General features: G+C 43.0%; 51 protein-coding genes and 1 pseudogene (1 of these 52 running past the window's edge). 36 read left to right on the top strand and 16 right to left on the bottom strand.

Going from position 1 to position 57,671, the window contains the following annotated elements; genetic code table 11:
- A protein-coding gene (locus DK188_RS15685; protein WP_111671785.1) for a SusC/RagA family TonB-linked outer membrane protein crosses the window boundary here: on the bottom strand, window positions 1-3,257 show its 5' portion. It extends 25 nt beyond the left edge of the window; only the first 3,257 of its 3,282 coding nucleotides appear in the window; it begins with the start codon at window positions 3,255-3,257; its stop codon lies beyond the left edge, outside the window.
- A gap of 471 nt (window positions 3,258-3,728) precedes the next feature.
- A complete protein-coding gene (locus DK188_RS15680; protein ID WP_111671784.1) occupies window positions 3,729-5,435 on the bottom strand; it encodes a TPR end-of-group domain-containing protein in 1,707 nt (568 codons plus the stop codon).
- 139 nt (window positions 5,436-5,574) lie between these two features.
- On the opposite strand from DK188_RS15680, the gene DK188_RS15675 reads away from it, so the two are divergent.
- On the top strand, window positions 5,575-5,793 hold the full coding sequence (locus tag DK188_RS15675) for a PspC family transcriptional regulator (protein ID WP_111671783.1): 219 nt from the start codon (window positions 5,575-5,577) through the stop codon (window positions 5,791-5,793).
- Here the strand turns inward: DK188_RS15675 and DK188_RS15670 are convergent.
- Both DK188_RS15670 and DK188_RS15665 read right to left on the bottom strand, forming a co-directional pair.
- Window positions 5,790-6,791: a glycosyltransferase family 2 protein gene (locus tag DK188_RS15670; RefSeq protein WP_111671782.1), complete on the bottom strand. Its 1,002-nt coding sequence runs from the start codon at window positions 6,789-6,791 to the stop codon at window positions 5,790-5,792. The genes DK188_RS15675 and DK188_RS15670 overlap by 4 nt on opposite strands.
- Complete coding sequence (locus DK188_RS15665; RefSeq protein WP_111671781.1) at window positions 6,788-7,123, bottom strand: YbaB/EbfC family nucleoid-associated protein; 336 nt, start codon at window positions 7,121-7,123, stop codon at window positions 6,788-6,790. The genes DK188_RS15670 and DK188_RS15665 overlap by 4 nt, the downstream gene beginning before the upstream one ends.
- A gap of 161 nt (window positions 7,124-7,284) precedes the next feature.
- Here DK188_RS15665 and DK188_RS15660 point away from each other — a divergent pair, with 161 nt between their 5' ends.
- Entirely contained in the window at window positions 7,285-7,566 is a 282-nt protein-coding gene (locus tag DK188_RS15660; RefSeq protein WP_111671780.1) for a hypothetical protein, read from the top strand.
- Here the strand turns inward: DK188_RS15660 and hisS are convergent.
- Together hisS and DK188_RS15650 are read right to left on the bottom strand one after the other, a co-directional pair.
- Window positions 7,563-8,924 (bottom strand): histidine--tRNA ligase, encoded by a 1,362-nt coding sequence (hisS, locus tag DK188_RS15655; RefSeq protein WP_111671779.1) that lies wholly within the window; start codon window positions 8,922-8,924, stop codon window positions 7,563-7,565. The two genes, DK188_RS15660 and hisS, sit on opposite strands and share 4 nt — an antisense overlap.
- 392 nt (window positions 8,925-9,316) lie before the next feature.
- On the bottom strand, window positions 9,317-9,583 hold the full coding sequence (locus tag DK188_RS15650) for a hypothetical protein (protein WP_111671778.1): 267 nt from the start codon (window positions 9,581-9,583) through the stop codon (window positions 9,317-9,319).
- A 236-nt stretch (window positions 9,584-9,819) separates the two neighbouring features.
- Here DK188_RS15650 and DK188_RS15645 point away from each other — a divergent pair, with 236 nt between their 5' ends.
- From DK188_RS15645 to DK188_RS15625, 5 genes are all read left to right on the top strand, one after another.
- The gene (locus tag DK188_RS15645) at window positions 9,820-11,226 is read left to right on the top strand and encodes an ATP-binding protein (RefSeq protein ID WP_111671777.1); all 1,407 of its coding nucleotides are present in this window, start codon (window positions 9,820-9,822) and stop codon (window positions 11,224-11,226) included.
- Entirely contained in the window at window positions 11,226-12,884 is a 1,659-nt protein-coding gene (locus DK188_RS15640; protein ID WP_111671776.1) for an FAD-dependent oxidoreductase, read from the top strand. The genes DK188_RS15645 and DK188_RS15640 overlap by 1 nt, the downstream gene beginning before the upstream one ends.
- Before the next feature lie 136 nt (window positions 12,885-13,020).
- Entirely contained in the window at window positions 13,021-13,467 is a 447-nt protein-coding gene (locus tag DK188_RS15635) for a MarR family winged helix-turn-helix transcriptional regulator (protein ID WP_111671775.1), read from the top strand.
- A gap of 69 nt (window positions 13,468-13,536) precedes the next feature.
- Window positions 13,537-14,553 (top strand): NAD(P)/FAD-dependent oxidoreductase, encoded by a 1,017-nt coding sequence (locus DK188_RS15630; RefSeq protein WP_111671774.1) that lies wholly within the window; start codon window positions 13,537-13,539, stop codon window positions 14,551-14,553.
- 22 nt (window positions 14,554-14,575) lie between these two features.
- A complete protein-coding gene (locus DK188_RS15625) occupies window positions 14,576-14,899 on the top strand; it encodes a 2Fe-2S iron-sulfur cluster-binding protein (RefSeq protein ID WP_111671773.1) in 324 nt (107 codons plus the stop codon).
- A gap of 61 nt (window positions 14,900-14,960) precedes the next feature.
- Here DK188_RS15625 and DK188_RS15620 read toward each other — a convergent pair whose 3' ends face one another.
- Window positions 14,961-15,533: a hypothetical protein gene (locus DK188_RS15620; RefSeq protein WP_111671772.1), complete on the bottom strand. Its 573-nt coding sequence runs from the start codon at window positions 15,531-15,533 to the stop codon at window positions 14,961-14,963.
- Window positions 15,534-15,770: 237 nt separating this feature from the next.
- Here DK188_RS15620 and DK188_RS15615 point away from each other — a divergent pair, with 237 nt between their 5' ends.
- The 10 genes from DK188_RS15615 to DK188_RS15570 all read left to right on the top strand — a co-directional run bounded on the left by DK188_RS15615 (window position 15,771) and on the right by DK188_RS15570 (window position 25,713).
- On the top strand, window positions 15,771-16,214 hold the full coding sequence (locus tag DK188_RS15615) for a YybH family protein (protein ID WP_111671771.1): 444 nt from the start codon (window positions 15,771-15,773) through the stop codon (window positions 16,212-16,214).
- An 11-nt stretch (window positions 16,215-16,225) separates the two neighbouring features.
- On the top strand, window positions 16,226-17,917 hold the full coding sequence (locus tag DK188_RS15610; protein WP_111671770.1) for an amidohydrolase: 1,692 nt from the start codon (window positions 16,226-16,228) through the stop codon (window positions 17,915-17,917).
- Between the two features lie 44 nt (window positions 17,918-17,961).
- Entirely contained in the window at window positions 17,962-18,339 is a 378-nt protein-coding gene (locus DK188_RS15605) for a hypothetical protein (protein WP_111671769.1), read from the top strand.
- Between the two features lie 283 nt (window positions 18,340-18,622).
- On the top strand, window positions 18,623-19,327 hold the full coding sequence (locus tag DK188_RS15600) for an NUDIX hydrolase (RefSeq protein WP_111671768.1): 705 nt from the start codon (window positions 18,623-18,625) through the stop codon (window positions 19,325-19,327).
- A gap of 3 nt (window positions 19,328-19,330) precedes the next feature.
- Window positions 19,331-20,872, top strand: a complete 1,542-nt coding sequence (locus DK188_RS15595) for a carboxylesterase/lipase family protein (RefSeq protein ID WP_111671767.1) — start codon at window positions 19,331-19,333, stop codon at window positions 20,870-20,872.
- A gap of 3 nt (window positions 20,873-20,875) precedes the next feature.
- A complete protein-coding gene (locus tag DK188_RS15590) occupies window positions 20,876-22,162 on the top strand; it encodes a CitMHS family transporter (protein ID WP_111671766.1) in 1,287 nt (428 codons plus the stop codon).
- A gap of 98 nt (window positions 22,163-22,260) precedes the next feature.
- Window positions 22,261-23,583 carry an acyclic terpene utilization AtuA family protein gene (locus DK188_RS15585; protein ID WP_111671916.1) on the top strand — a complete coding sequence of 441 codons (1,323 nt, stop codon included), beginning with the start codon at window positions 22,261-22,263 and terminating at the stop codon, window positions 23,581-23,583.
- On the top strand, window positions 23,580-23,885 hold the full coding sequence (locus DK188_RS15580; RefSeq protein ID WP_111671765.1) for an AtuA-related protein: 306 nt from the start codon (window positions 23,580-23,582) through the stop codon (window positions 23,883-23,885). Before DK188_RS15585 ends, DK188_RS15580 begins: the two co-directional genes overlap by 4 nt.
- A 77-nt stretch (window positions 23,886-23,962) precedes the next feature.
- Window positions 23,963-24,880 (top strand): Gfo/Idh/MocA family protein, encoded by a 918-nt coding sequence (locus DK188_RS15575; protein ID WP_111671764.1) that lies wholly within the window; start codon window positions 23,963-23,965, stop codon window positions 24,878-24,880.
- Complete coding sequence (locus DK188_RS15570) at window positions 24,877-25,713, top strand: glycosyltransferase family 2 protein (RefSeq protein WP_111671763.1); 837 nt, start codon at window positions 24,877-24,879, stop codon at window positions 25,711-25,713. Before DK188_RS15575 ends, DK188_RS15570 begins: the two co-directional genes overlap by 4 nt.
- Here the strand turns inward: DK188_RS15570 and DK188_RS15565 are convergent.
- Complete coding sequence (locus DK188_RS15565; protein WP_111671762.1) at window positions 25,688-26,254, bottom strand: dTDP-4-dehydrorhamnose 3,5-epimerase family protein; 567 nt, start codon at window positions 26,252-26,254, stop codon at window positions 25,688-25,690. The two genes, DK188_RS15570 and DK188_RS15565, sit on opposite strands and share 26 nt — an antisense overlap.
- A gap of 1 nt (window position 26,255) precedes the next feature.
- On the bottom strand, window positions 26,256-26,873 hold the full coding sequence (locus tag DK188_RS21510) for an HTTM domain-containing protein (protein ID WP_157963254.1): 618 nt from the start codon (window positions 26,871-26,873) through the stop codon (window positions 26,256-26,258).
- A gap of 113 nt (window positions 26,874-26,986) precedes the next feature.
- On the opposite strand from DK188_RS21510, the gene DK188_RS21505 reads away from it, so the two are divergent.
- On the top strand, window positions 26,987-27,211 hold the full coding sequence (locus DK188_RS21505; RefSeq protein ID WP_157963253.1) for a hypothetical protein: 225 nt from the start codon (window positions 26,987-26,989) through the stop codon (window positions 27,209-27,211).
- A 12-nt stretch (window positions 27,212-27,223) separates the two neighbouring features.
- Here the strand turns inward: DK188_RS21505 and DK188_RS15555 are convergent, their stop codons facing one another.
- Window positions 27,224-27,562 carry a hypothetical protein gene (locus DK188_RS15555; protein WP_111671760.1) on the bottom strand — a complete coding sequence of 113 codons (339 nt, stop codon included), beginning with the start codon at window positions 27,560-27,562 and terminating at the stop codon, window positions 27,224-27,226.
- A gap of 107 nt (window positions 27,563-27,669) precedes the next feature.
- Here DK188_RS15555 and DK188_RS15550 point away from each other — a divergent pair, with 107 nt between their 5' ends.
- Window positions 27,670-28,125, top strand: a complete 456-nt coding sequence (locus tag DK188_RS15550; RefSeq protein WP_157963252.1) for a hypothetical protein — start codon at window positions 27,670-27,672, stop codon at window positions 28,123-28,125.
- Between the two features lie 9 nt (window positions 28,126-28,134).
- Here the strand turns inward: DK188_RS15550 and scpA are convergent, their stop codons facing one another.
- Window positions 28,135-30,255, bottom strand: a complete 2,121-nt coding sequence (scpA, locus tag DK188_RS15545; RefSeq protein ID WP_111671758.1) for a methylmalonyl-CoA mutase — start codon at window positions 30,253-30,255, stop codon at window positions 28,135-28,137.
- Window positions 30,252-31,646: a methylmalonyl-CoA mutase family protein gene (locus DK188_RS15540; protein WP_111671757.1), complete on the bottom strand. Its 1,395-nt coding sequence runs from the start codon at window positions 31,644-31,646 to the stop codon at window positions 30,252-30,254. The genes scpA and DK188_RS15540 overlap by 4 nt, the downstream gene beginning before the upstream one ends.
- Before the next feature lie 366 nt (window positions 31,647-32,012).
- On the opposite strand from DK188_RS15540, the gene dnaA reads away from it, so the two are divergent.
- Complete coding sequence (dnaA, locus tag DK188_RS15535) at window positions 32,013-33,428, top strand: chromosomal replication initiator protein DnaA (RefSeq protein ID WP_111671756.1); 1,416 nt, start codon at window positions 32,013-32,015, stop codon at window positions 33,426-33,428.
- A 47-nt stretch (window positions 33,429-33,475) separates the two neighbouring features.
- On the opposite strand, the gene DK188_RS15530 is transcribed toward dnaA, so the two are convergent.
- Window positions 33,476-34,015, bottom strand: coding sequence for a hypothetical protein (locus DK188_RS15530; RefSeq protein WP_198673029.1), 540 nt, complete (start codon window positions 34,013-34,015; stop codon window positions 33,476-33,478).
- A 142-nt stretch (window positions 34,016-34,157) separates the two neighbouring features.
- Between DK188_RS15530 and DK188_RS15525 the strand changes: the two genes are divergently transcribed.
- The 13 genes and pseudogenes from DK188_RS15525 (at window position 34,158) to DK188_RS15465 (ending at window position 52,387) form a co-directional block, all read left to right on the top strand.
- On the top strand, window positions 34,158-34,754 hold the full coding sequence (locus DK188_RS15525) for a hypothetical protein (RefSeq protein WP_111671754.1): 597 nt from the start codon (window positions 34,158-34,160) through the stop codon (window positions 34,752-34,754).
- Between the two features lie 29 nt (window positions 34,755-34,783).
- Window positions 34,784-35,215, top strand: a complete 432-nt coding sequence (locus DK188_RS15520) for a VOC family protein (RefSeq protein ID WP_111671753.1) — start codon at window positions 34,784-34,786, stop codon at window positions 35,213-35,215.
- A 242-nt stretch (window positions 35,216-35,457) separates the two neighbouring features.
- Entirely contained in the window at window positions 35,458-36,015 is a 558-nt protein-coding gene (purN, locus tag DK188_RS15515; RefSeq protein ID WP_111671915.1) for a phosphoribosylglycinamide formyltransferase, read from the top strand.
- A gap of 328 nt (window positions 36,016-36,343) precedes the next feature.
- Window positions 36,344-37,162 (top strand): hypothetical protein, encoded by an 819-nt coding sequence (locus DK188_RS15510; protein ID WP_111671752.1) that lies wholly within the window; start codon window positions 36,344-36,346, stop codon window positions 37,160-37,162.
- A gap of 592 nt (window positions 37,163-37,754) precedes the next feature.
- A pseudogene (aqpZ, locus tag DK188_RS15505) lies at window positions 37,755-38,417 on the top strand (aquaporin Z); the annotation flags it as partial.
- Window positions 38,418-39,042: 625 nt separating this feature from the next.
- Window positions 39,043-40,869, top strand: a complete 1,827-nt coding sequence (locus tag DK188_RS15500; RefSeq protein WP_111671750.1) for a serine hydrolase — start codon at window positions 39,043-39,045, stop codon at window positions 40,867-40,869.
- 315 nt (window positions 40,870-41,184) lie between these two features.
- Window positions 41,185-42,711 (top strand): bifunctional phosphoribosylaminoimidazolecarboxamide formyltransferase/IMP cyclohydrolase, encoded by a 1,527-nt coding sequence (gene purH, locus DK188_RS15495; RefSeq protein ID WP_111671749.1) that lies wholly within the window; start codon window positions 41,185-41,187, stop codon window positions 42,709-42,711.
- Between the two features lie 277 nt (window positions 42,712-42,988).
- The gene (gene cysS, locus DK188_RS15490) at window positions 42,989-44,482 is read left to right on the top strand and encodes a cysteine--tRNA ligase (protein ID WP_111671748.1); all 1,494 of its coding nucleotides are present in this window, start codon (window positions 42,989-42,991) and stop codon (window positions 44,480-44,482) included.
- Entirely contained in the window at window positions 44,472-45,452 is a 981-nt protein-coding gene (locus tag DK188_RS15485) for a M28 family peptidase (protein ID WP_111671747.1), read from the top strand. The genes cysS and DK188_RS15485 overlap by 11 nt, the downstream gene beginning before the upstream one ends.
- A 165-nt stretch (window positions 45,453-45,617) precedes the next feature.
- Window positions 45,618-46,649: a LacI family DNA-binding transcriptional regulator gene (locus tag DK188_RS15480; RefSeq protein WP_111671746.1), complete on the top strand. Its 1,032-nt coding sequence runs from the start codon at window positions 45,618-45,620 to the stop codon at window positions 46,647-46,649.
- A gap of 102 nt (window positions 46,650-46,751) precedes the next feature.
- On the top strand, window positions 46,752-47,897 hold the full coding sequence (galK, locus tag DK188_RS15475; protein WP_111671745.1) for a galactokinase: 1,146 nt from the start codon (window positions 46,752-46,754) through the stop codon (window positions 47,895-47,897).
- A gap of 116 nt (window positions 47,898-48,013) precedes the next feature.
- Entirely contained in the window at window positions 48,014-51,457 is a 3,444-nt protein-coding gene (locus tag DK188_RS15470) for a ThuA domain-containing protein (RefSeq protein ID WP_111671744.1), read from the top strand.
- 294 nt (window positions 51,458-51,751) lie between these two features.
- Complete coding sequence (locus DK188_RS15465; RefSeq protein WP_111671743.1) at window positions 51,752-52,387, top strand: MOSC domain-containing protein; 636 nt, start codon at window positions 51,752-51,754, stop codon at window positions 52,385-52,387.
- A gap of 144 nt (window positions 52,388-52,531) precedes the next feature.
- Here DK188_RS15465 and DK188_RS15460 read toward each other — a convergent pair whose 3' ends face one another.
- Complete coding sequence (locus DK188_RS15460; RefSeq protein ID WP_111671742.1) at window positions 52,532-53,284, bottom strand: NIPSNAP family protein; 753 nt, start codon at window positions 53,282-53,284, stop codon at window positions 52,532-52,534.
- A 43-nt stretch (window positions 53,285-53,327) separates the two neighbouring features.
- Complete coding sequence (locus DK188_RS15455) at window positions 53,328-53,690, bottom strand: transmembrane 220 family protein (RefSeq protein WP_111671741.1); 363 nt, start codon at window positions 53,688-53,690, stop codon at window positions 53,328-53,330.
- A 137-nt stretch (window positions 53,691-53,827) separates the two neighbouring features.
- Here DK188_RS15455 and DK188_RS15450 point away from each other — a divergent pair, with 137 nt between their 5' ends.
- On the top strand, window positions 53,828-54,391 hold the full coding sequence (locus DK188_RS15450) for a GNAT family N-acetyltransferase (protein WP_111671914.1): 564 nt from the start codon (window positions 53,828-53,830) through the stop codon (window positions 54,389-54,391).
- A 119-nt stretch (window positions 54,392-54,510) separates the two neighbouring features.
- Here DK188_RS15450 and DK188_RS15445 read toward each other — a convergent pair whose 3' ends face one another.
- Window positions 54,511-55,950, bottom strand: a complete 1,440-nt coding sequence (locus DK188_RS15445) for an arylsulfatase (protein ID WP_111671740.1) — start codon at window positions 55,948-55,950, stop codon at window positions 54,511-54,513.
- A 336-nt stretch (window positions 55,951-56,286) separates the two neighbouring features.
- Between DK188_RS15445 and DK188_RS15440 the strand changes: the two genes are divergently transcribed.
- Both DK188_RS15440 and DK188_RS15435 read left to right on the top strand, forming a co-directional pair.
- Window positions 56,287-56,637 (top strand): hypothetical protein, encoded by a 351-nt coding sequence (locus DK188_RS15440; protein WP_111671739.1) that lies wholly within the window; start codon window positions 56,287-56,289, stop codon window positions 56,635-56,637.
- Window positions 56,624-57,671, top strand: a 1,048-nt coding sequence (locus tag DK188_RS15435; protein WP_198673028.1) for a M12 family metallo-peptidase, incomplete at its 3' end; no start/stop codon positions are given. The genes DK188_RS15440 and DK188_RS15435, both read left to right, overlap by 14 nt.

Below are 57,671 nucleotides of genomic sequence, written 5' to 3'. Positions count from 1 at the left end.
GTCCATCCCTGAGTAACAGGGTAGTTACCTACGTCAATACCGAAAGTCAAATCGGCATCACCACCTACCGCAGGGTCCAAACCTTCATAACCAGTGATAGTAAACAAGTTATTTACTGAAGCAAATACTCTTGCTCTCTCCATCTTCAATTTGGTAAGTAGGCTAGCAGGTGCAGAATACCCCAAAGTCAAGTTCTGAAGTCTTAAATAAGAACCATTTTCAACATAGAAGGAATTGGCTACGTCAGAAGTAGAGAAATTTGCTGTTCTTTCCACTACAGGAATTGTAGCATTCAGATTTTCTGGAGTCCAAGCATTTTTCAAACGCTCAGAAATAGCAGCGCCTTCGAAAGTTTGGAAGAAGTCAGTAAACCATTTGGACTGATTGAAGATCTCGTTTCCGATTGAAGTGTAGAAATAGGCAGAAAGATCAAATCCTTTGTAACCTAAAGTGAAGTTCATACCACCTGTAAAGTCAGGCACTGGGCTTCCCATGAATACTCGGTCATCAGGAGTGATCGTACCATCGCCATTCACATCTTCAAACTTGAAACGACCTGGAGCTTTACCATCCTGAGCAGCGTGAGAATTTACATCCTCCTGATCTCTGAATAGACCCAGAACATTATATCCAAAGAAAGAGGACAATGGCTGGCCAACAGCATTTCGGATAGGCTGAATACCTCTGAATGAAGGGTTAACTGTTGTGATAAAATCTAGACCATCAGAAAGAGATACAATTTCGTTCTTCAAGGTTGAACCTGTCAGAGTCAATTCGTAAGTCAAATCTCCAGTCAAATTACCTCTTGTGCTAACCAAAAGGTCAAGACCTCTGTTCAGCATCTGACCCACGTTAACTGCAGGAGCAGCAGCGTTTGAACCAGCAGTCAAAGGAATTGGAACTGTGAACAACAAGTCTTTGGTGTCTTTTTTCCACCAATCAAAGATTATGTCCAATCGGCCATTGAAGAAAGTACCGTCAAAACCAATGTTTTGAGTAACAGCAGTTTCCCACTGAGCATTAGGGTTACCAATTCTAGATCTTCTAAATCCAATCTGCGCACCAGAGTTTGATCCAGTGATGTCATAAGAAGATGCTCCAATATTTCCTGCGAAAAGTGAATATTGGTTATTTGGATCTACGTTATTAGAGTTACCCATTTGTCCCCAACCACCACGGATTTTCAAGTCATCAATCCAAGTAGCTCCCTGAAGGAATGACTCGGAGGAAATTCTCCATGCTGCAGAGAATGCAGGGAACACACCATATCTAGCATTTTCTCCAAATCTTGAAGAACCGTCACGTCTTACTACAGCACTAACGATGTACTTATCGTTGTAGGTATATCTCAATTGACCGAAGTAAGAGTTGAAGTTTACCCCTTTGAACTGATCAGAGTTCACTTGTCTTGTTCCTACAGGCAAATTGGAGATGGTGATGAAATCAGGATCTTGGGAGAAAGGATTTTGACCTACAGCACTGATATTTCTACCTGCGCCAGAGTTCAATGCTTCCTGACCTACCAATACATTGAAATCATGCTTATCAATTGTCTTTTTGTAAGAAACAGTGTTGGTGAAAGTCCAGCCGAAAGAAAATCCTGAACCTTCTCCATAGCCAAAGGCTGAGTTATTTTCAGAGTTTTCATACTGTAATCTCGTGTAATCATAGAAGTAGTAGTTGTTATACTGACCACCAATCGAAGTTCTGAATGTCAAGTCGTCGATAATGTCCCACTCGGCATATACGTTACCAAATGCATTTGCATTAAAGTTTCTGTTATTTAGCTGACCTTCTCTGTTTGCTACTGGGTTTCTTGGGTTGTTGAAACCTCTTGAAGCGGTTCCTGCATAGCCACCAAACTCGTCATAAACAGGGATGATGGATGGCATACGGAATGCCTGAAGGATATCGTTTTCATCATCAGAAACTCCACGTCCTCCCGTTCCACCTTGTTGACCTAGTACCTGACGATACGTTCCTTGGAAGTTTTGACCAATTCTAATTCGCTTCGTTACATCAAATTCAGAATTAGTTCTAAGAGAATATCTTTTGAAAGTGTTTCCAATCATGATACCATCTTGCTCCTGAAGACCCAAGCCAACATAAAATCTGCTGGTTTCAGAACCACCATTAAATCCCAACGAGTGTCTGTGAAGGGGAGCAGGTGCAGTAAGCGCTGCATACCAGTCAGTACCTTCACCGGTCATTGCTCGAGTAAGTTGTCTAACAGTTCCTTTTGTAGGATCAATATTGTACCATTCTCTTTGTTGCTCAATTTGAGCAGCAGAAAGCGGTCCAGCTTGACCAGATGAAACACCAAAAGCACCTGAGACAGGATCTCTGGTGATCAAACTCAAATAATATGGCATAACAGGAGAAGAACCTGTTCCAAATTGTGGATGTCCATAATTTGGTGCGACACCGTTAATTCTGGCAGTATTTGTTTCAGCTAACCAAGTATAGGTAGCATAATCCTGTGGATTCATCATATCCAAACCTTCGCCTGGATTCGTGATTCCATACATACCGTTGTAATCCACTCTGAGCTTTTTGTTTCTAGCTCCACGCTTAGTGGTATAAACGATTACACCGTTTGCAGCACGAGCACCATAAATAGAGGCAGCTGCTGCATCCTTCAATACGGTAGTTGACTCAATGTCATCAGGATTCAAGAAGTCTGTAGAACCTGTAGGCAATCCATCAACGATGTATAGAGGCTCGTTACCACCGAAGGCACCGAAACCACGAACACGGATGATAGAAGAGGTACCTGGCTGACCGTTTGTAATTACAGTCACACCTGATACACGTCCCTGAAGCGTTTGCTCCACGTTACCTGTAGGGATTACTGTTAAATCTCTTGGATCAACGGTTGCGATCGCCCCGGTAGTTTCTCTTCTTGAATCGATAGAGTAACCGGTTACGACTAATTCAGTAAGTGTTCTTTCATCCGGCGCCATATTTACGTCGATGACACTTCTGGAACCAACTACCTGCTCAATAGCAGAATAGCCGATAAATGAAAATACCAGGGTTGCCTGGTCATTAGGGACACTGAGGGAATATTTTCCGTCAATATCAGTAGCTGTACCGGTAGTAGTACCTTTCACAAGGATGGAAACCCCTGGAAGACCTACACCAAACTCATCGAGTACCGTACCCGTCACAGTCTTCTGCGCAAAGGCAGCACTGGAGGATAGGACTAAGAGCGTAAGGCACACACTTAGAAATTTGTACACATTTTTCATAAACATAGATAGATTGGGTAACAAGATTAATCTCAAAAACTTGTTTGTTAATAGATTATGCAATCGTTTGCGATTATTCTTAAAACAGCAATTTTAAAAACACCTGACGTTCAGGAGTTCATCGCGATTTACCTTGGTCGAAAGACCTGCTTAATAAAAACCAGTAGGTTTGAGTGCATCTGTAGATGCTGATTGAGAGAGGGCGTAATTCTAAGTAAAATAGATCATAGGCTTGAATTTTGGGTTTTATTGTTAATTCTTAACCCTCAATGTTAAATAATCTAAAACAAATTTCAAACCTCCATGTCCAAATTAAAATTCGATTTTTTTCAGATTCTTATAAATACTTCGCCTCTAGAAAGTATAAAACCTAATAAAACCTTTATTAAAATATGAATTCTCGAAACAAAAAGTTGTTTTCTTGAAAAAATCACAAAAAATGACCCAGTTTGTAATTTTTTAAGTTCTATCAAAAATTCAGTTTGAAGACAACTCCGTAAAAAATTCTTTGCTTTCGCGAAGTTCTTCAAATAGCGGATCTCGGAATGCTTTGTCTGCCAATTGCCTATTTGCAGCAATTGCTTTCTTTAAATGAATAATGGCAACCTCTTTTTGTCCGCTAGCTGCAGCGATCATTGCTAGACCGTAAAAACCATATCCAAACTCTCTCCCTTGCTCTACTGATTCCTCAAACGCCATCGTTGCATTTGAATAGTCCTGAATCATGTAATAGGCCAGTCCTTTGTTAAAATAATCCTTGGGATTGGAGAATTTGTAATCAAAGCGTAGTGTAGCCAATTTATAATCACCCCGTAAAATATCCAAGGCTCCTTTTAAGGCCTCATTGGTTTGAATGAAGTCGGAATTTTGAGTCATCCCCGAAGCCTCGGACAACTTCACATAGGCATCCCAATAGTTTTCTTGAAATACGAGAATTTGACCTTGATTGTGAATCGTATAGGGATTGGGATCAATTCGATACGCCTGGGTCAAAAGTCTCATCGCCTCTTCCCAAAGGATTTCTTGGGATTGGGGATCCAGTGTGCGCTGGGCTTGCCTCATTCTGACCACTGCCATATTATTATAAGGCAAAGCTGATCGGTAAAATTCTGTCATCTTGGAATAGATCACAGCCTTTTCTTCCAAGCTTGGGCTTGCTTCCGCAGCCAAAGCCCATTCTTCAAAAGACAAGGAGTTTGTCCCATCCGATTTGGACAAGGCTTCTTTAAGCTTGATGGATTGCTGCATATCCAGTCCTGATCTTGGTTTAGCAGCAATTTCAATTTTGGCAACCCTAAGTTTGGGAAATAAGTCCTGAGATACCTGGGAGAATCCAGGGACCTTTCGAAGACGCTCGCTCTGTTCCATATAGGCTTCTTGATTCATCAAAATCGCATAGAGTTCATCTTTACGATTGGTAGAAATCCCATTATAGTCCCTAAGCAGTAGTCTGAGATCAAACCAATCCTTCCAGCGGGAATCCACCTTTATTTGGGACTCTTTTAGGGAATTGAGGCGGACTCCTAATGCCTTTTTTGCTGCCTCGGCCCGGTTCATACCCAAGACACTGTTTTTCCCTTCTCCGCTTTCGGGTGATTGTATTCCCGTGATTTTTATTTCAAGAATATCTGGATTGGCTTCTATAAAAGCATCAATTTCGGACAAGGTTCTTGAATTTGATGCATTGGATTTATAGTTGCCCGAACCCAAATCGAATTGCAGAGCAAAGTCCTTCACACGGACAATATCTCGGTCAATATTCTGTGAAGTAATAAAAAGACCAACTGGATAAATTGGCTCATCTGCGTACACGGAGCCTAGTTTGACCATCAACTGTGGGGCGACAACACCTTTTGACAGAATCTTGGTCTCCTTTCCAGATTGACTGTCTTTTTTTCCTTGTTGAAAAACAAGCTCCAGGCTCGCACTACTCATCCATGGAGCAAACTTTAGCGAAAATTCCTTTTCATAGCTGTAGTTTGCCACATTTTTCTCCAGTTCTAAAATTCCCAAATCAAGCACAGTATCAGCCCCTCTAAATGAAAGTCTGACTTGGGGGTTTTTGGGAGAAAGAATTGATTCTATTGGAATGGTCCCCTTAACGGTAAACTGAATCGAATCCCTATCCAGTACAAGTTTTTGTGGGATTAGCGCAGCATCTTTTAAAAACTTGTTTTCAGGCATTATTATTGACCCAGAAAATACTGAGTTCGAAAGCAATAGAAAAAGAAGACACTGGATTTTAAACATTTGTGCTTTATTGAGCTTAATAGAAATTAATGTCAAATTATCTTATTTTTGGCATACTAAACCACCACAAACTATGGAAAAACTGAAATTATTCTTTGAGGAGCGAGCCTTTGGGGTTTGTTCTCGGCTTGGAGAAAAACTACATTTCCCCATTGACAGTATTCGGCTTTTCTTTATTTATTCATCATTTGTGACCATGGGATCCCCCATCATCCTCTACGTAAGCATGGCTATGATGATGAAAATCCGGAAGTATTTTCGCAAAATGAATAACCCGGTATTGTTTGACTAAAGCTGGCTGAAAACTCGTTTCCTTAGTACTAGGTAATTCCAAAAAACAAGACGCGCAGGACCTGAATTGGCAATTTCCAGTTCAGGTTTTTTATTGGGTATTTCCATCAAATTCCTTCCCTGCCAAAAGTCCCGGTACCCTTTAACTACTGCGAAAGCAAATTCTTTTTGGCCCTTTAGCAAATATCCCATAGCAGCTGTCCACTCAATCACTGCCTTTAAAATTAGAATACCCAAAAACCGGAGCCCATTTACATTTTTAAAGATCATGCTGAGGCTGTTTCGGATATTGAGGTAAAGTTTCCGAGGGCTGGAACGATCCAGCGTAGCTCCACCTTGATGAAAAACGCTAACTGAACCCAAATACCCGATCTTGCGACCGGTTCTCCTCAGTCGCCAACAGAGATCAATTTCTTCCATGTGGGCAAAAAAATGAGCATCAAATCCGTTTTGCTCAAAAAAATCACTTGCTCTGATTACAAAACAGGCACCTGAGGCCCAATCAACCTGAATAGCATCATCGTATTGGCCATGATCTTTTTCCAGGGTATTCCAGATTCTTCCCCGACAATAAGGATACGCCAAATCGTCTAAAAAACCTCCGCCTGCTCCGGCATAATCAAATACTTTTGGATCCTGCCAAGACAGAATCTTGGGCTGAAGGGCAGCATAATCCGGATGCTTATCCAACCAGTTTACCAGGTCAACATCCCAGTGAGGAGTAACCTCCACATCAGAATTGAGCAAGATTAGGTACTCATATTTTCCTCTCAGCTCCTCCAATCCCCAATTGTATCCACCGGCATACCCAAAGTTTGATTTAAGCTGAATCAGGGGGATCTGTGGGAACCCTTTCTCTAAAAAATCAACAGAATCATCCGTACTCGCATTGTCAATAATCCAACAGTCGTACTTACTGTGAGCCATCACAGAAGGCAAGAAAGTAGGCAAAACCTGACTTCCATTGTAATTCAGAATGACAATAGCAGCCCGGCTCATCCAAACATACTACCCAGATCCATTCCTGGAATATTGGGAATCATTCCCTCCGTTGCTGATTTCATTTCTGCCTTGATTTTCACATCGATAGCGTCCATGGCTTTGTTGGTAGCTGCTACGATCAAATCGCTGAGCATTTCCTTGTCGTTGGCATTGACCAGTGACTCATCCATTTCGATTTTCATGACTTTGCGGTCACCGTTGACCAAGACCTTCACTAGGCCTGCACCTGATTCACCCTCCGCCGACAGGTGAACCAATCTTGCCTGTGCTTCTTTAATCTTTGCTTGGGCTTCTTTGACTTTGCCCATCATTCCCATTATATCAAACATTGCTTTCGTGTTTATTGTCGCTATTTTTTATCAAACTTTTCTACTACTTCTAATTATCTTTTTTGCTAAATTATAAGCTAGCATTTTGAAAATCATATAAATAACTCATGTAACATTTTTTTGGCTCAGAAAGTAAAAAGAATTAACCAAACCTAAGCCGAATGAAAACCATTCTTACTATTGACAAAGAAAATATCTTCAGCCTGAGCTTCTCCAAATCCGACGTTATTCTCAATCCTGAGGACCAAAAAAAACGAATGGCAGACCTCTACAGATCACAGACTCTCGGCAACTTGCTTCAAACCAAGGTCAAACTCACTTTTGAAGCTGCTGACCTTAACACCTATCAGGTCGAAACCACCGTTTGGGCTGTGGGAGACACTTTCATCTCCTTGAAAGGTGGGATTTATCTACCAATCTCCGCAATACTTCGGGTAGATTAAGCCAAGTGTTGAATCGCCTGTTCCATTGTAAATTTGGTCTGTTCGCCAGTAGTCATGTTTTTGATCGAGACTTGTCCTGAATTGATTTCATCCTCGCCGCAGACAGCTACAAACGGAATTCCTTTTTTATTGGCAAAGTCAAACTGTTTTTGAATTTTGACTTGGTTTGGGAAGATTTCAGTTTTGATTCCCACTTTGCGAAATTGATGAAGCAGTCCAAGTGCATACTGAAATCCCTGCTGATCAAAATAAGTTAAAAGCAATCGTGTACTTGTATGACTTTCCGCTGGAAATAAATTCAACTCATCCATCACATCATACAGGCGATCTACTCCAAAAGAAAAGCCAACACCCGAAACACCCGGAAGTCCAAAAACCCCGGTGAGATTATCGTATCGACCGCCTCCACTCACAGAACCAATAGAAACATGGTTAACTTTCACCTCGAAAATCGCACCGGTATAGTAGGACAATCCTCTGGCCAGCATGATGTCAAAGTCAATATAAGTGAGATCTTCTCCCATTTGGGAAAGGATGGCGAAAGTCTCCTCCAATTCTTCCACACCTTTTAATCCTGTCTCGGAGCTACTAAGAAAACCCTTCAAAAATTGAATCTTTCCAGCAAGATCACTTTCCAGAGTTACTAATGGAGTCAGTTTTTCCAAAGATTCCGAACCAAATCCTCGCTGTGTCAATTCTTCTTTGACTTTTTCCCAACCGATTTTATCCAACTTATCGATCGCTACGCAAAGCGGGCCTTCTTTACCAGCCTCCCCTATCGCTTCCGATATTCCGGTAAGGATTTTACGGTTGTTGATTTTGATGCTATAATCTGTCAATCCCAACTTCTCAAAAACCCGACGAATCATCAGGACGATCTCTGCTTCGCAAACCAAACTATCTGTCCCGACCACATCGGCATCACATTGGTAAAATTCACGATAGCGCCCCTTTTGTGGTCTATCGGCCCGCCATACCGGCTGGATTTGGAATCGCTTAAAAGGGAACGTCAAGTCATTGCGATTCATGACCACATAGCGAGCAAAAGGAACCGTCAGGTCGTAGCGAAGGCCTTTTTCAGACAATTTGGTCAAAACAGCACCAGATGGTTTTTGTAGATCATCGGCAGAAACATCCTTAAGAAACTCCCCGCTATTCAAGATCTTGAACAACAGCTGATCTCCTTCATCGCCATACTTCCCAGTGAGAGTACTGAGATTTTCCATGGCGGGAGTCTCGATCTGCTGGTAGCCAAAAAGCTGAAAAGTGTCCTTGATTGTGTCCAGAATGAATGTCCTTCGGGCCATCTGCAAGGGTCCAAAATCTCGGGTGCCTTTTGGCAAACTCGGCTTCTGCATGGGTGATTTTTGGTAATTGGAGCTCAAATTTATTTAAAAATCACCAAAAGCCTGCCTTATTTCCGGTAATACTCAGGAATAAAATGGGAAGATTTGTAGGCTGTAATAAATTGTTTCCTTACTTTTGCACCTCATTTCGAACTCAAAAATCTAAACATATAAGGCCATGGCTGTAACAACACTAAAAAGAAAACTGAAAAGAAAAAGACAAGGTCAGACCGCTCGCGTAATCAAAATCAAGCAGTTGTGCGCTAAGCCTGTGATCAAAAATGTAGATGTAGAGGCGCTAAAGGCTTCTTTCTCTAAATAATCACTACTCTTTCTGAAAAAATCAAGGCGACTTCTAGTCGCCTTTTTTTATTATCCATCGGCTGTAAAAAGCAAAATGCCTATTATTTAATCCGCTCTTTTTGGAGTCGGTCAAACTCCTCAAGTAAGGCAATGAGCTTGATCCGCACATTTTTATCCGAAATATCCAAACCCATCGCTGAGAACTGGGTCGTGATAAATTTCAAAACATTATAGGGAATCACTTGGACTTTGTTGAATGCAGCTTCCTCCGGTGTGAGGATATTGTTGTACATGTCCATGAGTACATAGCCACGGTCAGATGTTCGCAAGACTTCAAGCGCCTTGTCGATGACAGAATTCCATTTCATTTGTGTTAAGTATTTGGGGTGGGTTAAGCATTAGGAATTAATCCTGTCCAAAAGTACAGAAATGAAGCCAATCACCTAGAGATCAATCTTAAAACATGAATTTAATCCGCTTCTTTCAGTACGTGTGATGGGATTAACGAATACAATCTTTATTTTGGATAAATTTTTATCCAGCTCCGAGTTAAGGAAAAGTAGATAATCAACTGTTTGTAGACTTTTAATTTAAATCAGAAAAAATGGGAATCTCAGCAAGCGCAGCATTTCAGGCTTTAAGAAGCATTCCGGAGTTTTCAAACGTGCCAGATTCTCAGTTGAAATGGCTTTTTGAAAATTCAGAAATTAAATCACTCAACCCTGGAGAATTTTTATTTGAGCCAGATCAGCCGATCGAGTGGATATATATTTTCCTGGAAGGGACACTGGACCTGTATTATTTTCAAGGGGGAAATAAACGCTCTTTTGCTCAATACCAAATGGGTGGAATTTTAGGCTATCTGCCCTACTCCAGAGCTCAAAAATCCATCGGATACGGAGAAGTCACCAGCCCTGCCGAAATCTTAAGCTACCCAAAGTCAAAAATCCAAGAGCTGATCCTCCACAATCCTCAACTGACCGAGGAACTGGTTCACTTCATGGTCTCGAGAGTTCGAAATTTTACCTCCCAAAATTTGCAAAATGAAAAGATGCTGGCACTTGGCAAGCTCTCGGCAGGATTGACACATGAGTTGAATAACCCCATCGCCTCTATCAACCGGGACAATGCAGAACTGCATCGCCTGTTTCAATCGGAGATAATGCAACAGCTTTCCCTGATTACCTCAGGTCTGGATGAGAGGGAAAAGGAAAAACTCATCGAATCCATTGAAAAGTGGAAAATTTCGCAACGATCACCCGATATGAAACCATTAGAAATCCGCAAGCTCGAAAACGATTGGCTGGACCGTCTGGAAGAATGGGGCGTACAGGAGGCCGACGAAGCTTCAGAGGTTTTTTGCGACTTTGGGATCAACCCAGACGAAATCCAGGAATGGGTATCGAAAATCAATCCCGAATTGGTACCAGTTTGGCTGAGCTGGATCCAGTTTTTGCTGCAGAGCCAAGCCCTAATCAACAATATCCAAACTGCTACGGAGCGAATCGGCAAGCTAATCGGAGCAGTCAAATCCTATACACACATGGATCGTGCACCGGAAAAAGGCGAGGTGGATTTGGTCAAAGGAATTGCAGATACCTTGGCCATTTTGGCGCATAAAATCAAAGATTCCAGAGTCAAGGTTATATTCAACCGACCCGAATCCGAAATCCTTGTCTGCGGATATACCGGCGAGCTCAATCAAATCTGGACCAATCTCATTGACAATGCTATAGACGCTATGGAATCCACAGCTGAGCCGACCTTGGAAGTCCGGTTGATTCCTGGAAAAACAACAGTCTGTATAGAGTTTCACGATAATGGCACCGGAATTCCGGATGAAATCCAATCCAAGATTTTCGATCCCTTTTTTACCACAAAAAGCATTGGAAAAGGAACAGGAATGGGTCTGGATCTTGTTAACCAAATTGTGCTCAAACACAGTGGATCGATACGGGTAGAATCCAAACCCGGACACACACTTTTCAAAGTAGAACTACCCAAAGATTGATGCAAAAGCCTGTAATACTAGTTGTAGACGATGACCCTCAAGTCCTTCGCTCGATAAGTCGCGATCTGAAATCCCGCTACAGAAAAGACTACGAACTCCTCAGCACTTCATCAGCCAAAGAAGCGCTGGAACTGCTCACTGAACTGAAAAATCAAGGAACTGACCTTGCGCTGATCGTTTCTGACCAACGGATGCCGGAGATGGAAGGTGTTAACTTTTTGGAAAAGGCAAAGCCCTATTTCCCAAAATCAAAAAAAGTACTGCTCACAGCCTATTCAGATACAGACGCAGCGATCAAAGCCATCAATAATATCCGATTAGACTTCTATTTGAATAAACCTTGGGATCCGCCTGAGGAAAAGCTATTTCCTGTTTTGGACGAACTTTTGGACGACTGGCAATTTGACTTTCGTCCCGAATTCAAAGGAATAAAGGTGGTTGGCTTTCAGTTTTCACCGGTTTCTCATGCGATCAAGGATTTCCTATCGGGCCACTTGATCCCATTTCAATGGATCGATTATCCCAATCATACAGAAAGTCAGCTACTACTAGAGGCCAATGAATTGAAGCAAGAAGACCTGCCGGTTGTCTTTTTTCCTGATGGCAAAATCATCCAAAAGCCGAGTTTAAGCCAACTCGCAGAATCAATTGGTCTCCAACAGGCAGTTCGGGAAGAAACGTACGATGTGGTCATTGTCGGGGCTGGTCCAGCGGGACTTGCAGCGGCAGTCTATGGCGGCTCAGAAGGATTGAAGACTTTGCTGATCGAGCGAAAAGCACCCGGAGGGCAAGCAGGTACAAGTTCTAGAATTGAAAATTACCTTGGTTTTCCTACTGGACTCAGTGGCGCGGAATTGACCCGAAGGGCCTTAGCTCAGGCCAAGCGATTTGGAACGGAGTTTATTTCTCCAGGAGAGGTTACTGGCATCGAGCAGCAAGGATCCTATAAAATCATCCATCTGGCAGATGGTCAAAAAATCCCTACCAAAGCAGTAGTGCTCACAGCTGGAGTCGACTACAGAAAGCTGGATCAACCGGGCCTATCCAATCTCAACGGCGCTGGGGTGTATTATGGCGCTGCAAATACCGAAGCAGCAGCATGCAAGGAAAAGGATGTATTTATTGTCGGCGGAGGCAATTCTGCAGGTCAAGCAGCCATGTACTTATCCCAGTTTGCAAAGTCGGTGACTATCCTCATCCGGAAAGACTCCCTACATTCTACTATGTCCTCTTATTTGATCGAGCAGATTTCACTTACACCCAGTATTCGGGTTTCCGGTGAATCAGAGATCGTCAGAGCCTATGGAGAGTCCCAATTAGAAGAATTGGACATCCAGAATCTCAAGACTGGTGAGACTACGAGGGTTCATGCCGATGCCCTCTATATTTTTATCGGTGCTAAACCGATGACCGAGTGGCTGGATGAAGGCATTGTATTGGACGAAAAGGGATTTATCGTCACAGGAAGAAACCTTCTGGGACTCTCGGGATTCAAGAAAACATGGAAAAAAGAGCGTGAGCCTTTGCTTTTGGAAACCTCCATAGCTGGAATATTTGCAGCGGGCGATGTGCGTTCAGGCGCTATGAATCGGGTAGCCTCAGCTGTAGGCGAGGGCGCGATGGCGATTAGTTTTGTCCATAAATATTTGGCAGAGTAATTCCGATCTGTTCAAATCAGGCCTCGGAAGGTCATACAAACCAACTTAAATAAATTTTTCTACAAACCCTATAATTTTTGTAGGGTGTATAATCCAAATAAATATTATTTATATATTTGTCACACTAACTATTGGTATGACACAAGAACTGTTTGCAAGGTATTCCTTTCTGCTCGATCGCACGGCTCGAAAGGTGAAACAGTACGCTCAACATCAATTTAAGGCTGGTGAGTTTGACGTCACGGTAGACCAGTGGTTGGTTTTGAAAAACCTTTCGGAGAACGAACTGTTAAGCCAAACGGAATTAGCCAATCTCGTTTTCAAGGATCATCCTACCCTCACGCGTATCATTGATTTGCTTTGCAAAAAGGGCTACGTCGAGCGGGTTCCTCATCCTCAGGACAGAAGAAGTTTTCAGCTCCATTTGACTGATTCAGGTTTGGAAAAAGTCAGTGAGCTCAAACCGAAAATTTTAGAAATCCGGGAGAAGGCCTGGGAAAATCTGACTCCAAAAGATTTTGAGGAATTCAAGCGGATTCTGGATACGATCTATCAGAATCTTGGAGGACCTAGTGAAGAATAAAAGTATTTAGCATACTAATTATATTTGTACGAACATTTTGCAATTTACATGGGTTAAAACCCAAAAGCCATGAACACAAACACCATCAATACTGACCTTTGCATCATTGGAGCGGGCCCTGTTGGGCTGTTTGCTGTATTTGAAGCAGGATTGCTTAAGATGCGTTGCCACCTAATTGATGCCCTGCCACAGGTGGGAGGTCAGCTTTCGGAGATTTACCCACAAAAGCCGATCTATGATATTCCAGGATATCCGGAAGTGAAAGCTCAGGAATTGGTGGATAATCTGATGGAGCAGGCCAAGCCTTTCCAACCGACCTTCACCCTTGGCGAACGAGTGGATCATCTGGACAAGCAGGAAGATGGTAGTTTCATAATCACGACCAGTGACAAGACCCGTGTGCATGCGCAAGTTGTAATCATTGCAGGAGGATTGGGTTGCTTTGAACCACGCAAGCCCGTCTTGACCAACTTGGAGAAGTTTGAAGGCAAAGGAATCAGCTACATGGTGAAAAATCCGGAAACCTTTCGGGACAAAAATGTAGTCATCGCTGGTGGTGGAGATTCCGCGCTTGACTGGACTATTTTCTTGGCGAAAGTTGCCAAACGGGTCACGCTTGTACATCGTAACGAGACGTTCCGTGGCGCACCGGATTCTGCTGCCAAAGTTTTTGACCTGGCGAACCGCGGGAAAATCGATTTGATCCTATCCGCTAACCTGAAAGAGGTCACTGGAGAAGAAAAACTGGAAAAAGTCATCCTAGAAGATAAATCAAAGCAAGACTTGACGCTAGATGCAGATTACTTGATTCCGCTCTTTGGCCTAAGTCCAAAACTGGGACCGATCGCAGACTGGGGACTCAGCATTGATAAAAACGCCATTGAAGTAGACACTCGGGATTATTCTACCGGAGTAGAGCGAATCTACGCGATTGGCGACATCAACACTTATCCTGGTAAGCTGAAGTTGATTCTTTGCGGATTCCATGAGGCCGCGATCATGATGCACTCGGCATTCAAGTACGTGTATCCTGACCAAAAACTCAGCTTCAAATACACCACTGTCAACGGCGTAAACGCATTCTAATTTAACCTACCTCAACCCAGCCATGATCAAATTCACCGTAGAAGACCACGATGGCAATCGCCAAGAAATCGAAGCACCAGCCGATATGGGCTTTAGCCTGATGGAAATCCTCAAGGCATCAGAATATCCTGTTTTGGCGACTTGCGGGGGAATGGCCCTTTGCGCGACCTGCCATGTGGAAGTATTAGAAGGAAAAGATGGTCTGGGTGAAGCTACGGACATCGAGCTCGATCAGCTGGAAAACCTGCCGGAATACTATCCTACTTCTCGTCTTGCTTGCCAGATCCGGATTGGAGATATTTTGGAAGGTGCCGTGGTGAAGCTGAGAGGGGAAGATGTAGTTTGATTTGAGATTATTAATTTGAGATTTGAAATTAGAACCACTCGGAATCGGGTGGTTTTTTTGTTTATATTGGAAAAGGATTAAATGGACCCTCATAGCTAAATATGTATGTCACTTCAGTTTCAACATATTCTTCTAAAAAAAAATCATACAACTGCTGATAAGTATCCATCCGAATAGTTTTTTCGTCTGGAAAATACGTTAAACTCCTGATCTCAAATTGGAAATCAATTTGCTTCGGATTAGTTGACCAAACTCCCACATCCCCAAAAAACTTTAATTCCAGCTCACCATTTTCTTTGAGTTCAACAATCCTCCGTGTGATTCCGCATCCTCTAATGATTTCCACCTCATTTGTACTTTTATCTCTAAGTTCCGAAAATGTAAATGTGTCAAAATCCATGACAGGAGTTTGCTTATTCATACGCCATGCAATCGAAAATCCGCTTGGACCGCACAGTGGAAAATTGGCATCGTGCTCAATGGTCTGCTCACCTGAATTTGTGAAATCAACAGGAATAGCTGTAGAAATGGACTCTACTAAATAGATACCATATTGACTATCCGGCTTTTCCTCTTCCTGACACCCAATCAGAGCAAATAAAACAAGAACCAAAGGAAGCTCAATTTTTTTCATAGATAAATTTAAAATTTAATCTTACTTATTTCCTATTTCTGAGACTAAAACTTACCACTTCATTAGATCTTGATTTGATTTTTAATTGTCATAAGGAATACTTTTGATAATCATCCCAATGCCGGAAAAGCATTTCAAATAGACACTTCATCTTTTTAAAAATTAAATCTTCTAACTTGTTAACGAGCAGTTTTACTTTTTATATCTAATTTGACTGTGCTTTATCCTTCTAAGTACATGAAATATTTAATCTGGATTTTCCTTTTTATTCCAACTCTAGCTTTCTCCCAAATCCATCCCGGAGAAAAAGAAGACGCATTGAAAATCCATAAATTGATAGAGGACTATTCCCTCGCCAGAGAAACTCGGGACACGGCACTCCTTCGAAATATCCTCACTGAGGATGTAGATCAATTGGTCTCCTCCGGTGAATGGCGTAACGGCATCCAAGCAGCCATCGACGGAATGCTCAGAAGCTCTACTACCAATCCAGGCTCACGCAAACTTCACGTAGAAAAAATCAAATTCCTCTCCGATGAAATCGCCCTTGTCGATTGCCGCTACATCATTACTTCCTCTACAGGTGAGGATCGGAATCTCTGGAGTAGCTTCACGGTCATATTCCACAGAAAAAGCTGGAAGATCTCAGCCATTCGTAACATGAGCCCAAGCAGGAATTAGTAATCAAATTCATGAAAAAGCTAACCTTTTCCCTATTGATTTGCAGTCTTTGGATGAGTTGCAGCAGTCCGATAGACTCCCCAACACTGATCCTTGCCAACGGAAAAATATGGACTGGAGAAGGCCCGGAGACTTTTGTGGAGGCTGTGGCTATCACAGGAAATAAAATAACCAAAATAGGTGATTCAGAGTCCCTTTTGGAATTAGCAAGTTCGGGGACAGAAGTCATTGATCTACAGGGAAAGTTGGTCACCGCCGGATTCAACGACGCCCATATCCACTTTTTGAGTGGATCGATGGGCCTGACTCAGGTGGATTTATTGGCTACCAAGTCGCTGGATGAGGTACTTTCCATCACTTCTGATTTTATTCAAAATAACCCCACTAAAGACTGGATCACCGGTCGGGGCTGGCAGTACACCTATTTCGAATCCGGACTACCTGACCATCAAACCATGAAGGCGCTTGATGTTGATAGGCCCATTTTCCTCAAAGCCTATGACGGTCACAGCGCCTACGCTAATCCAAAAGCACTGGAACTGGCCGGAATTACTTCCTCCACAGTTTTTGAGGGATTTGGTGAAGTGGTCAAAGATGCCCAGGGAAATCCAACAGGAGCGCTCAAAGAAGATGCGATGAGTCTTGTTGGGCATTTAGTGCCCGAGCCGAGCTACGAGGACAAGATAAATGCACTCAAAAAAGGCATGGAACTCGCCGCTTCACTTGGAATCACCAGCATGCAAAACGCCAGTGGAAGCGAAGAAGAACTGAGACTTTATTTGGACTTGCTGCAAAAAAAAGAGTTGACCATACGCTATGCTGCGGCATTTTCTGTAGGAGAAGGATCTTCCGATGCTGCACTCGATCGGTTCAATGTCCTGAAAGACAGCATTGGCACAGAAAACCCTTGGATCCGAGCCGATGCCATCAAATTCATGATCGATGGGGTCATTGAGTCACATACTGCTGCCATGCTGGAGCACTATGCAGACCTACTCCCGGACGATGAATTGGCGCTTGGGATGCTGAATATATCCGAAGAAAAATACAAATCCTTGGTATCAACGCTTGATGCTGCTGGCTTCAGACTTTACACCCATGCAATCGGCGACAGGGGCGTTAGAGAGGTGTTTTTGGCCTATGAAAAAGCAAGTGCTGAAAACCCACAGCGGGAAAGAAGGCACCGAATCGAGCACATCGAAACGATTGCGCCTGAGGATATTTACCGATTCGCCAAATCTGGGATTCTAGCCAGTATGGAACCCATCCACGCAGATCCTGCCACAGTAGGAGTCTGGTCCAAAGCCATCGGTGAAGAACGGCTTCCTTGGTCCTTTGCTTGGAATTCTATTTTGAAAAGTGGCGCCCAATTGGTTTTCAGCTCAGATTGGCCGGCCTGCATTAGCCTGGATCCTATCCGGGGGATTCACGTCGCAGTGAATCGGCGGGATCCATCGGGTTTTCCTGAAGGAGGTTGGATTCCTACGGAAAAAATCAGCATTTACGAAGCGATGAAAGCCTACACTTCCATGGGAGCCTATTCCACTTTTGAAGAAAAAAAGAAGGGCTTAATCAAAGAAGGCCATCTGGCGGATCTGATCGTTTTTTCGAAAGATCTATTCACCTGTAATCCTATGGAAATCCATGAAACGAAAATTGAGTTGACCATCGTGGATGGCAAGAAAATTTTTGTAAAAAAGTAGCATTTCCAATTCAAAATGCGTGATAGAGACAAATTCATTTCGCTATGAAAAACTTGATTTGGATACCTTTAATTTTCCTTCTGGCGAGCTTTAGCTGCGAAGATTCTCAGGATTTTTTGGTGGTTGATTCTGAAAAGTTAGAAGAACTGGAAATCCAGATTCTCACGCTTTCTGAATCTATTGCTTGTACCAATTCGGCAAAGTGGAGATTCACCGCCATGGGAAGTAAGGCCTGCGGAGGCCCTACCAAATACATCGCCTATCACCAAAGCGTCGAACAGGATTTTCTTGAACTGGTGGAAGAATATACTTCCCTACAAGTTCAATACAACCGAGCTCATCAAGTAGTCTCTGACTGCATGCTAGCTGTACCACCTCGGACCGTCACCTGTGAAGGAAACAAACCTGTTTTGGTATATTGAAAAACAAAGAAGGTCGGAAAATCCGACCTTCAAGGTTAACAGAATCTGTGTTAAGCTTTAATCTGTTAAAGGCAATCATTCCTAAGAATGGTTCAATTTTTTTAACTGGAATGCATAGGGCAAAATCATTTTTCAAAAAGTCAAAATCCCCAATCCTATCTATAAAAAAAATTAAAACTTGGACTTCAAAGACCATTCCTGATCTATTGTTCCACTGAGAGACAATATTAATTGGTTCTCCAAAAATTTCCTAGTTAATTGGGATTCAATTTGTGTCTCTACCATGACTTTCTTATCAACTTTGGATTACCTTCCGCACATTGCATTTGATTCGGTTGTATTTGGATTTTCCAAAGGAAAATTGAAGATCCTACTTATGGAATACCACGCCACGGGTTGGTTTGCGCTTCCTGGAGGATTTGTCAAGCGGAATGAGACCTTGGAAGAAGCAGTAAAAAAAGGGCTTTTTGAGCGGACTGGATTGCATGATGTTTACTTGGATCAGTTCCACACTTTTGGTTCATTAGAGCGATTCAAACCTGAAGTGATGAAGCGGATTTTCGAAGCGAGCAATCACCCCATTGATTCGGATCATTGGCTGCTGGATCGCTTCCTGTCTATCGGTTATTATGCGCTGATCGATCATGAAAAAGTAACCCTACAGCCCGATGCGATATCAGATTCGATCGCATGGTACGATATCGACCAGCTTCCTTCACTCATTTTGGACCATGATAAGATCGTCCAAAAAGCCCTCCAAACGCTGCGGGAAAACCTCGATAGAAAACTTATTGGTGGCAATCTACTTCCGGATCGCTTTACCATGAACGAACTTCAGGCTGTCTATGAGGCGATTTTGGGAGAAAAGCTTCGACGAACGAGCTTTCAGCGGAAAATGCTGAGTATGGACATTCTCGAGCGCCATGAGAAACTTTTCACAGGTAAAAGCCACAAAGCGCCCTATCTCTACAGCTTCAAAACCCAATAAGCCATGAAAACCAAGCTGATCGTCTTTCTGCTGTCATTAACAACACTTTTCTCTTCCTGCGAAAAAAAAGAAGCTCCCTCCATCATTTCCATTGATTCGGTGGCTGTGGAAGGGGGCTTGATTTCAGGCAAAACTGATTCAAGTGGTCAGGTAAAGATTTTCAAAGGTGTGCCCTTTGCGGCAGCTCCGGTAGGCGACCTTCGCTGGAAAGCCCCTCAGCCCATTCAACCTTGGGAAGGGATCAAATCATGCACAGAAAACCCAGCTGCTCCTATGCAAAACCCTCCAGTTCCGTTTTTTGCTTGGTCCGCTGAGTTTTTGATTCCAAAAGACCCCATTTCTGAGGATTGTCTTTTCCTCAACATATGGACTGCTGCGGAAAGCTCTGATGAAAGACGACCGGTAATGGTTTGGATTTATGGAGGAGGCTTCAACTCAGGGGGCAATACGGTGCCGCTTTATGACGGAGAAGAGCTGGCAAAAAAAGGAATAGTCGTCGTCAATCTCAATTACCGAGTAGGGATTTTAGGTTTTTTAGCCCATCCCGAGCTCAGTGCGGAGAGTCCCGATCAGACCTCAGGTAACTACGGAATACTGGATCAAATCGCAGCCCTGGAGTGGGTAAAAAAGAATATCACCGCTTTTGGTGGAGATCCTGATAACGTCACGATCGCCGGACAATCTGCTGGAGCCTTTAGCGTCAACGCTCTGGTCGTCTCTCCAAAGGCAAAAGGACTTTTTCATAAGGCTATTGCCCAAAGCGGGGGGATGTTCAACCGAGGCACAGGTTTAGTCTCAGGCCTTCAAGGTGCTGAGGAGCGCGGCAAAGAACTCACCGATACGCTCGAAATAACTTTGGCTGACCTTCGTAAAATCCCGGCAGACAGCCTCCTGAAAATCCGTGGGAGATTTGGCCCTGTGGTGGATGGCAAGGTTCTCCCGGGGGTCAGACAAGCATTCGAGGAAAACAAATACTCAGACGTGCCGCTGCTTACAGGTTGGAATGCAGATGACCGGGTTTCGGGGAATCAAGCCACTTCACCAGACGAATTCATTGCCAACGCCAAAAAACAGTATGGAGGACGCGCCGGGGAATATTTGCAACTCTTCCCGGCAGGGAATGATGCCGAACTGCAGGAGACCTTAAACACGATTGGGGTTTTGGGATTTGGATTCCAAAACTACACATGGGCGAGAATGCAGACCGAAAAGGGTCAAAAAGACGCCTATCTCTATTATTTCACACGAGTCCCTCCCGGAGAACCCAATTATGGAGCATTTCACTCGTCTGAGTTCAGCTATTCATTTCACACGCTGAAAAACTGGAATAGACCCTTTGAGCAGGTCGATTTTGACTTGGAAAAAATCATGTCAGACTATTGGGTCAATTTTGTGAAAACAGGAAATCCTAATGGTGAAGGACTACCAGAATGGCCTGTTTTTGACCCTTCAAATCCCTTAGTCATAGAGCTTGGCGCAGAAGTCAAAACCAGAGCGATGCCTTATTGGGAGCAAATGAAATTTATGGAAAGCTTAACCAACTAAGTGATGCTGGCGCTATTGGGTCTTTTGACCATTCTATTGCTTTTATTTTTGGTAATTACAAAAAGAACCTCTCCAGTCATCGCCCTCATTCTGGTTCCCGTTTTAACTGGCATTGTGGCCGGACAACTCGCTGGGCTACCCGGAATGATCGCAGACGGGATTCAGTCCATTGCTCCTACTGGGGTAATGTTCGTTTTCGCTATCCTATTTTTCGGGATTCTGCTCGATGCTGGGACATTTCAACCAATCATTGGCAAACTTCTGAATATTGCCGGAAACGATCCGATAAAAATCGCACTGGCAACAGCTATCCTGAGCATGCTTGTTCATCTTGACGGTTCGGGTGCCGTGACTTTTCTGGTGGTGATTCCTGCGTTGGTTCCGATCTATGACCAAATGGGCATGAAGCGGATTACTCTCGCCTGTATCGTAGCATTGGCGGCAGGCACGATGAATATTCTGCCTTGGGGAGGGCCAACTATCCGTGCCGCCACAGCATTAAATGTATCGGTCACGGAACTCTTCAACCCAATTTTAATCCCATTCCTTTTTGGTTTGCTTACAGTCATGGTGATTGCATATTTCCTGGGGAAAAGTGAGAAAAGCCGAATTGGAGAAATCCAGCCATCACCTGATTTTCAAGAGAACAATTCGGTCAATGAACTGCACAGACCAAAGCTGTTTTGGGTCAACATATTCCTGATCATCGCTGCTGTGACTGTTCTTATTCTTGGATGGGCGCCTCCGTTTGTGATTTTTATGATTGCATTTGCCATCGCACTATTGATCAACTATCCTTCTCTGGCGGATCAAAAGACACGGATAGATGCACATGCGAAGGAAGCGATCTTGATGGCAAGTATCCTTTTTGCCGCAGGCTGCTTTACCGGGATACTCAAAGGCACCGGAATGATGGACGCAATGGCGGAAAGTGTGCAAAGCCATTTACCTGATCAGCTTGGCACCCAACTCCCGCTATTGACTGGCTTGATCGCCATGCCAGCCAGTATGCTCTTTGATCCGGACTCGTTCTATTTTGGTATTTTGCCCTTGCTTGCTTCCACGGCAGAGCATTTTCAAGTCAGTGCATTAGAGGTCGGACAGGCTGCCATCATGGGACAGATGACGACTGGTTTCCCAGTGAGTCCATTGACAGGATCGACTTTCCTTTTGATTGGTCTTGCAGGAGTAGACCTGGGAGATCACCAAAAAAAGACCATCCCGCTTGCCTTTTTGGTGACTTTGGTGATTTTGACAGTTTCAATTTTGATGGGCATCATTTCAGTTTAAAAAAGATGAAATGCCCAAGATCCCGTTTGTACGGGATCACACAGGAGGATGATTATTCGGGGCATTCCATGTGGCCAAAAAAATTAAATTATAAACACATGAAAGAAAAACTTAGAATAGGCTGTGGTGCTGGATTTTCTGGAGACAGATTGGAACCAGCATTAATTCTGGCTGAAAAAGGACATCTGGACTATCTCGTGTTGGAATGCCTAGCAGAGCGAACTATTGCTTTGGCACAAAAGCGCAAAATTCAAGATCCAAATGCCGGTTACGATGAATTTCTGGAGCGAAGAGTATCAGGGCTGCTTCCGCTTTTACTGAAAAATCAGACTCGACTGATCACCAATATGGGTGCTGCAAATCCGTTGGCCGGAGGAAAAAAAATCCTGGAAATCGCAAAAAGACTGGGACTGAAAGTGAAAGTAGCCGTCGTTTTAGGAGATGATGTTTTTGACAAAATTACCGAAGAGGAACTGTCCTTTGAAGGCCATAAGCCACTCCGGAGCTATGGAAAACTTGTCTCTGCCAATGCCTATATGGGAGTAGATGCTTTGCTGCCAGCTCTAGCCACAGATGCTCAGATCATTCTGACCGGAAGAGTGGCGGATCCCTCACTTTTTTTGGCCCCCATGATCCATGAATTTAATTGGGATATCCATGATTTTGATTTGATGGGAAAAGGTACAGTCATCGGGCATCTGATGGAGTGTGCAGGACAAATCACCGGAGGCTATTTTGCAGATCCAGTGAACAAGCCAATACCTGATTTGGATCGTTTGGGACATCCGTATGTGGACGTTTACCGAGATGGAACAGGACTAATTTCAAAAGTAGAAGAAACCGGTGGTGCCATAACAGTACAAACCGCAAAGGAACAACTCCTTTACGAGGTGATCGAACCGGGAACTTACTATACACCGGATGTGATTGCGGATTTCACCTCGGTGAAGCTAAGCCAACAGGGCCAAAATCAGATTGAAGTCTCTGGCGGCACAGGCAATTCCCGGCCCGATTCACTTAAAGTAAGTGTGGGCTATGAGGCAGGTTGGATTGGAGAAGGAGAGATTTCTTATGCTGGAGGTAATGCACTCGATCGGGCAAAACTAGCAGGCGAAATCATCGAAAAACGAATTGGAAATCGGTTCAATGAATTCCGAATCGACTATATCGGCTTGAGTTCTTTACATGGTGAAACTCTTTCTTTGGGATCATCCCCTTATGAAATCCGGCTTCGGGTCACTGGAAAAACTCCAGACAAGGCACTCGCTCAACTAGTCGGTGAAGAAGTAGAAGCACTTTATACCAATGGCCCAGCAGGTGGTGGAGGAGCGAGAAAACTCGTCAAAGAAGTAATTGGGGTCATTTCTATCTTAATGGACAGAGCTTTGATTAATCCAAGCTTTCAACTTCTTGAATCATGAGACGAAAACTCGCAACTATCGCTCACAGCCGGGCAGGTGACAAAGGCAACATCCTAATACTTTCTTTGATCCCGTTTGAGGAGAAAGATTTTGACCTTCTGGTCAGTGCCGTCACTGCTGAAAAGGTCAAAAATCACCTGAAAGACCAAGTCAAGGGTGAGGTGATTCGTTATGTATTGCCTGAATTGAAGGCGATGCAATTTACCTGCTTTGAGGCGTTGGGAACAGGAGTGACTACATCACTAGCCTTGGATTCCCATGGAAAAAGCATGAGTTATGCACTTTTGGAAATGGAGATCTGAAAAGAAATATCATACAATCGGGCATATTCCCAATCGTTTTTTTTTTATTCGTAACAGTACACTTTTAATCGAATTCGATGATAAAAACCACCATTGGACTTGTAGGCTGTGGCATTTGGGGCCAAAAAATCCTTCGGGATTTGATTAATATCGGAGCAGAGGTTTGGGCAATAGATCCAGACTTAGCAAAACTTCAAAAAGCCAAAGAAATGGGAGCTTTAGAAGTTTTTCATGAAATCCCCTTTCAAAATGAACCCGAGGGATGGGTCATTTCTACACCTGCTATCACACACTTTGAAGTATTAAAGTCTCTCTTCAAAACCCAAAAACCAATTTTTGTTGAGAAGCCTTTGACTTGCGACTACGAAGAAGCAAGACAGCTCGCGGCACTTCAGACCGCTCCGACATTTGTCATGCACAACTGGCGCTATCATGCAGGAATTCAGATGCTTTCAGAGATAGCAAAAAGTAGCGAATTGGGTGAATTGGTCTTCTATAAATCAAATCGCTGCAATTGGACGAGTCCTCGATCCGATGTGGATTCGGTTTGGACGCTAATTCCTCACGACATTACAATTGCCTATAGTGTATTGGGCTATTTTCCCGAACCAAAAGCAGCAGTAGTGGAAGAATATGATGGAATTCAGCGAGGAATGACTGCTTTTCTGGGAAAAAATCCAACCTGCGTTCTTGAAGTATCTAATCGGTATGGTGACAAACGCCGCGAAGTCAGGCTTCATTTTACCAAAGGTGTAGCTGTACTCAAAAATGAAGTCGTGGACTACATCGAAATCTATCATGGAGATGACCGCAGCAAACCGGATGAAATGAAACTTGAACTTCGGAAATTCGAGCCTGTACCTCCTCTGCGCAGAGAATTAGAGATTTTCCATGAATTCCTGCGTGGCGGTCCGGAACCAAAAACAAGGCTTGAGGAAGGAGTACGAGTCATAGAGATCATCGATCAATTGAAAAAACTAGCCGCACAGCCATGAGCTCACCGAAATTCACCATCCTTCTTCCAACCTCAATCGATCGAGGCTTACTTCTTCCCTATTCCATTGGGAGCGTTCTGAAGCAGTCCATTCAGGATTTTGAAATCCTAATTGTCGGAGATGGAGTCAATGATTTTACCCGAAGTGTGATTCAAGATCTTCAATCAAAGGATTCACGAATACAGTTTTTTGATTTCCCAAAGCATCCGAGGAGAGGGGAAGAAAACCGGCATCAAGTCCTTCAGCAAGCCAAAGGCAAGTATGTGGCCTACATCACAGACCGCGATTATTGGTTGCCTCATCACTTGGAGACACTGGAACTTTACCTCCAGACCTATGATTTTGCATCTACGCTGAACTATGACGTGAAGGATGATTACATGATTTTTGGGCGAAAAAATCTCGATGCTTGGGATGCGCCATCTTGGCTGTTTTCCTGTGAAGGACATACGCTGGAAATCTATCGAAAATTACCATATGGATGGCGAACCACACCCAAAGACCGATATACGGATCGATACATGTGGGAGCAATTTTTAACTTTCCCGGAATGCAAAGCGTACTGTGGTTTGGAACCTACGGTGCTTTGGTTTAAGCGGGGTGATCATCCAGGTCTTTCCTCTGCTGAGCGAAAAGAGCTTCTCGATAAGTGGATAAATATAATGGAAGACAAAGCACTTTTTCAATTGAAAAAAGACAATGCCCTCCATGAAATGATGTCAGGGTTTAACTTCTTAAACCGGAATCACACTATGCTAATTAAGGGTCGAACTCCTAAAAACGCATTGAAAATAGCTTTTTCAAGGCTTAAAAATCTCCTATCGCCTCGATGAATGACGGCAAATCAGGGAAATCACCAGCTCGGGTAGAAATAATCGGATCTGAAAATGACCATGGGAATCCCAGATCCGGATCATTCCAATAGACACCCCAATTATCATCTTTTCCATAATCTACATAAGATTCAGATACAGACTGCAAATGGACTGACTTGGTGAAAAAATACCAACCGTGGAGCAATCCTCTAGGAAAAATCAAGGCTGCCAAATCATCACCATGAAGGTCAAACAGTTGCCAATTTAGATAAGTCGGAGAACTAGGTCGCATATCCTTCAGACCTAATTGACTGTGACCACTGACAATACAAAAATATTCGTCGTGTCTTTTATGGAAATGCAATCCTCGGAAAACATTGGCCTCTGACTTGACAAAACTCCATTGTACCGCATCAAGATCTATATCCCAACGATGGTTATAAACCTCCGTAAATGACCCACGGACATCCACATTTTCTTTCAATTTCTTCAATACAACTCCCTCAATATCGCCTCCAGCGATTTGACGGGAAATTAACTGGTTCGCACTTTCTATCATTTTAAAATAAGGCTAGTAGGTTGTGTTTGTAGCGACAAATAAAAACAAGAATTAGTATTAAAAATCCGTAGAGGTATTTACTAAACAAGATTGATATTAATTGTAAAGAAAGGCTATTTTTCTTGTTATCAAAAACAAAAATCTGCCTATCAAATACTTTCCAGTTAAAAAATCGATCAAAATCCCAGAATTTAACAAAACTAAAATATTGCGACTCCTGGCTGTATGGTATAACCATTCCTTTCATTTCTTCCCATGGCAAAAGCAAGTAACTACTCACGGCCATTAGAAAATAAAAAATATAAGAAAGCTCACCCAAGGTCAAAAACAGCATACTGATATGAAAGAAATTAATAAGTAGTACTAAAAGAATCCTTCGTTTTTTTAGCAAGGCCCAAGCACCTAATCCCAGTTCAGCAACAATTGAGGAATAACTAAAAAAAAGTACTAATCCCCTTTCAGGAATCAAAGATGATAAGGTTAGATAAAGTGAATTCCGATAGGGCTCCGAAAAGAAAAAGTCGAAATATTGTCCAGAAATCCAATCAGGATCAAAAAGCTTATTAAATCCAGCGCCTAGGTAAAGTAAAGCTATCTGTATCCGGAAAATCCAATCCATTCCCGGTCTGTGCATACCGACTAAGAACAAAATACATCCTGAATACAAAAAGCTATTGGAGAACTGTGGCTTGGAAGAAATGATCGAAAAAAAAACCAAAGCAGCCAAAACTAGTGAAAAAAAATAGTATCGGAAACCCACAAAAACCATCAACAGCGATATCCAATAAAGCCAATCCAGTAGAAAAAAAAGCCAACCTTGACCTCTTAGGAGATTCAAGGATTCTAAAAATGGTAAAAAAGGAGGCAAAATATTATCCATGCCCCGAATCCACAAAAGAAAAATCACCATCATTCTTGCAACGAACAATAATGGTAAAGCCGAATCTTGTTGAATAGCCGAAGAGAAGTTTACTCGGTACTGAAATTCCATTCCTCTTTGGCTTTTCCGTTTGTACTATAAATAACCTTTACAACTACTTTATCTTCTTTTCCATAGCTCTCTTCATACTGCTTGATAATGCTAAATACATGATGAATAGATCGATTTTCCCTACCATTTCCCTGCAAATTATAGCGACTTTTGATTTCTTCTGGAGAAAAAACAACTCCATTTACAGTTGACTTAATTTCATAAAGTGAAATTTGGTCAAATGGCGCCCAGCAAAAATACCGCTCCTCCATAAAACGAGAATAAATAATTCCAATAAGCTGAATCAAGAAAAAAGCTGAAATAATTACCCTCCGCATTCCAAAATAATTTAGTCGAAAATAGAGAAATCTGAAAAGAAACTTCAACCCCTGCCTTTATTAAGTTAAATTATCGACATGTTTCATTGGTTAGACAAAAATCAATAATGTCTCTAATAAAAAGAGTTTTAAGAAAACTTAAGCTCCTACCTAATCCAGTTTCCCATCCAGTGAAGCGAATGGATTTGAAAGAAATTGTCATCTGCGACAATTTATCCTTCTTAGTCTATTGGAAAATATTAGCTATCGGCAAAGGACCAGCTGTTATTTTGAAAGCATACAACAAGGAAATTTTAAAATTTGATTGCTTTGGAGAAAAGGACGGACACTATCACGTCGCGCCTAATTATGGTTCAAGAATTTACTTTTTGGAAAAAACCGTGATGGAACAAGTAGATAGAACCGTAGCCGAATTGAAAATAAACGGCCTCAAATATCTAAGTCTTCAAAAGGAACCTGAAATTCGCAACCTCAAGCCAAGCCATTTTGACTACAATTCTGCTGTGGATTCAGTGGAAAAGCTTCTTGTCCACTTTCACCAAACTGTCGAAGAAATCCGGTAAAGCAACAGCTTATTCCTCCATTAACTTTTCCAAAATATTTATCGCAGCTTCAGAAAGGACCGTTCCCGGTCCAAAAACTGCCGAAACGCCTGCATCAAACAGAAAATCATAATCCTGCTGCGGAATCACTCCACCGGCCACAACCATGATATCTGGACGCCCTAGTTGTCTCAATGCGGCAATCAACTGAGGTATCAACGTCTTATGCCCTGCTGCGAGCGAAGAAGCGCCGACAATATGGACGTCATTTTCTACCGCCTGCTCTGCCACTTCCTGCGGGGTCTGGAATAGTGGACCGATATCCACATCGAATCCCAAATCTGCAAATCCGGTGGCAATGACTTTGGCTCCGCGATCGTGTCCATCCTGCCCCATTTTGGCTACCAAAATACGGGGACGACGTCCTTCAACCTCCGCAAAGCGGTCTGATAATTCCTGCGCTTTTTTGAATGACTCTTGATTTTTCACTTCTGAGGCATATACTCCTGATATGGCCTGAGTTTGGGCTTTATGCCGCCCAAAGACCTTTTCCATCGCGTCGGAGATTTCTCCTAAAGTAGCCCTTTTTCGCGCTGCTTCCACTGCTAGCGCCAGCAAATTGCCTTCTCCGGACTTTGCGGCCTCCGTGATTGCAACCAACGTTTTGGCCACTTCTTCCTGATTCCGATTAGATTTCACCTGCTGCAATCTGGTAATCTGTGAATCACGGACCGCCTGATTGTCCACGTCACGAACTTCAATCTCACTTTTTTCATCTACCTGATAGCGATTCACCCCGACGATAATATCCCTTCCGCTATCGATTCTAGCTTGCTTTTTTGCTGCAGCTTCTTCGATTCGCAGTTTTGGGAGTCCTGTTTCGATCGCTTTCGCCATACCACCAAGTTCTTCTACTTCTTCGATCAAAGCCCAAGCTCTTTGCGCCAGCTGATCAGTCAAATACTCTACATAATACGAACCACCCCAAGGATCTACTACCTGCGTGATCCCCGTTTCTTCCTGCAATACCAGTTGAGTATTGCGGGCGATCCTAGCTGAAAAATCCGTCGGCAAGGCAATCGCCTCATCCAGAGAATTGGTGTGGAGTGACTGGGTGTGTCCCATGGCTGCCGCCAAAGCTTCGATGGCCGTACGGGTCACATTGTTGAACGGATCCTGCTCTGTAAGCGACCATCCGGACGTTTGGCAGTGGGTCCGCAATGCGAGAGATTTCGGATCTTTCGGGTGAAACTGCTTGACGATCTTTGCCCAGAGTAGCCGACCAGCTCTCATTTTGGCGATTTCCATGAAGTAATTCATCCCAACGGCCCAGAAAAAGGAAAGCCTAGGTGCAAAGTCATCGATATCCAGCCCAGCTTTAATTCCTGTTTTGAGATATTCCAATCCGTCTGCAAGTGTATAAGCCAACTCCAAATCCGCAGTCGCTCCGGCCTCCTGCATATGGTAACCCGAAATAGAAATCGAGTTGAATTTTGGCATCTTTTGCGAGGTGAATTCAAAAATATCCGCAATCAGCTTCATGCTGGGCTGAGGAGGATAGATATAGGTGTTACGCACCATGAATTCTTTCAAAATATCGTTTTGGATCGTACCGGAAAGCTGCTCAGGTCTCACCCCCTGCTCCTCTGCTGCCACAATAAAAAAGGCTAAAATCGGGATCACAGCCCCGTTCATGGTCATGGAAACTGACATTTGATCCAGTGGAATCTGGTCAAAAAGGATCTTCATGTCCTCTACCGTGTCGATCGCAACACCTGCTTTGCCCACATCCCCCTGAACTCTTGGGTGATCTGAATCATAACCCCGGTGTGTGGCCAGGTCAAAAGCTACAGAAAGTCCTTTCTGGCCTCCAGCTAAGTTTTTCCGATAAAAAGCATTGGACTCTTCTGCCGTGGAAAACCCAGCATATTGTCGAATCGTCCAAGGTCGTTGCACGTACATCGTGCTATAGGGTCCTCTTAAAAAGGGTGGAATTCCTGCTGCAAAACCCAAATGAGGAAGCTTCTTTATTTCGGCTGGATCAAATCGATCCGGTACAGGAATTTGCTCAGGAGATTCCCAGATTTGTGGCTTGGTTAAGTTGTCTTGAAGGTTGGGACTGGTTTTCCACTTGTTGAAATTTGGTCTCATGCCTCAGTTTGATTTTTAAGTTCCACCAAAAACGAAGACCGACTTGGATTTAATTGCTTTGACTTTTCTTCCACTGGAAGGAAATCGAGATCATTTTTCAAAGAATTGGAAGCTGGATATTTATTCACGCCGATCTTAGCAATTTCTCCCAAAAGAACCTGGTTTTGTTGTTTTTCGCGACTTTCACGGATTTGCTGATGGATATGACCAAGTTCAAAGTTCTGATACCAGCCACCTTTCTCCTCGAGTTTTTGAAGTCCGGCTTTGGTCTTTTCACGAAGTTGATCGATCAGAAAATCCAAATAATACGATCCTGCAGCGGGATCTGCGACCTTGTCCAGATACGATTCGTGAACTAAAATTGAAGAAACATTTCTGGCAATCCTTAATTCCAATTCGCTAGCCTTTTCATCCTGAAGCGGCGCTACCCAAAGTGCATTTGCTCCTCCCAATACTGCCGCCATCGCTTCATAGGTTTGTCTGATAAGGTTCGTATTGGCATCTATAGTCGATTTGCTCCAAGCTGAAGTTTTTGCAAAAATGGAAATATCCTGAGGCTTCAGCTCAATATCATACTGCAATGCCAGAGTGGTGGCGAAAAGGCGGAGCGCCTTGAGTTTGGCAATTTCAGGAAAATGCAAATCCCCCACAGCTGTAAAAAAAGCACCTTTCCCAAAAAGTCGGTTTGGATCAATCCCTGATTGGTCCAACAAATCGATCATTTCTCCAAAACCTAAGATCAATTCATCAAGACCAGAAGCTCCTGCCTCCGCGTATCTGGTGAAATTAAAATGAAATCCATAGAAATTGGAGGACTTGGGACAAAGGTCCAAGATCGAATTCAACTTCTGGGTCGCTTCCACCAGACTTTTCCCCTCCTCAAAAAGCATATCCATCGGAGACCAAAGAAGTCCGCCATTCAGCCTACTTTCATCCACACCTATAGCTCTTACCCAAGTAAGAAAGGTATCCATAGCTGCAGTGGGATCCCCTTGAGGCTTGATCAAAATGGAGATGTATTCCGGTCTTACCTCCTGTAATAATTGTTTCAAATCCTCTTGACCCTGAAGACAAAGGATCAGACCATTTGCTCCATTCTCCAGAGCATTCAGTACTTGCTTATTGGATTTTTGAGCGGAAACCTTGAAGTAATTCACCCAATTTCTAGATGGAAAGCCTCCAATCTCCGGGGAATTTTCAAAGCTGTTTGCAGGAATTTCTTTACCCACAAGAGCATCCTCCTGTGTGTAAAATGGGGCAATTTCAATTTCATCCCAAAGCGAGGATTTCAGGCTACTATCAAAATCCTTTCCTTTGAGATCTTTGATTGCCTGACTGATCCAGGACTCTTTATTGGCTGGTGCAAAATCTGAAAAAAGCAATTGAGTCATAATTGGGTTTTTTTATCCGTTTCGGATCAAGTCAAAAATAAGGAATGCCTGTCTAATTGCCAGTGAAATCAACTAATCATTCGAAGTGCAGAATTGAAAAAGAGTAAGACCTTAAGCCTCAGTCCTTAACTAAAAAAAACTGCCCCTGCACCAAATTCAAGGAGATAATTTCGTCTAACTATATGAGATCACCTCAATCAACAATAAGAAATAAATTCGCCATAGATTATTTGGTAGCGACAGAAAATTATCCAATTATTGACTTTTTCAAGTCCAATTTGATTTTTTATTTAAGTTAATTTTCCACAAATTTGACCCCCTTGCAACCGTCGAGGTATCCCAGATTACAATCTAAGTCTTTTCTAAATGAGTTTGGAAGCTAGCGCCGTATGGAATGAGTGTTTGCGTGTCATAGAAGAACACGTAAACGAGCAGAGCTTTTCAACTTGGTTTAAACCCATTAATCCAATCAAACTCGAAGGTTCAAGCTTGACGATTCAAGTGCCAAGCCAATTTTTCTATGAATGGTTGGAAGACAACTACGTGCAGGTTTTAAAGCTTGCCATTAAAAATACACTGGGCCAAAATGGACGTTTGGAATATGCGGTAGTAGTAGACAAGGGCAACTCCAACAATCAACCCTATGTGGTTTCATTTCCACAGGGAAATGCTGCCGCCAAAAAGCCGGCTATTCAGGCTGAGGTCAAGACTCCATTTGAGATGCAGTCCCTGAATGCGGATATGCTGACTCAAAGTAATCTGAATCCAAATTACTCTTTCAATACCTACATCGAAGGGGATTGCAATAGGCTAGCACGCTCTGCGGGATTTGCCGTTGCAACCAAGCCGGGAATTACCTCATTCAATCCGCTCATGGTGTATGGTGGCGTGGGGCTGGGCAAAACTCACCTGGTGCAAGCCATCGGGAACGAAATCAAAAACGGCCCGGAAGACAAATTTGTACTTTACGTTTCTTCGGAAAAATTTGTGAACCAATTCATGGATTCCATCAAAGATGGCAATGTGAAAAGTTTCACCAATTTCTACATGCAGGTGGATGTCCTGATTATTGACGACATTCAGTTTTTGGCTGGAAAAGACCGAACTCAGGAGATGTTTTTCCACATTTTCAACCACCTCCATCAAAACAAAAAGCAGATTATCATGACTTCGGATTGTCCTCCTAGGGATCTGAAAGGTCTGGAAGAGCGTCTACTTTCCCGATTTAAGTGGGGGCTGACTGCGGATCTGCAAATGCCGGATTTTGAAACCCGGGTAGCTATCATCCGTCGCAAAATGCAGTCGGAGGGCATTTTGATTCCCGATGATGTGGTCGAGTATTTGGCCTATTCAGTGGATACCAATGTCCGAGAATTAGAGGGAATTTTGATCTCGCTTATCGCGCATGCCTCCCTAAATCGGGTAGAAATCAGTCTGGAACTTGCCAAGACCGTCATCAAGAACTTCATCAAAGACATTGAAACCGAGGTCGGGATAGATTTTATCCAAAAGGCTGTTTCGGAGTATTTTGGCATCCAACTGGAGGACCTGAAGGCTAAGACTCGCAAAAAAGAAATCGTAATCGCCAGACAGGTGGCGATGTATTTTTCAAAAGAATTCACCAATCATTCGCTCAAATCGATCGGATATCACTTTGGAGGCCGAGATCACAGTACAGTCATCCATGCCGTCCAGACAGTGAATGACATGATCGAGACTGACTCCAGTTTCAAGCATTCTGTAGGTGAACTCAAGAAGAAATTCAAGATGAGATCGTATTGATTATCATTTTCTGGTTCCGCTCTCCCACCTTCACTTCTTAAGAATCCTTACTCTTTCCCGCTTCCTTTAAACTGATCTTCTTTGTAGGCAAAAAGCACATTGAAGGTAGTCAATGATCCATAGCATCGGGTGATGTATTGTTGGAGATTGACACGGTCTTCGTCATCCAGCTTTGGATGATTGTTGATATTTTGCTCAAGTACCCGGAGCTTTTCCCGAACCATGACAATCTTATGAAAGAATGTCTCCAGCGGGATTTCTTTGGATTGTAGGTTACGGTCTGAAGGCTCGATCACCAAGGTTCCCCCCATCCACTTTCCTCCCAAAGGCACCAATGGAGCTCGCTCTGCAGTGGCTATGAGCGCTTCACGAATCGCCCGCTCCACATCTTTCATGGTGAGCATCGGAAAGTCGGGAACTTTGGCTTCTACTACTGTGAATCCTTCATAATCCCTGGCCAAGGTTTTGACTTCCTCCAGCGTCGAAAAATAGATTTTATAATACGTCTCATCGACAGATACAATGACTCCTGTTCCAAACTTGGGATGCCCAATCCGACTTCCCACTCCCAATTCACTTGCTGACATAATTTGATCAAAAAGGTTGATTTCCTGCCAAAATAAAAAGAAAGAGGGAAATCTTTGATGCTGGCGTAGGTTACTTTATTCCAAAAAAAAAGAATCTGTGTAACTTTTTGACCCGGTAGGCATCCTCCCTATATCCTCCAATATGAAAAAAGTATTCCCGCTCTTGATTTCCTGCTTTTTGGGCTTCACCTTTTGGTCAGCAGGAATGGTGAAACTATTTGCAGGACATCAGTTCATTGGCTGGATTGGTCCTCCCAAACTGGTCGAGCAATTACAGGAATTTGACTTGGGGCTTTTTGCAGAATTCATTGGTGTTTGCCAGATCACTATTGGATTTATGCTGCTCACTACTCGATACAAGCTCATCGGAGGAATTATGATGATTCCCATGATTTTGACTATTCTGATGGTGACGATTTCTCAAAAATGGGCCGGAACACCTTATGTTCTCGGCGTATTATTTCTGATGGATTTATTTATCCTTTATCAGTACAGAGATTTTCTCAGACCACTCATCGAGGAAGGAAAGCATGCAAAACAGATTAAATTCCGTAGCGAAAAAACATGGCAAGGTCATCTCACTTGGATCGCAGCCTGGGCTCTTCAAATGGTATCTATTCCAATTTCCTTTGAGAATCTCACCCTCGCCTTTTTAAGCTCTGCCTTTGGGGTATTTCTAGGGATATATAGTTTCAAAGTGGACAATTTTTTCATTCCAAAGATTCCTGCGAATTCCTAAATTGGGTTCAAACTCAACCCCCAAGCACTATGAATATTTATCCCTATCTCAACTTTGACGGCAAGGCAGAGGAAGCCATGACCTTTTACAAGTCCATCCTCGGAGGAGAATTCGAAGGTGGAATCAGCTACTTTGGCGAAGCTCCGGGTATGGACCTGCCAGAAGATGAAAAAAACAGGGTGATGCACATCAGCCTTGCTATCACAGACTCGCTGAAAATCATGGCAAGTGATACCAGTCCAAGTATGGGCCATGTGTGGATCAAAGGCAATCACAACTACGTATCACTCAATGCTGACTCTCAAGAAGAGGGCGCGCGGATTTTCAGTGCACTTTCTGTAGGAGGAAAAGTCGAAATGGATTACCAAAAAACATTTTGGGGAGCCTATTTCGGGAGCTTCGAGGACCAATTTGGCATTGGCTGGATGGTCAATTACGATCTGAAGCCAGGAGAGGAATAAATAATTGAAACCACTGCTGGGCAGACTCCAGCCTAAAAATTGACTTTTACCCGGCTTCTTTTTCCCAAAGATATCCTGGATTGCAGCAGGGACATTTCACCTGAACTAATCCTTGAAATCTTTGGGATTTCTTTTGAATGATCCCGGAAGTTTTGAAACAAGAGTTCTCCTTTCCTACCTTGCAGTGGCAATTCCGAAACCTCAACCGAAGGTCACCTTTGCCACTAAAATATTGTATCCGAATGACCCGAATCGCCATCCTTGCATCAGGCAGCGGCTCCAATGCCGAAAAAATCATGGAATTCTTTAAAAATTCCACCAAAGCAAAAATTGCCTTGATCGCATCGAATAAGTCCGATGCTTTTGTATTGGAACGTGCTAAAAAATTCGGAGTCCCTTCGCTTACTTTTTCAAAAAAAGAGCTCGACAGTGGAATCCTCCTTGAAAAACTGTTGACTGAAAAGATTGATTGGGTGATTTTAGCCGGCTTTTTGTTAAAAATCCCGGCAGAACTGATCCGGGCATTTCCCGAGCGAATGGTGAATATCCACCCAGCATTATTGCCAAGCTACGGGGGGAAAGGCATGTATGGACATCATGTACATGAGGCCGTCAAAGCTGCGGGGGAAACTCAAACCGGGATCACCATCCATTTGGTGAACGAGCACTATGATGAAGGGAAAATTGTTTTTCAGGCAGCTACACCCCTTGTGCCTGAGGATACTCCAGAGACTATAGCCGCAAAAGTTCATGAGTTGGAGCATCGATATTTTCCTGAAGTAATCGATAGCCTGCTATAGAAATCGCTAACAATCCATCCATTGAACCGAGACGAATCCCACATTTCCTTCTCAGAGTGAAAAATTCGGGATTGAAATTATTTTCAAAAGATTTGATTTTTTTAGGGATTTTTATTCTTAAGAATTTAGCTAATAAGTATAAAAAGCAAATTTGCTGTACAAATAATTATACTTTTTATATAAATAAATCAATTAATATAAAAAATACCCAGTACTGGGTATTGTGGGGTTATTATTCAAGACCTAATTTGTCAGGAATTAACATATAATCCTTAGGCTACATTTCGAAATATATCCCGATGAGTCTTGTTTTTCAACCCTAAAGAGTATGCCTTCTAGTTACTTTTATCTTCTTGCTGTTTCCTTAATCCTTGGGTTTTGTGCTGTTGTGATCCTTATCAGAAAATCCTCCAAAGAATCAACTTACAAAATGGATGATACGATTCTTAATCCCAAAGAGTCCAAATTCACTTCGGAGCAGGACGAATTGATTGAAAACACAGAGGAGCCAAGTATAATTTTGGAAGAGGCGATTACCCTTGCGCTGGAAGATGGGAAATTGAGCAAAGGTGAAGAATTGATGCTACGAGAGAAGGCCAGGATGGTCGGGAAAGATCCCGATGAATTGATTCAACAGCTCCGAGAGGATTTATTTGGTCTGGAAGGTGAAGAATCCTTTAGTTTCGATCCTGACCTCAATCCTGGGTTAGCTTTTGAGAGATATGTATTCCAGTTGCTCAACCCAAGGTATTTCCGGCTTGATCATTGGGCGGGAGACAAATTTTTAGCGGGGCGATATACGAGTACCCACCTTGATCCTGATATCCAAGTGACAGCTAACACAGTCGAAGGAAGGTTTCCGATTGCGGTAGAATGCAAATGGAGGGCAAAACAGGAAGGAGATTACATTAGGTTTGCCGAGGACAAACAGCTGGAACGATATCAGGAATTTTCCAAAGAAACAGGCAAGCCAACTTTTATCGTGCTGGGTTTGGGTGGCACACCCCAAGCACCTGAGGAAGTATTCCTAATTCCTATCCATGTTTTTAAACGAGGATCTCAGCACCGGGCAAGCCTTGTCCACTACCGCAAACCTAATCCTGAAGTTGGATTTTTCTTTGATCCAGAGAGTGGCACACTGATGTAAATGCTGGCATACGGAACACCATGGAGAAGTAGGAATATTCGAAAAAATTAAAGTCGCCTTTAGAACCTTTTACTTTCCCTAGACGCCGACCTTTTTTTTGAGATTCAGCTAAATCTGAAACTTCGATGAATTGCGCTTATCGAAATTGATTCTACCCCTGCTGGTACCCAGCAAAATTTCCTTTTGCATTAGGAGAAAAAAACACATTTTATCCACCTTGACTTTCTAAGTTTTGGATGAAATATTTTTTGTTCTTTTTCAATTCGAATGGTTCAAATTTTTATTTTAGTAAGAAGTAAATGCCGCCACTATTTTTTACTACAGCATAGGGTTTCAACTAATTGGCACCCATTAAGACCTTTACCACTTAAAGTTAAACCTTAGCCTCTGCAGTACCCAGCACAATTTCATAATTGGCAAATGACGTAGCAGGACTTGTTTTTCAATTTTAGTCAAAAGGGATCGTATTTATTTTTCCTGAACTCAAATCTGACAAAGTGGAGACCTGAAACCACTACCCAAACGGGGCGGATGCCGAAAAGCCACACGAGTAGGCGTACCAAAATCAACAAATACATGAAAAAAAAATCTCGCAGAGTTTCTCGGGACCTTCTGGCTGGTGCTTGGAGGCTGCGGCAGTGCAGTGTTGGCTGCGGCATTTCCTGAAGTTGGAATCGGTCTAATAGGTGTATCACTTGCCTTTGGGCTTACTGTTCTTACAATTGCTTACTCCTTGGGACACATTTCGGGAGCACATTTGAATCCAGCTGTGACGATCGGGCTTTGGATGGGAGGCAGAATCAGCAGCAAAGACATCCTTCCCTACGTGATTTCTCAGGTTTTGGGAGGAATCGCAGCTGCTGGAGTCCTCTATGTGATTGCCACCGGAAACGGAAGTGAAATTGGAGGATTTGCAGCAAATGGTTTTGGAGACCATTCACCCGGAGGATATTCTTTGACAGCGGCTATTGTGACTGAGCTCATAATGACATTTATGTTTTTGCTGGTGATCCTAGGGGCAACTGATACAAAGGCTCCCAAGGGCTTTGCAGGGATTGCCATAGGATTGGCACTTACTTTGATTCACCTGATCAGCATCCCTGTCACCAACACTTCAGTAAATCCTGCGAGAAGTATCAGTCAGGCACTTTTTGTCGGCGATTGGGCATTGGCTCAACTTTGGGTTTTCATCCTCATTCCAATCGTTGGTGCGGCACTAGCTGGGGTGGTTTACAAATACCTAAGCAGTGAATAATCAAGGGATAGAATCAAATTCCAGCATCTAACCTGTCAATAAAAGCCCTAGGATTCACTTAGGGCTTTTTATTTAAGGTTCAAAGGAAGAGAAAAAGTAGAATCTGGTGCTGGGCTTCTTTTTTGAATACACTTTCCGAGATAGCTTTAACTAGGCAAAATTTTACATAGGCCACACTAAGCCTTCCCTCTCTTTTCTGAAAAACCATGTATTGAAATTTGCAATTGTCCCACATTGGAGAATGGATCATAATTGACTCTTCAACTTGAATACATTTGCGCGTTGCAAAACTAAGATCACTGGCTGAATCATTTCAGGATCCACTAGTTTGGTTCGGTAGAGCTAGGATTGGAAAATCAGACACGAAAAGGGTGAGATAAAGCAAATCATTTTCTAATGACTAGATTCAAAAAAATTTCGGCAATCGAAGCATCACCTAAGTAGTATTGATTTAATATGAATTAATAATATTTATTTTTCAAATTATTGATTTATAATAACTTAAGTATTTTATTTTTTTGCTTACAGATTTTTTACTATCTAATTTTCAACGTTTTTGACTCAGGCCGATCCTGGCAGCCAAAGGCTTTTTTAGTTTTTTTTTTCTCACTTAACACACATTATTATGTCAGTACCATTTGTTGCCTATCATGGTGTCACTGGCGCCAAGCATCAAACCAATTTCAACGAGTTTGTTGCAAAGGGATTTCGAATGATTTCCCTCAGTGTATATGGTTCATCTTCCAGCCCAAGATATGCGGCGGTTTGGACTAAAGAAGCGGGACCGGCATTTGTCGCGGCCCATGGTATCAACCCCCAAGGGTATCAGAACTTTTTCAATACTTGGGTTCCCAAGGGTTATGTACCTCGATTGATTTCAGTTACAGGCTCAGGAAGCAATGCTGTTTTTGCCACAGTTTTTGAAAAAGTAAAATTCGCAGCCATGATCGCAAAACATGGACTGAACAAGGCCCAATTTGACCAAGAAAACAAGAATGCCAAAGAGGACAACTTGATTCTTCACACTTTTGCTGCTTATGGATCTTCTGCTGACCGACGGTATGCCGGAGTCTGGGTGAGCAACCCGAAAAACGTAAAATGGCTCGTCTATTCTGAACAGAACGCCTCGGAATATCAAAAGCAATTCGATGCTTGCATCCAGATACCAGGATTCTCTCCAGACATGGTGTCAGTATTTGAGGACAATCACTATTGCTCCATGTTTACAGACCGTATTCGAGGAAAATTTGTGGCACATCATAATATTGGCCCTTCTTCTTACCAGAAAGCATTTGACTCCCAGACCAAAGCCGGACTCATTCCATATTATGTGGATGCAGGTGGTATAGGGAATAGCGCAAAATTTTCCGTGATTTTCGGAAGCTCGCATATTCCCTATCCTCGAACTTGGCGAACAAACGGCACTGGAATTTTGGCAACCAAGGGGTTGGATACCATTTTCAAAGCCTTCATGCAAAAGCATGGAATCCGTTATGCGCAGTTTTGTCTGGGAAAAGCAGGAGTCATCAAGTACAATAAAGCGTTTACTTGGGCAGAAACAGTGTACAAAACAGCAGCAAATTCCGACCGGTTTTTGCTTGCTAGCTGTTCCAAGCTCTTTGTTCATGCTGCTATTGATGCTTTGCTGGAAAAGACTCCAAAAGTACTGAACCTCAGCGACAGTGCGTATGGTATCCTTGGCTTCACCAATCCGAAAGACAGTAGAAGTGATGATATCACTGTCGACCATCTCCTAAAAAACCTGGGAGGATTCGATGCAGACACCTTTGATCCGACCTACAAAATGAGAGATGTCGCGGTAGCACAGGGTCTGACCAAGGCCATTACCAAGCTGGATTTGGCAACCTATATGTACAAAAAGAGAAATCTGGCAGACAAACCCGGTACTAAAGACAACTACAGTAATTACGGGTATTGTCTGCTCTCACTGATCGTCGAAAAGGTGAGCGGAAAAGACTATTTCAGCTTTCTAAAAAAAGAAGTTTTGGACAAAATCAATGTCACCGAAGTCAAAGTGTGGCCAACTGAAGCGAAACCCAGAGCCAACAATGAGGTGGTCACTGAGAGTACAGGGCTTGGATTAAGTCCGGTGCATGTGACCAGTTCCAAATTGGTCCCCAATGTATACGGTGGAGATGGGATGATTAAGGAAGTGGCCGCTGGAAGTTGCGGGATGGCATCCTCTGCTCATGCCATGGTTCAAACTATCCGACACCATGCAGTCTGGGGAACAGGCGGAAGAGCCAATGGCGCTGCAAGGGCAGGCAGCACACCGGGTTCTAGTACTCTTGCAGTATCCAACGGAGACAATATGGATTGGGCCTATACGATTAATACCCGAGAATTCGCTAAAAATGGTGATGACAAACCTTTGGATGAACTCGGGGAAAACATCAAAAAATTCCTGGCTGAAAATAAATCTAAGATCTAAAACGATGCTACAATTGTTATGATCCTGTATTTAATTCTTTGAAAGAAGTGGTCTGGAGATCAAGGGTAGAAAGAACTTTGAAAATCAGACCATTCTTTTTGAAGAAACAGAAAAATTGCATTGGAGAGACTATTGCCGAAAAAATTTTTATTTAAAAAATTCAAGCAAAGCAATGGATAGCTGAAGCTCTTTTAGAGAAAAATAAAGCCAGATTTTTCAAATCCCCAGAGGTTTCCAAAACTTCAAAGGTTTCCAGCTTGCTCATTTTTCCTACCTTTGTGCCTTCCAACGAATTCATCCAAATCCATTACCTAAATGGCCATCAAAAAAATACAATCTGCCCTAGTTTCAGTTTATTACAAAGACAACCTCGAGCCGATCATCGCCCTACTCAAGCAACATGGTGTGAAGATCTACTCCACAGGGGGCACACAGAAGTTCATCGAAGAACAAGGCGCGGAAGTGATCCCTGTAGAGGATTTGACAAGTTATCCTTCCATTTTCGGAGGAAGAGTGAAAACACTTCACCCAAAAGTATTTGGCGGAATTCTTCAGCGAAGGGACCATGAAGGTGACCAAGATCAGGCTACCGAATTTGACATTCCTGCTATTGATCTGGTAATCGTAGACTTGTATCCATTTGAGGAAACTGTGGCTTCTGGAGCGTCTGAAGCAGATATTATTGAGAAAATCGATATTGGAGGCATCTCCTTAATTCGTGCCGCAGCGAAGAATTTTAAAGATGTAGTCATCATTGCTTCCAAAGCGCAATATAGTGAACTGGAAGCAAAACTTGCCGAGCAAGACGGCGGTACTACTATCGAAGATCGCAGATATTTTGCTGCGCAGGCCTTCCAAGTGTCATCCAATTACGACACGCATATTTTCAACTATTTCAATCAGGTAGAAAATATTCCTGCATTGAAAGTATCCGAAACGAAAGCCAAAGCCCTTCGCTATGGAGAAAACCCGCACCAAGCGGCTCATTTCTATGGAGACATGGAAGCACTTTTTGACCAATTAAATGGCAAAGAACTTTCTTACAACAACTTGGTCGACGTAGATGCGGCGGTGAATTTGATTGCTGAATTTGAAGGAGAAACAGCTTTCGCCATCCTAAAACACACCAATGCCTGCGGTGTGGCTTTGGCCCCTACAGTTCAGGAAGCGTATAAAAAAGCATTTGAAGCAGACACCACCTCAGCATTTGGTGGCGTTTTGGTAACCAACCAACCTGTGGATAAGGCAGCTGCTGAAGAGATGCATTCGCTTTTCTTCGAAGTTTTGATCGCCCCGGAATTCACCGAGGAAGCTTTGGAAGTATTAAAAGGCAAAAAGAATAGAATTCTTCTTCGTCAGAAAATGGCATTGCCGGGCACCAAAATGATCAAAACCTTGCTAAATGGAATCATTGAGCAGGACAAGGATTTGGCAACCGAAACAAAAGCTGATTTTAAAGTAGTGACTAAGGTGGCACCGACCGAGAAAGAATTGGATGCCTTGGTATTTGCAGCAAAAGTCTGCAAGCACACCAAGTCCAATACGATCATTCTGAGCAATGACACGCAGTTATTCTCAAGTGGTGTAGGTCAGACCTCGAGAGTAGATGCTTTGCGCCAAGCAATCATCAAAGCGAAGGAATTTGGTTTTGAATTGAAAGGTGCTGTAATGGCATCCGATGCCTTTTTCCCATTCCCTGATTGTGTGGAGATTGCGCACGAAGCAGGAATCACTGCAGTCGTTCAGCCAGGCGGATCAATCAAAGATCAGGACAGCATTGCCTTCTGTGACGCTCACGGCATGTCAATGGTGATGACCGGAGTGAGACATTTTAAGCATTAATTTGAGGTATCAAGTATCAAGATTTCAGTATCAAGACCTCCGGTTCGAATGGGATCGGAGGTTTTTCTATTTAGTATTGGATAGAAGAATTGGGTAACTAGATCAAATAGTTATTCGAATTAAAAGCAAAAAAATAAAAAGATCTTTGTAAAAGTTAACCGGAACGACAGGTTAATCCCCTTTCATTTCCCAGCCTGAATCCGCTATTTTGCATCGCAAATCAAAAATTGATTAAATCGCGTACTTGGTACTTTGTACTTCGTACTTCATACATCCTATGAAATCCCATCATCTCAAGTTATACAACACCCTTTCCCGTCAGAAAGAAGATTTTGCACCGCTCAGCCCTCCCTTTGTCGGAATGTATGTCTGCGGTCCGACAGTCTACGGCGATGCGCATTTGGGTCACGGCCGTCCAGCGGTCACTTTTGACACCGTAAATCGGTATTTAACACATCTTGGCTATCGGGTTCGCTATGTGCGAAATATTACCGATGTAGGACACCTGCAGGGAGATGCAGATGAAGGAGAAGATAAAATCGCCAAAAAAGCAAAGCTCGAGCAGCTAGAACCGATGGAAGTGGCCCAGCAATATACTGACACGTATCACCGGGACATGGCTTTGCTCAATACCTGGAAACCGAGCATCGAACCACGAGCGACGGGCCATATTCCCGAGCAGATCGCCTTGGTAGAAGCCATTTTGGCAGAAGGCCTAGCTTATGAAGTCAATGGTTCGGTCTATTTCGATGTGCTGAAATACAACGAAAGCTACAAATATGGAAAGCTTTCTGGTCGGGTATTGGAAGAACTCATGAGCGGAAGTCGCGATCTGGATGGTCAGGGCGAAAAGCGGAATGCTGTTGATTTTGCACTGTGGAAAAACGCCTCTCCCGAGCACCTCATGAAGTGGGACTCTCCTTGGGGAGTTGGATTTCCAGGTTGGCACTTGGAGTGTACAGCCATGAGCTCCAAATACCTCGGAACGCAATTTGATATTCACGGAGGAGGAATGGACTTGATGTTTCCACATCATGAGTGCGAGATTGCTCAGGGTAACGCCTGCAATCACCACGATCCGGCCAAATACTGGATGCACAACAATATGATCACCATCAACGGCCAGAAGATGGGCAAATCCTTGGGGAATTTCATCAACCTGCAGGAGCTTTTCACCGGAAATCACAAACTTCTGGAGCAAGCCTACAGCCCGATGACGATCCGCTATTTCATGTTGACTGCGCATTATCGATCCACCTTGGACTTTTCCAATGAAGCCTTGAAAGCGGCGCAAAAAGGCTACAAAAAGATCATCAACGGACTTCGGATTGCACGGGCGATTGAATTCATTCCTAATCCAGAAGTTGAACTTGACCAAGAACAGATCAAGCAAGTGGAGCAGAGTATCACATCTGCTTATCGTGCGATGGACGATGATTTCAACACAGCACAGGCGATTGGGCATTTGTTCAATCTGTTGAAAAAGATCAACTCCATCTTCACCGGACAGCTATCAGCGGCTGCTTTGGGAGAAGAAGTTTTCGCCAAAATGAAGGAAACCTTCGTGACTTTCGTGGTGGATATTTTGGGATTGATCGAGGAGAAGAGCGATGTGCAAAACTCCATGCTGGATTTACTGTTAAAGCTTTACTCCGAAGCTAAAACCGCACGCAACTATGCGAAAGTGGATGAAATTCGGGCAGGACTGAAAGAAATGGGATTTGTGGTCAAAGACATGAAAGATAAAATTGATTGGGCGTATGAAGAATAGATTTTGGCTGATTGGATTGCTGGTTTTTGCCTGGGCTTGTAATGGTGAAAAAACTACCGAAACAGTCGTAGAAGAAGTAATCCCCAAGCCCTACCCTACTTTCAATGCAGATTCGGCCTATGCTTTTATCCAAAAACAAGTGGATTTTGGTCCTCGAGTGCCCGCTACTCCAGGTCATGCTGCTACCAAAGACTGGATGATTGCTAAGCTGGAAAGCTATGGATGGAGCGTCCAAAAACAGGATTTTCAAGCAAAAACCTATGATGGTTTGACTTGGGATTTGACCAATATCATCGCTTCATACAATCCCAATGCTACAAAAAGAATCCTACTAGCGGCACATTGGGACACCCGAAGAATCGCTGACAAGGACACCGAGCGTCTGAATGAACCAATCGATGGAGCAAATGACGGCGGATCCGGAGTTGGTGTATTGATCGAAATCGCTAGAACAATCGCTTCGCAAGAGCTAAAACCGGAGGTGGGAATTGATATTATTTTATTTGATGGGGAAGATGATGGTGAGCCAGAGAATACCAGAACTCCGAACAATGCCCAGCAATTTTGGTGGTGTCATGGCTCACAGTATTGGTCCAAAAACAAGCATACTCCAAATTACACCGCCTATTATGGCATCCTGGTGGACTTGGTGGGAGCAAAAAATGCCAAATTCTATCGGGAAGGTTATTCCAGGCAATATGCCTCAGGAATTCTCACCAAAGTATGGACTAATGCCGCCAAACTCGGACATTCAGATTTTTTTATCCAAAAGGATGCTCCAGAAATTCTGGATGATCATGCCTTCATCAATGAATGGGGAGGAATACCTACGATTGACATCATTGAATTCTCTCCGGACTTTGGATTTGGACACTATCATCACACGCATCAGGACAATATGGACCTGATAGACACCAGATCATTGAGAGCAGTGGGTGAAACTGTTTTATTTACAGTTTATCAAGAATAGCATTTTTTATAAAGTTTTTTGCAATTTGTGCCAACGCAGACGATTGCACATTACAGATTAGGAAAGCACGAGTATGAAATCAAGCATAACGGACAATTGATCATAATAGGTAATGATCCGCTAGGCAGAGATTTCATGTGGCCTTAAAAGTCAACTAATTATCACATGAAAAGAGGTCATCAAATTACGATGAAGGAGATCGCGAAGAAACTTGGCGTATCTGTTTCCACTATTTCAAGAGCGCTCAAAGACTCCCCTGAACTACATCCAGAGACCAAGCGGAAGATCGTGGAAATGGCCAAGGAGATGAACTATCAGCCCAATTTGCTCGCGCAAAGCTTGCGAATCAGTCGGTCCAAAACTCTGGGTGTAATTGTACCGGAGATTACCTCACATTTTTTTGCTTCCTGCATCAGTGGAATTCAGGACTATGCCAATAAGCGCGGCTACAATGTCATGATCTGCCAATCCAACGAGTCTATCGAACAGGAAAAGGCAAATATCAGAACATTAGTTTCCAGTCAGGTGGATGGCTTGTTGATTTCCTTAAGTCGGGAAACCAACCAGTTTGATCACCTCTATGACCTCTATAATCGGGAAATTAATTTTGTGCTTTTTGACCGGGTCCAGGAAGATATCCCGGTTTCTAAAGTGACCTTTAACGATGCCGGAGGAGCATATCAGGTGACCCACCATCTTTTGGAAGGAAACAATCGCCGGATCGTCTATGTATCCGGTCCAGAGGACATGTACATTTCCAAAAAACGGAAAGAAGGTTATCTCAAAGCACTCGCGGAATATGGGATTGAGAAAGATCCATTGTTGATTAAAATCTCCGATTTGACTTTGGAAGATAATGTGCGAGTAGCGAGGGAAATAGCCGAAATGGTGCCAAGACCAGATGCTGTTTTCTGTATGATTGATCCAGTTGCAGTAGATGTACTGACTGAGTGGAAGTCCATGGGCATCAAAATTCCAGAGGACATGGCTTTGGCTGGATTTACAAATAACCCGACAGCTGCTGTGGTCGAGCCTCCACTCACTACTGTGGCACAACCCGGTTACGAAATGGGAAAACTTGCCGTGACTCATCTTTTGGATCAGCTGGATGGCTTAGCCTCAGAAGATCCGATCTCCATTGTATTAGAGACTACTTTGGTACCAAGGAAGTCCTCCAGGCATTTTCAGGAGAAGTAATCTTGAATTTTGTAAATGGCATAGAGTAAATAGTAAGTGGACTACTGACACTACTTACTTTTTAAAACCTACCATTCACTTCTGTGCAATCAAACTCTACTAATGCTCCATCACACCACCCAAACCTTCCAGTCTCACTTTTCCACCATCCCCTTAATTGCTTTCGCTCCGGGAAGGATCAACCTGATCGGGGAACACACCGACTACCAGGAAGGATTTGTTTTTCCAGCGGCTGTGGAGAATGGAATTTGGGTAGCCATTCAAAAAAACGAGCTCAAAGTCTGTCGACTGTATTCACTCGATTTTGATCAGGAGTTCAAATTTGATCTGGAGGCTTTTTCCCCAAAAAAAGGACATTGGGCGACCTATGTGATGGGAATGGTAACCTTGCTGAATCAGGCAGGCTATTCCATTTCGGGGTTTGATATGGTTATCGGAGGAAATATTCCGGTAGGCGCGGGGCTTTCTTCCTCAGCCGCTTTATCAGTTGCGATTGGCACAGCACTTTCTGGCCTACTGGATTTAAAAATTTCAAAAAAATCCTTGGCACTCTATGCCCAGAAGTCTGAGCATTTGTTTGCAGGGGTGAAATGCGGAATAATGGATCCTTACGCCTCTGCATTTGGTATAAAAGATAAGGCCCTCCTACTTGATTGCAGGACTACTACCCATGAGGAAGTACCGGTGATTTTGGAGGGATATTCACTGCTATTGGTTAATACAAAGGTAAAACATACCCTTGCCGATACTGCTTACAACGACCGAAGAGAAGCCTGCGAAGAAAGCGTCAGCATACTGCAGACTTCATACCCAGAAATAAAAACACTGAGAGATCTAGGCCCAGGAGAATTGGAAAATGTAGAAAAAATCCTACCCAAGACTCTATTTCCAAAAGCAAAGCACATCATCACCGAATGCAACCGTGTCCATGAAGCTGCACTGGCTCTCAAATCAGGTAATCTAGAACTCTTCGGCACTCTACTCAAATCTTCACACCATAGTCTGAGCAATGACTATAACGTCAGCTGTCCTGAACTTGATTTATTGGCTGAGAAATCATGGGAAGTAGCAGGAGTCTTAGGTTCCAGAATGATGGGTGGGGGCTTTGGAGGTTGTACCATCAACCTTGTAAAAAATGCTGCCTTGGACACATTCCAACTCCATTTGACTGAAGCTTATATGAAGGCATTTGGAAAAATTCCGGAATTCATCCCAATCAACATCAGTTCGGGCGCACATCTTATTTGATCTCCATCGTCTTTCATCGATAGAATTTGGCTGTTGGTCTATTAAAATCCCCTATTTTCAGGCTATTAACGACCATTTCGCGGAATTTCCCTAATTTCCCCAAAATTTCAAACCCTATGAATTTACCCAAAAACCTACGTAGTCTAGTATTACTAGTAATCTTGATCGGAATAGGCCTTTCATCCTGTACCAAGAAGCGAGAAGGTGATCCAAAAGTTCTGGTTTTTAGCAAAACAGCCGGATTTTACCACGAATCAATTCCTGAAGGAATTGCAGCGATCCAAAAATTAGGAGCCGAAAATGGTTTCCAGGTAGATACCACAAAAAATGCTGAAAACATCAATGAAGAAAACCTCGCACAATATGCCGCAGTGATCTTCCTCAGTACGACTGGTGATGTACTAAACAATTATCAGCAAGCGGACTTTGAGCGTTACATTCAATCCGGAGGAGGTTTTCTTGGTATTCATGCAGCTGCTGACACTGAATACGACTGGAGCTGGTACAATCGTCTAGTGGGAGGATATTTTTCTGATCACCCAGGAATCAATGATCCTCATCCAAACGTTCAGCCAGGCAAAATCACTAAAACCGCTGAAAAACATCCATCTGTTGACTTTTTGCCTGAAACCTGGGAAAGAACTGACGAATGGTATAGCTACAAGCAAGTAAACCCAGATACTAAAAAGCTCCTGATGCTGGACGAATCATCGTATCAGGGGGGAGCAGATATGGGTGAACATCCTATCGCTTGGTATCATGATTTTGACGGTGGCCGTGCTTATTATACTGGTGGTGGACATACCAAAGAATCCTATCAGGAACCCGAATTCCTCCAGCATTTACTAGCTGGAATCCAATATGCAATTGGGGGAAATGAGCAACTGGATTACTCCAAAGCCAAGTCAAAGCGTGTTCCTGAAGAAAATAGATTTACTAAGACCAACCTATCTGTCGGTCAATTTACAGAACCGACTGAAATGACCATTCTCCCTGATTTGGACATTTTGATTGCGCAGCGAAGAGGAGAAATCATGCTTTTTGACAATGAAACACAAGAGCTGAAAGAAGTGGCCAAGCTGGACGTGTATTGGAAAGCTGAAGTTCCCGGAGTGAACGCCGAAGAGGGGTTAATGGGTATCCAGAAAGATCCAAACTACGCAACGAATAACTTTGTATTTGCCTTCTATGCACCGACGGGTGATCAGGAGATCAATAGACTTTCCCGATTTGTATTCAAAGATGGCGTTTGGGATATGGCTTCCGAAAAAGTCATTTTAGAGCTTTATTCTCAGCGAAATATTTGCTGTCACACCGGAGGCTCTATCGCATTTGACAAAGACGGAAACCTGTTTCTTTCCACAGGAGACAATTCTACTCCATTTAACCAAAACGATTCCCAATACATTCTGGCAGGTTATGCCCCTGTAGACGGACGGGAGGGTCGCAAACAATGGGATGCAAGAAGAAGCTCAGGAAATTCAAATGACCTACGAGGAAAAATCCTCCGCATAAAAGTAGCGGAAGACGGTTCGTATACTATACCTGAAGGGAATCTGTATCCGCAAGGAACAGAAGGAACTCGTCCTGAAATTTATGTACAAGGTAACAGAAACCCATACAGAATCTCTGTCGATCAAAAAACCGGATTCCTCTATTGGGGAGAAGTAGGGCCAGATGCAAGCAATGACTCCCTTGAACTAAAAGGTCCAAGAGGCTACGATGAAGTCAATCAGGCAAGAAAGGCCGGAAACTTTGGCTGGCCTTACGCTATAGGCAATAACTACACTTACCGGGAATTCAATTATGAAACAGGGGACTCAGGCGCAGCATTTGATCCTGCCAAACCAGTGAACAATTCTCCAAATAATACAGGATTGAAAGAATTGCCAGCCACTCAGCCTGCATTTATTTGGTATCCATATGCTGCTTCATCGGAATTCCCACAACTGGGAACTGGTGGACGTAATGCAATGGCAGGTCCAGTTTATTATTCAGATATGTTCCCTGCTGAGACCCGCTTTCCGGATTATTACGATGGTAAGCTCTTTATTTACGATTGGATCAGAGGCTGGATCAAAGCCGTGACAATGAATGAAAACGGTGATTTTGAGAAAATGGAGCCGTTCATGCCTAATACCAAATTCAACGCGATGATAGACATGGAGATGGGTCCTGATGGCAAAATTTACATTTTGGAATATGGAAATGGCTGGTTTAGCAAAAACACAGATTCAGGTCTTGCCAGAATTGATTACAACGGCGGAAACCGCGCTCCTGTAGTAGCGAAGCTTAGCGTGGACAAAACATCAGGAAGCAGTCCATTGACCGTGACGTTTACGGCTGCTGCGAGTGATCCTGAAAAAGATCCATTATCCTATACATGGAACCTTGGAAATGGAGAGACAAAAACCACACAAGAACCTACGCTGACACATACCTTTAATTCTGTAGGAGATTTTGAAGTGACTGTAGTTGCGAATGACCCTGCTGGACTTACGGGTGCAAGCAACCCAGTCTCTGTTTATTCCGGAAATACCGCTCCGCAAATCGAGATCACTATTGATGGAAATCAATCTTTCTACTTTCCAGGCAAAAAAGTAGCGTACACTGTGGCTGTATCTGATCAAGAAGAACCAGATGCAAGCACAGACCTAACCTCACTTTACGTATCTGCTGACTACATTTCAGGAGTGGATATGGCAGAAGCGGATATGGGGCACAAAGTGATGAGCGAGGCCATGACCGGCAAGTCCTTGGTGCAATCCTTGACTTGTAAAACATGTCACAAAGAAGCTGAAGCTTCGATTGGACCTGCCTATACCGATGTAGCCAAAAAATACCGCGAGCGGGATAGAAACTACCTATTGAATAAGATCAAAAATGGTGGCGGAGGAGTATGGGGAGAAACAGCCATGCCGGCAAATCCTGATCTCAACTCTACAGATGCCAATGCATTGGTGACTTACATTCTTTCCCTGAGAAACGAGGCGAAGCCAAGTTTGCCTGCAAAAGGCGCCGTGGATGCTACTTTGGGCAAAGCACCTTCACCTAATGGTGCCTTGATCATCTCTGCTACGTATACCGACAAAGGAGGAGAAAACATCAAACCGCTGACAGGAGCCAATTCCACAGTACTGACCTCAAATTCGTTTGACTTGGCACAGGCTGGTGATTTTGAAACCTACACCAAGATGGTTTTTGATGGAAGACACTTGCTGATGGTCCCTGCTACAAGTGGATCCTTTGGCCTACCTGCTATTGATTTGTCAGGTATTGGATCCATCACTCTGATGACTGCTTCGCAAGAACCGATCAATACTCCTGTCAATTTTGAAATCAGACTCGATAGTCCGACCGGAGAAGTAGTAGCCCAAGGAGTACATACTCCTGGAGAAGGATTCAAAGCTCCAAACATGCCAATCCTGATGCATCAGGCAAACATTCCTGTCACAGGAACCACGGATGGCAAAAAACATAAGCTGTACTTCGTAAGCAATGCGAATGGTGCGGAATTGGGAACCTTCATCATCATGGGAATCACCTTTAACGCGAAGTAATATTCCCAAAAATTAACCCCAAAAAGGCTTCCAGACTTTAGGGGAATTTCTAAAACCACCGAGCGAGAACTCGGTGGTTTTATTTTTCAGTTTCAATCCGAATCAGTTTCCTGAAGTGTCTCAAAAGAACCTGAACTCAATTTTACTCATCGGTCATCTTTTTTCATTTCGCAGGTTAAATCAAAGAAAGTAGAAAATGAAACTGTATTTTGATGTGCTAATATGATTGACAAACATTTGAAATAAACAAGTCCTCAGCAAAAAGCCTCATTTAAAGCGCCGCCAAATTCCTTTATGAAAATCCTCTCCACTAATATTGGTAAGCCTACTCTATTCCATTGGAATGGAAAAGAAGAAAAGACAGGCATCTATAAATTCCCGACAAACCGACCCATTTATTTGACAAAAAATGATGTAATGGGTGATGAAGTTTCGAATCGACTCAATCATGGGGGTTATTATAAAGCCTGTTATATTTTTTCAGCCGAACAATATCCCTACTGGAAAAGCTTATACCCTGATTTGGATTGGAATTGGGGAATGTTTGGAGAGAATCTCACCCTCTCTGACTTTGATGAAAAACTGGTCTGCCTTGGAGACATCTATGAGGTAGGTGAAGCTGTGGTACAAGTATCACAATACCGGGAACCCTGCTATAAACTGGGAGTCAAATTCGGTACGCAGCAAGTCATTAGACAATTTATAGAACATGGGTATGGAGGTTCCTATCTGAGCATCCTAGAGGAAGGATATGTCGAACCTAACCAGGAATTTAAACTAGTGGATCGCCCAGAAAGCACCTTATCTGTCTCTGATCTTTTTCAGTTGGTTCATTCCAAAGATAAGAACCTTAGCCACATAAGCATTGCTGCAAAAAGTAAAGCGATACCTCCAAAAAAGCGGATTTGGTTAGAGACGTTTCTCAAATAGTAGAACTTAGAATGTCTGAGACAGGATCAAATTCCAAAGAAATTCCCAATACTAATTTTCCCTAAAAGAACCGGAGAAAAAAATAGGAGCTAGAACTACGTCTAACTCCCAAATCTTCAAATCACTTTATTTATCAACTCTTCCTTACTTCATCGGAGAAAATGGTACTGTCTTGAAAAACACTGCATCGACCTTTTCTACAATTTTGCCTGATTCCTCAGAGGCATCACGTGCTTTGACCCACTCAGGATCAACTCTGAATCGGTCAAAAGCTGCATTAAAGGCTTCTTTGGAATCATGACCCAGGAGGTAGACCAGTTTCGGCTGTGCACCGTCTTTCTCTACTGTCAGCCAATAGGGGTAGTTTTTCAAGCCTTGTTTCTCAAATAATTCTCGGGTATGGTCCCTGAATCTCGCCTGGATATTTTCTATTTTACCGGGAAAACAATGGTATGTTCTCATCTGAAAAATTCCACTCTCGGTTGGAATCGGGGTATCGTTCAATTCAGGTGCCAAGACCATAAAAGTCTGATCAATTGATTTAACCAAAGGTCCATTTACCCGTGATGCTTCGTAGGCTGCTTTCCACTCCGGATCATTGAGAAAAAGTTCCCAGCTTTTCTCACGGGAGGCCTCATCCGGATACCCAAGGATATAAGTCATGGAATTATCCGTATTCTCTTCCGGAACGAAATAGATAATATTCTCCATTCCGGCTTTTTCAAAAAGCTTCATCGTATGATCTTCAAAACGCTTGAGCAAATCCGGTAGTTTTCCAGGGTGAGCATAATACTTTCGGATTTCGAAATATTTGGATTTTGACACTTTTGGAAGCTGCGCAAATACAGAGCTTATTCCTAGTAACATAAGCAGCAGAAGGCTGGTGATTCGTTTCATGAGGTTAATGGGTTAGAATGATTAAGTTTAATTTTGTTTGACTCTACTTTTTCCAAGCCTTGTAGAGAGCTGGGCTCAGCGCAATTGCAATGGTAAGTAAACCGAATGTCTCACGATTTTCTTCCATCTGCTGGGTTTTCATGGTGAGGTCCTTTTGAGCCCATTCATCGGAAATCCACTGCCCTACTCCTCCGGGGAAGAAGTAAATCGCTCCCAAAACACATAAGACTATGACGACGGTCAATGGGATTTTGGGGAAAATTCCACGGATTCCAAGAAGACAGAATATTATGGCAACACCATAAATACTTACCCAGACTTCAGGATCGGGATCATTGAATTGCCAATAAGCAAATAAGGCAAACAGAACCAGCCACAGGCCGAAGTAAAATTTATTAAACTTCATCGATTTATGTTTTTTGGGTTTCCCTAAAACTAAGCATTTTCAAAATCATTCTCTCAGTGATAGGATAAATGGTCAAGGAGAAGTTTTTGTATAAAAAATCCTCATATTTTCGGCGTAAAAATTCCGCTCACATTTTTATGAGACCTCAAATTAAACTTAGCGAAACCACATCAGAACTTCAGGGAATTCTTGAATTACAAAGAGTCAATCTGCTGAGCGAAATATCCGAAAAAGAAAGTGCCGATCAGGGATTTGTGACAGTACGGCATAGCATGGATCAATTGCAATTAATGCATGCCCTCGAACCACATGTGATAGCCAAAGATGGGGATAAAGTAATCGGATATATTCTGGCTATGACCAAAGAATCCAGGGAATTGGTACCGGTTCTGGTTCCGATGTTTGGACAGTTTGACCGTTTGATTTTTGGAGAAAAACTTTTGTCAGACTACGACTACATGGTCATTGGACAGATCTGTGTTGACAAAGGATATCGTGGTCAGGGGATTTTTGACAGGATGTATGATCACTACAGGGCTACTTTCTCCACTAGGTATGATTTTGCCATTACTGAAATCGCTATTTCAAATTCCCGTTCACTCAAAGCCCATCAGCGGGTTGGATTCAAGGTGATTCATGAATTTAACGACTCCACCCAGAACTGGGCAATAGTCATGCTTGACTGGAAGCAGACCAAGTAATTGCAAGCAGGTCAGAGAAGGATAGTGTCCACTTCTCCAGATTGTAATTTACTCCTACTTATAGGGTAATAAGTAAAATGATTGGGTAAGGAGAACGGGGATCCATGGATTCCCGTTTTTTAGTTTTCCAAAAGCCTAAAAACCGGATTAGGTCGATGGGCCTTCATAATCAGTTCATCAAGTTCGGTCACCTTTTCTGGATTTTCCTTAGCTAAATCCTGAGTTTCGCTGGGGTCAACAGAAAGATTGTAAAGTTCAACTGTCATTTTTTCTTCGTCTTTGATATGGTATTTGACCAGCTTCCAACCTTCCCTTTGCACCGCTTGCCTGCCTCCCAATTCATGAAATTCCCAATACAGATGATCGTGTTTAGGTTGTTCCTTTTCTCCCAGAAGCGTTGGTAAAAGTGAGATTCCATCAATCTCTGGTGGAGCACTTTTCCCGACCAACTCAGCAAAAGTTGGAAGCCAGTCCCAAAAGGCCGAAACATGATTGGATGCGCTACCTGCCTTCACTTTTCCAGGCCATTTGACGATCGTCGGAACCCGAATACCACCTTCATACAAGTCTCTTTTGTATCCACGAAAAATCCCATTGCTGTCAAAAAAGTCGGGATCCGCTCCTCCTTCCCGATGCGGACCATTATCAGAAGAAAATACAATTATCGTATTCTCGCTCAGTCCCAAAGCTTCCAGTTTGGCTACCACCTCACCCACAATTTTATCCACTCGCTCCACCATGGCAGCATGGGTTGCATGCGGATAGGCTTGGGATTGATAAGCAGGAATATTCATTTCCGGTCCATAGTCTCCACCTTGAGGACCGATATGCGGCATTTCTTCACCAAACTTCTGTCTGTATTTCTGAAAAATGGCATCATCCGGTGCCGCCAACTCCGCGTGTGGCAATACGATTGGCATAAATAGAAAAAAGGGTTTAGACTGGTTCTGATCGATGAATTCCAGCGTTTTCTCCTGTATCACATCCGGCGCATAGGTTTCTGTAGTGGTCCAATTGTTGCCAGGCAGGTTTACTTTTTGACCATTTTCCCAGAGGTAAGCCGGATAGTAGCGGTGTGCATAGCGCTGGCATAAGTAGCCGAAAAACTGGCCAAACCCCTGATTTAGCGGATCGCCTGAAGTCTCATTCATCCCCAAGCCCCATTTCCCAAACGCCCCAGTTGTGTAGCCTGCTTCCTGAAATACCTTACTCAGCGTCATCAACGTATCAGCCATCGGAAATTGGCCTTCGGGTTGAACTTCGCTATTGCCTCGGATGGGCGTATGGCCCGTATGCAAACCAGTCAGCAGAGAAGATCGAGAAGGCGCACAAACTGTCGAACCTGCATAGTGGTGTGAGAAAAACATCCCTTCTACCGCCAACTGATCAATATTTGGAGTCTCCGTATACTGCTGCCCCAGAAAACCCAAATCTCCATAACCCAAATCATCTGCAAGTATAAAGATGACATTTGGAGGCGATTCAGCGGATTTTCGTTCTGCATTTTTGCAGGAAACACTTCCAAAGAGAATCAGGATAATCAGCAATCGAATGGACATGATCTTGGATTTTTTCAGAAATTAGGAAAGAGAAACCAAAACTCCAGTCTGTTCTACTTTTTTTTGGAAAAAGGGTTTGCGGAAATAATTACTAAAATCAGCATCGCCTTTAATTGAACGAAAAACCTTTTGGTAGCACAATGCCGTTAAAAGTTATCGAATTGACTAATTGAGGTAATAGAAAGATCCGATGAAATTGTTGCGATGACTCTCTAAAACACTTGATTGACAATGATATAAATTTTAAAAAAGAATGATTTTTTTTTGAATTTAAAAATAAATGAGTAAGTAGTTTTTAATTAACCTTTTTAAACAAACTTTTAACAGCTCAATACTATGAAAAACATTTACCTATCCTTGTTGCTGGTTTTTGCTTTCGCATTCCTGGCAAATGCCCAAAAGAAAGATACTCCATCCTTAATTTCAAGGTCAAGATTATCGGAAAGCAATCTTTCACAGCTGGATAAAAACCAGCTTGAAAAATTAAAAAATTTAGAATACCTCAATTCCGTTTCTTTAATTAACATTGTAAATATTGATGACCTCATGGGTCGTGATGAAATTTCCATTACAATTCCTGGATTAGATAAAAATATTGTTTCCAGAAAGATAATGGCCCAACGCAATTCCGAAGCCGGATCCATGTGGATAGGAGAGGGCGAAAATAGTCAAATTGTCCTTTCATAAAGAAAAAGGAGAAGTATCCGGACACATTTCTACTGGTAATCAGTCTTTTGAGATTCAGCACTTACCTGATGGACAAGCGATATTGCTAGAATATAATATGGAGAAGATAAACTTATTAGAATGTGAACAGCCACATTCAATGAGTAAAGATTCAAATTCTAAAGAAAATGACTTTAAGCCTACTTCTAAAGTTTCTAGTGAAACCGGAGATCAGAACAATAGGATAGCTAACACCTCGGCCGTAGTGAGAGTACTGTTCTTATTTACTCCCGCTGCGGCAAACTCAGGACAAAACCTGGTAAATATGGCAAATACGGCACTTGCCCAATGGCAAACTGCTGTAATTAACAGTAACACTTTGGTAGCTTTAGAACTTGCAGGGGTTTTGCCTCTAAATTTTAATGAACGACAAAACAGTCAAACTATTAACACAAATCTTGAAGATGATGTAACTGATTTGGCCAATAACATAAATGCTCAACAACTCCGAAATGAAAATGAAGCAGATGTAGTTATATTACTGACTAATAGTTCAAATTATGGCGCGCTAGGAAGGGTTGTAGAAATTGGACCAAATGAACCTTTGGCCTACGGCATATCACAAGTAAGTGCGGGAATCGCAAACTTTACAATCGTTCATGAGATCGGTCATTTATTGGGTGCGAGACACGATACCGACCCGGCACCGGGAGATGCACATGCCCACCTTTGGATTTCCGGTTCTTTCCCAAGACGTAATCATTGGAGATCAATAATGGGTGTTCTTCCTCCATTTGGCCCTAATTACACCAGAGTACTTCATTTTTCCAATCCATTCCGAACACACAATGGTGAAGCTACAGGAGTTATCAATGTATCAAACAACAATCGTAACATTAATTTGAATGGCCCAACAGTCGAAGCTTTCAGATTTTCAATTCCCGCATTGTGGGCTTCTATCCTTGGGCCTGGGACAGCAGGAAATGGTCAAACACTTAATTTCAGTCCAAACATTCAAGGTGGCATAGCACCATATTCCACAAGCTGGCAATTAA

The sequence above is a fragment of the Algoriphagus litoralis genome (assembly GCF_003259255.1).
Taxonomy (GTDB): domain Bacteria; phylum Bacteroidota; class Bacteroidia; order Cytophagales; family Cyclobacteriaceae; genus Algoriphagus; species Algoriphagus litoralis.
Note: the sequence above shows the minus strand (reverse complement) of the source record. Positions and strands in the feature narration are given on the sequence as shown.

Excerpts from the sequence above, each read along its gene's own strand:
- DK188_RS15680 (WP_111671784.1), bottom strand. The coding sequence starts at position 5,435 with ATGCCTGAAAACAAGTTTTTAAAAGATGCTGCGCTAATCCCACAAAAA.
- DK188_RS15675 (WP_111671783.1), top strand. The coding sequence starts at position 5,575 with ATGGAAAAACTGAAATTATTCTTTGAGGAGCGAGCCTTTGGGGTTTGT.
- DK188_RS15670 (WP_111671782.1), bottom strand. The coding sequence starts at position 6,791 with ATGAGCCGGGCTGCTATTGTCATTCTGAATTACAATGGAAGTCAGGTT.
- DK188_RS15665 (WP_111671781.1), bottom strand. The coding sequence starts at position 7,123 with ATGTTTGATATAATGGGAATGATGGGCAAAGTCAAAGAAGCCCAAGCA.
- DK188_RS15660 (WP_111671780.1), top strand. The coding sequence starts at position 7,285 with ATGAAAACCATTCTTACTATTGACAAAGAAAATATCTTCAGCCTGAGC.
- hisS (WP_111671779.1), bottom strand. The coding sequence starts at position 8,924 with ATGCAGAAGCCGAGTTTGCCAAAAGGCACCCGAGATTTTGGACCCTTG.
- DK188_RS15650 (WP_111671778.1), bottom strand. The coding sequence starts at position 9,583 with ATGAAATGGAATTCTGTCATCGACAAGGCGCTTGAAGTCTTGCGAACA.
- DK188_RS15645 (WP_111671777.1), top strand. The coding sequence starts at position 9,820 with ATGGGAATCTCAGCAAGCGCAGCATTTCAGGCTTTAAGAAGCATTCCG.
- DK188_RS15640 (WP_111671776.1), top strand. The coding sequence starts at position 11,226 with ATGCAAAAGCCTGTAATACTAGTTGTAGACGATGACCCTCAAGTCCTT.
- DK188_RS15635 (WP_111671775.1), top strand. The coding sequence starts at position 13,021 with ATGACACAAGAACTGTTTGCAAGGTATTCCTTTCTGCTCGATCGCACG.
- DK188_RS15630 (WP_111671774.1), top strand. The coding sequence starts at position 13,537 with ATGAACACAAACACCATCAATACTGACCTTTGCATCATTGGAGCGGGC.
- DK188_RS15625 (WP_111671773.1), top strand. The coding sequence starts at position 14,576 with ATGATCAAATTCACCGTAGAAGACCACGATGGCAATCGCCAAGAAATC.
- DK188_RS15620 (WP_111671772.1), bottom strand. The coding sequence starts at position 15,533 with ATGAAAAAAATTGAGCTTCCTTTGGTTCTTGTTTTATTTGCTCTGATT.
- DK188_RS15615 (WP_111671771.1), top strand. The coding sequence starts at position 15,771 with ATGAAATATTTAATCTGGATTTTCCTTTTTATTCCAACTCTAGCTTTC.
- DK188_RS15610 (WP_111671770.1), top strand. The coding sequence starts at position 16,226 with ATGAAAAAGCTAACCTTTTCCCTATTGATTTGCAGTCTTTGGATGAGT.
- DK188_RS15605 (WP_111671769.1), top strand. The coding sequence starts at position 17,962 with ATGAAAAACTTGATTTGGATACCTTTAATTTTCCTTCTGGCGAGCTTT.
- DK188_RS15600 (WP_111671768.1), top strand. The coding sequence starts at position 18,623 with ATGACTTTCTTATCAACTTTGGATTACCTTCCGCACATTGCATTTGAT.
- DK188_RS15595 (WP_111671767.1), top strand. The coding sequence starts at position 19,331 with ATGAAAACCAAGCTGATCGTCTTTCTGCTGTCATTAACAACACTTTTC.
- DK188_RS15590 (WP_111671766.1), top strand. The coding sequence starts at position 20,876 with ATGCTGGCGCTATTGGGTCTTTTGACCATTCTATTGCTTTTATTTTTG.
- DK188_RS15585 (WP_111671916.1), top strand. The coding sequence starts at position 22,261 with ATGAAAGAAAAACTTAGAATAGGCTGTGGTGCTGGATTTTCTGGAGAC.
- DK188_RS15580 (WP_111671765.1), top strand. The coding sequence starts at position 23,580 with ATGAGACGAAAACTCGCAACTATCGCTCACAGCCGGGCAGGTGACAAA.
- DK188_RS15575 (WP_111671764.1), top strand. The coding sequence starts at position 23,963 with ATGATAAAAACCACCATTGGACTTGTAGGCTGTGGCATTTGGGGCCAA.
- DK188_RS15570 (WP_111671763.1), top strand. The coding sequence starts at position 24,877 with ATGAGCTCACCGAAATTCACCATCCTTCTTCCAACCTCAATCGATCGA.
- DK188_RS15565 (WP_111671762.1), bottom strand. The coding sequence starts at position 26,254 with ATGATAGAAAGTGCGAACCAGTTAATTTCCCGTCAAATCGCTGGAGGC.
- DK188_RS21510 (WP_157963254.1), bottom strand. The coding sequence starts at position 26,873 with ATGGATTGGATTTTCCGGATACAGATAGCTTTACTTTACCTAGGCGCT.
- DK188_RS15555 (WP_111671760.1), bottom strand. The coding sequence starts at position 27,562 with ATGCGGAGGGTAATTATTTCAGCTTTTTTCTTGATTCAGCTTATTGGA.
- DK188_RS15550 (WP_157963252.1), top strand. The coding sequence starts at position 27,670 with ATGTCTCTAATAAAAAGAGTTTTAAGAAAACTTAAGCTCCTACCTAAT.
- scpA (WP_111671758.1), bottom strand. The coding sequence starts at position 30,255 with ATGAGACCAAATTTCAACAAGTGGAAAACCAGTCCCAACCTTCAAGAC.
- DK188_RS15540 (WP_111671757.1), bottom strand. The coding sequence starts at position 31,646 with ATGACTCAATTGCTTTTTTCAGATTTTGCACCAGCCAATAAAGAGTCC.
- dnaA (WP_111671756.1), top strand. The coding sequence starts at position 32,013 with ATGAGTTTGGAAGCTAGCGCCGTATGGAATGAGTGTTTGCGTGTCATA.
- DK188_RS15530 (WP_198673029.1), bottom strand. The coding sequence starts at position 34,015 with ATGTCAGCAAGTGAATTGGGAGTGGGAAGTCGGATTGGGCATCCCAAG.
- DK188_RS15525 (WP_111671754.1), top strand. The coding sequence starts at position 34,158 with ATGAAAAAAGTATTCCCGCTCTTGATTTCCTGCTTTTTGGGCTTCACC.
- DK188_RS15520 (WP_111671753.1), top strand. The coding sequence starts at position 34,784 with ATGAATATTTATCCCTATCTCAACTTTGACGGCAAGGCAGAGGAAGCC.
- purN (WP_111671915.1), top strand. The coding sequence starts at position 35,458 with ATGACCCGAATCGCCATCCTTGCATCAGGCAGCGGCTCCAATGCCGAA.
- DK188_RS15510 (WP_111671752.1), top strand. The coding sequence starts at position 36,344 with ATGCCTTCTAGTTACTTTTATCTTCTTGCTGTTTCCTTAATCCTTGGG.
- DK188_RS15500 (WP_111671750.1), top strand. The coding sequence starts at position 39,043 with ATGTCAGTACCATTTGTTGCCTATCATGGTGTCACTGGCGCCAAGCAT.
- purH (WP_111671749.1), top strand. The coding sequence starts at position 41,185 with ATGGCCATCAAAAAAATACAATCTGCCCTAGTTTCAGTTTATTACAAA.
- cysS (WP_111671748.1), top strand. The coding sequence starts at position 42,989 with ATGAAATCCCATCATCTCAAGTTATACAACACCCTTTCCCGTCAGAAA.
- DK188_RS15485 (WP_111671747.1), top strand. The coding sequence starts at position 44,472 with ATGAAGAATAGATTTTGGCTGATTGGATTGCTGGTTTTTGCCTGGGCT.
- DK188_RS15480 (WP_111671746.1), top strand. The coding sequence starts at position 45,618 with ATGAAAAGAGGTCATCAAATTACGATGAAGGAGATCGCGAAGAAACTT.
- galK (WP_111671745.1), top strand. The coding sequence starts at position 46,752 with ATGCTCCATCACACCACCCAAACCTTCCAGTCTCACTTTTCCACCATC.
- DK188_RS15470 (WP_111671744.1), top strand. The coding sequence starts at position 48,014 with ATGAATTTACCCAAAAACCTACGTAGTCTAGTATTACTAGTAATCTTG.
- DK188_RS15465 (WP_111671743.1), top strand. The coding sequence starts at position 51,752 with ATGAAAATCCTCTCCACTAATATTGGTAAGCCTACTCTATTCCATTGG.
- DK188_RS15460 (WP_111671742.1), bottom strand. The coding sequence starts at position 53,284 with ATGAAACGAATCACCAGCCTTCTGCTGCTTATGTTACTAGGAATAAGC.
- DK188_RS15455 (WP_111671741.1), bottom strand. The coding sequence starts at position 53,690 with ATGAAGTTTAATAAATTTTACTTCGGCCTGTGGCTGGTTCTGTTTGCC.
- DK188_RS15450 (WP_111671914.1), top strand. The coding sequence starts at position 53,828 with ATGAGACCTCAAATTAAACTTAGCGAAACCACATCAGAACTTCAGGGA.
- DK188_RS15445 (WP_111671740.1), bottom strand. The coding sequence starts at position 55,950 with ATGTCCATTCGATTGCTGATTATCCTGATTCTCTTTGGAAGTGTTTCC.
- DK188_RS15440 (WP_111671739.1), top strand. The coding sequence starts at position 56,287 with ATGAAAAACATTTACCTATCCTTGTTGCTGGTTTTTGCTTTCGCATTC.